This is a genomic window from Larkinella insperata (assembly GCF_026248825.1).
GTDB lineage: Bacteria > Bacteroidota > Bacteroidia > Cytophagales > Spirosomataceae > Larkinella > Larkinella insperata.
The window spans coordinates 4,791,305-4,848,975 of the sequence record NZ_CP110973.1; the positions used below are offsets into that span (position 1 = coordinate 4,791,305).

At 54.9% G+C, this 57,671-nt stretch carries 46 protein-coding genes (1 of these 46 cut by a window edge); 34 read left to right on the plus strand and 12 right to left on the minus strand.

Features of this window, described 5'->3' with window-relative positions; translation table 11 throughout:
* From OQ371_RS19485 to nagB, 9 genes are all read left to right on the plus strand, one after another.
* On the plus strand, window positions 1-178 hold the 3' end of the coding sequence (locus tag OQ371_RS19485; protein WP_265989978.1) for an acyltransferase family protein. The gene continues 1,022 nt to the left of window position 1, outside the view; the window shows 178 of its 1,200 coding nt (coding positions 1,023-1,200); the start codon falls outside the window, past its left edge; its stop codon occupies window positions 176-178.
* An 87-nt stretch (window positions 179-265) separates the two neighbouring features.
* Window positions 266-3,376: a SusC/RagA family TonB-linked outer membrane protein gene (locus tag OQ371_RS19490; RefSeq protein ID WP_265989979.1), complete on the plus strand. Its 3,111-nt coding sequence runs from the start codon at window positions 266-268 to the stop codon at window positions 3,374-3,376.
* A gap of 13 nt (window positions 3,377-3,389) precedes the next feature.
* A complete protein-coding gene (locus tag OQ371_RS19495; RefSeq protein WP_265989981.1) occupies window positions 3,390-4,835 on the plus strand; it encodes a RagB/SusD family nutrient uptake outer membrane protein in 1,446 nt (481 codons plus the stop codon).
* A gap of 84 nt (window positions 4,836-4,919) precedes the next feature.
* On the plus strand, window positions 4,920-7,334 hold the full coding sequence (locus OQ371_RS19500) for a WD40/YVTN/BNR-like repeat-containing protein (RefSeq protein ID WP_265989982.1): 2,415 nt from the start codon (window positions 4,920-4,922) through the stop codon (window positions 7,332-7,334).
* Window positions 7,335-7,471: 137 nt separating this feature from the next.
* A complete protein-coding gene (locus OQ371_RS19505) occupies window positions 7,472-8,857 on the plus strand; it encodes a heparin lyase I family protein (RefSeq protein WP_265989983.1) in 1,386 nt (461 codons plus the stop codon).
* A gap of 38 nt (window positions 8,858-8,895) precedes the next feature.
* Window positions 8,896-10,011 carry an amidohydrolase family protein gene (locus OQ371_RS19510; protein ID WP_265989985.1) on the plus strand — a complete coding sequence of 372 codons (1,116 nt, stop codon included), beginning with the start codon at window positions 8,896-8,898 and terminating at the stop codon, window positions 10,009-10,011.
* A 341-nt stretch (window positions 10,012-10,352) separates the two neighbouring features.
* Entirely contained in the window at window positions 10,353-11,456 is a 1,104-nt protein-coding gene (locus OQ371_RS19515; RefSeq protein ID WP_265989986.1) for a GHMP family kinase ATP-binding protein, read from the plus strand.
* Window positions 11,453-12,313, plus strand: a complete 861-nt coding sequence (locus OQ371_RS19520) for a sugar phosphate nucleotidyltransferase (RefSeq protein ID WP_265989988.1) — start codon at window positions 11,453-11,455, stop codon at window positions 12,311-12,313. The genes OQ371_RS19515 and OQ371_RS19520 overlap by 4 nt, the downstream gene beginning before the upstream one ends.
* Window positions 12,314-12,325: 12 nt before the next feature.
* Window positions 12,326-14,260, plus strand: a complete 1,935-nt coding sequence (nagB, locus tag OQ371_RS19525; RefSeq protein WP_265989989.1) for a glucosamine-6-phosphate deaminase — start codon at window positions 12,326-12,328, stop codon at window positions 14,258-14,260.
* A 61-nt stretch (window positions 14,261-14,321) separates the two neighbouring features.
* On the opposite strand, the gene OQ371_RS19530 is transcribed toward nagB, so the two are convergent.
* A complete protein-coding gene (locus tag OQ371_RS19530) occupies window positions 14,322-15,389 on the minus strand; it encodes a LacI family DNA-binding transcriptional regulator (RefSeq protein WP_265989990.1) in 1,068 nt (355 codons plus the stop codon).
* A 390-nt stretch (window positions 15,390-15,779) separates the two neighbouring features.
* On the opposite strand from OQ371_RS19530, the gene OQ371_RS19535 reads away from it, so the two are divergent.
* From OQ371_RS19535 to OQ371_RS19575, 9 genes are all read left to right on the plus strand, one after another.
* On the plus strand, window positions 15,780-17,531 hold the full coding sequence (locus tag OQ371_RS19535; protein WP_265989991.1) for a DUF4091 domain-containing protein: 1,752 nt from the start codon (window positions 15,780-15,782) through the stop codon (window positions 17,529-17,531).
* Between the two features lie 109 nt (window positions 17,532-17,640).
* Complete coding sequence (locus OQ371_RS19540) at window positions 17,641-20,754, plus strand: SusC/RagA family TonB-linked outer membrane protein (protein WP_265989992.1); 3,114 nt, start codon at window positions 17,641-17,643, stop codon at window positions 20,752-20,754.
* 17 nt (window positions 20,755-20,771) lie between these two features.
* Window positions 20,772-22,244: a RagB/SusD family nutrient uptake outer membrane protein gene (locus OQ371_RS19545; RefSeq protein ID WP_265989993.1), complete on the plus strand. Its 1,473-nt coding sequence runs from the start codon at window positions 20,772-20,774 to the stop codon at window positions 22,242-22,244.
* An 88-nt stretch (window positions 22,245-22,332) separates the two neighbouring features.
* A complete protein-coding gene (locus OQ371_RS19550; RefSeq protein ID WP_265989995.1) occupies window positions 22,333-23,586 on the plus strand; it encodes an Nramp family divalent metal transporter in 1,254 nt (417 codons plus the stop codon).
* Window positions 23,587-23,596: 10 nt separating this feature from the next.
* Window positions 23,597-24,613, plus strand: coding sequence for an NAD-dependent epimerase/dehydratase family protein (locus tag OQ371_RS19555; RefSeq protein WP_265989996.1), 1,017 nt, complete (start codon window positions 23,597-23,599; stop codon window positions 24,611-24,613).
* Window positions 24,614-24,619: 6 nt separating this feature from the next.
* Window positions 24,620-25,693: a dihydrodipicolinate synthase family protein gene (locus tag OQ371_RS19560; protein WP_265989998.1), complete on the plus strand. Its 1,074-nt coding sequence runs from the start codon at window positions 24,620-24,622 to the stop codon at window positions 25,691-25,693.
* 51 nt (window positions 25,694-25,744) lie between these two features.
* Window positions 25,745-27,046: an enolase C-terminal domain-like protein gene (locus tag OQ371_RS19565; RefSeq protein ID WP_265990000.1), complete on the plus strand. Its 1,302-nt coding sequence runs from the start codon at window positions 25,745-25,747 to the stop codon at window positions 27,044-27,046.
* A complete protein-coding gene (locus tag OQ371_RS19570) occupies window positions 27,036-28,172 on the plus strand; it encodes a plastocyanin/azurin family copper-binding protein (protein ID WP_265990002.1) in 1,137 nt (378 codons plus the stop codon). The genes OQ371_RS19565 and OQ371_RS19570 overlap by 11 nt, the downstream gene beginning before the upstream one ends.
* 2 nt (window positions 28,173-28,174) lie before the next feature.
* Complete coding sequence (locus OQ371_RS19575; RefSeq protein WP_265990004.1) at window positions 28,175-29,659, plus strand: PQQ-dependent sugar dehydrogenase; 1,485 nt, start codon at window positions 28,175-28,177, stop codon at window positions 29,657-29,659.
* 27 nt (window positions 29,660-29,686) lie between these two features.
* Here OQ371_RS19575 and OQ371_RS19580 read toward each other — a convergent pair whose 3' ends face one another.
* On the minus strand, window positions 29,687-30,805 hold the full coding sequence (locus OQ371_RS19580) for an NAD(P)/FAD-dependent oxidoreductase (RefSeq protein ID WP_265990006.1): 1,119 nt from the start codon (window positions 30,803-30,805) through the stop codon (window positions 29,687-29,689).
* Window positions 30,806-30,930: 125 nt separating this feature from the next.
* Here OQ371_RS19580 and OQ371_RS19585 point away from each other — a divergent pair, with 125 nt between their 5' ends.
* Window positions 30,931-32,934 (plus strand): alpha-amylase family protein, encoded by a 2,004-nt coding sequence (locus tag OQ371_RS19585; RefSeq protein ID WP_265990008.1) that lies wholly within the window; start codon window positions 30,931-30,933, stop codon window positions 32,932-32,934.
* Window positions 32,935-33,010: 76 nt separating this feature from the next.
* On the opposite strand, the gene OQ371_RS19590 is transcribed toward OQ371_RS19585, so the two are convergent.
* Together OQ371_RS19590 and OQ371_RS19595 are read right to left on the minus strand one after the other, a co-directional pair.
* Entirely contained in the window at window positions 33,011-33,550 is a 540-nt protein-coding gene (locus tag OQ371_RS19590; RefSeq protein ID WP_265990010.1) for a ferritin, read from the minus strand.
* A 184-nt stretch (window positions 33,551-33,734) separates the two neighbouring features.
* The gene (locus tag OQ371_RS19595) at window positions 33,735-34,088 is read right to left on the minus strand and encodes a hypothetical protein (RefSeq protein WP_265990012.1); all 354 of its coding nucleotides are present in this window, start codon (window positions 34,086-34,088) and stop codon (window positions 33,735-33,737) included.
* Between the two features lie 259 nt (window positions 34,089-34,347).
* Here OQ371_RS19595 and OQ371_RS19600 point away from each other — a divergent pair, with 259 nt between their 5' ends.
* From OQ371_RS19600 to lepB, 6 genes are all read left to right on the plus strand, one after another.
* Window positions 34,348-35,370, plus strand: a complete 1,023-nt coding sequence (locus OQ371_RS19600) for an SPASM domain-containing protein (RefSeq protein WP_265990014.1) — start codon at window positions 34,348-34,350, stop codon at window positions 35,368-35,370.
* 170 nt (window positions 35,371-35,540) lie between these two features.
* Window positions 35,541-36,329, plus strand: coding sequence for a ParA family protein (locus OQ371_RS19605; protein ID WP_265990015.1), 789 nt, complete (start codon window positions 35,541-35,543; stop codon window positions 36,327-36,329).
* A gap of 27 nt (window positions 36,330-36,356) precedes the next feature.
* Window positions 36,357-37,274 carry a ParB/RepB/Spo0J family partition protein gene (locus OQ371_RS19610; protein WP_265990017.1) on the plus strand — a complete coding sequence of 306 codons (918 nt, stop codon included), beginning with the start codon at window positions 36,357-36,359 and terminating at the stop codon, window positions 37,272-37,274.
* An 82-nt stretch (window positions 37,275-37,356) separates the two neighbouring features.
* Window positions 37,357-38,049: a DUF5683 domain-containing protein gene (locus OQ371_RS19615; protein ID WP_265990018.1), complete on the plus strand. Its 693-nt coding sequence runs from the start codon at window positions 37,357-37,359 to the stop codon at window positions 38,047-38,049.
* Between the two features lie 75 nt (window positions 38,050-38,124).
* On the plus strand, window positions 38,125-38,853 hold the full coding sequence (dapB, locus tag OQ371_RS19620; protein ID WP_265990019.1) for a 4-hydroxy-tetrahydrodipicolinate reductase: 729 nt from the start codon (window positions 38,125-38,127) through the stop codon (window positions 38,851-38,853).
* A 102-nt stretch (window positions 38,854-38,955) separates the two neighbouring features.
* Window positions 38,956-40,092, plus strand: coding sequence for a signal peptidase I (lepB, locus tag OQ371_RS19625; protein WP_265990021.1), 1,137 nt, complete (start codon window positions 38,956-38,958; stop codon window positions 40,090-40,092).
* A gap of 62 nt (window positions 40,093-40,154) precedes the next feature.
* Here the strand turns inward: lepB and ung are convergent, their stop codons facing one another.
* Window positions 40,155-40,820 carry a uracil-DNA glycosylase gene (gene ung, locus OQ371_RS19630; protein WP_265990022.1) on the minus strand — a complete coding sequence of 222 codons (666 nt, stop codon included), beginning with the start codon at window positions 40,818-40,820 and terminating at the stop codon, window positions 40,155-40,157.
* Between the two features lie 169 nt (window positions 40,821-40,989).
* On the opposite strand from ung, the gene apaG reads away from it, so the two are divergent.
* From apaG to OQ371_RS19645, 3 genes are all read left to right on the plus strand, one after another.
* Window positions 40,990-41,376, plus strand: a complete 387-nt coding sequence (apaG, locus tag OQ371_RS19635) for a Co2+/Mg2+ efflux facilitator ApaG/CorD (RefSeq protein WP_265990023.1) — start codon at window positions 40,990-40,992, stop codon at window positions 41,374-41,376.
* A 37-nt stretch (window positions 41,377-41,413) separates the two neighbouring features.
* A complete protein-coding gene (locus OQ371_RS19640; RefSeq protein WP_265990024.1) occupies window positions 41,414-42,187 on the plus strand; it encodes an O-methyltransferase in 774 nt (257 codons plus the stop codon).
* Window positions 42,188-42,273: 86 nt separating this feature from the next.
* Window positions 42,274-43,650 (plus strand): monooxygenase, encoded by a 1,377-nt coding sequence (locus OQ371_RS19645; RefSeq protein ID WP_265990026.1) that lies wholly within the window; start codon window positions 42,274-42,276, stop codon window positions 43,648-43,650.
* Between the two features lie 67 nt (window positions 43,651-43,717).
* On the opposite strand, the gene OQ371_RS19650 is transcribed toward OQ371_RS19645, so the two are convergent.
* From OQ371_RS19650 to OQ371_RS19660, 3 genes are all read right to left on the minus strand, one after another.
* Window positions 43,718-45,577 (minus strand): DEAD/DEAH box helicase, encoded by a 1,860-nt coding sequence (locus tag OQ371_RS19650; RefSeq protein ID WP_265990027.1) that lies wholly within the window; start codon window positions 45,575-45,577, stop codon window positions 43,718-43,720.
* A 399-nt stretch (window positions 45,578-45,976) separates the two neighbouring features.
* Window positions 45,977-47,320: an anthranilate synthase component I family protein gene (locus OQ371_RS19655; protein WP_265990028.1), complete on the minus strand. Its 1,344-nt coding sequence runs from the start codon at window positions 47,318-47,320 to the stop codon at window positions 45,977-45,979.
* Window positions 47,320-48,279 carry an NYN domain-containing protein gene (locus OQ371_RS19660; protein WP_265990029.1) on the minus strand — a complete coding sequence of 320 codons (960 nt, stop codon included), beginning with the start codon at window positions 48,277-48,279 and terminating at the stop codon, window positions 47,320-47,322. The genes OQ371_RS19655 and OQ371_RS19660 overlap by 1 nt, the downstream gene beginning before the upstream one ends.
* 257 nt (window positions 48,280-48,536) lie before the next feature.
* Here OQ371_RS19660 and hisB point away from each other — a divergent pair, with 257 nt between their 5' ends.
* The 3 genes from hisB (at window position 48,537) to OQ371_RS19675 (ending at window position 51,363) form a co-directional block, all read left to right on the plus strand.
* The gene (gene hisB, locus OQ371_RS19665) at window positions 48,537-49,661 is read left to right on the plus strand and encodes a bifunctional histidinol-phosphatase/imidazoleglycerol-phosphate dehydratase HisB (RefSeq protein ID WP_265990031.1); all 1,125 of its coding nucleotides are present in this window, start codon (window positions 48,537-48,539) and stop codon (window positions 49,659-49,661) included.
* A gap of 349 nt (window positions 49,662-50,010) precedes the next feature.
* On the plus strand, window positions 50,011-50,793 hold the full coding sequence (locus OQ371_RS19670; protein ID WP_265990033.1) for an IS5 family transposase: 783 nt from the start codon (window positions 50,011-50,013) through the stop codon (window positions 50,791-50,793).
* A 138-nt stretch (window positions 50,794-50,931) separates the two neighbouring features.
* The gene (locus tag OQ371_RS19675; protein WP_265990034.1) at window positions 50,932-51,363 is read left to right on the plus strand and encodes a hypothetical protein; all 432 of its coding nucleotides are present in this window, start codon (window positions 50,932-50,934) and stop codon (window positions 51,361-51,363) included.
* 71 nt (window positions 51,364-51,434) lie between these two features.
* Here the strand turns inward: OQ371_RS19675 and radC are convergent, their stop codons facing one another.
* The 3 genes from radC to OQ371_RS19690 all read right to left on the minus strand — a co-directional run bounded on the left by radC (window position 51,435) and on the right by OQ371_RS19690 (window position 53,059).
* Entirely contained in the window at window positions 51,435-52,130 is a 696-nt protein-coding gene (gene radC, locus OQ371_RS19680; protein WP_265990035.1) for a RadC family protein, read from the minus strand.
* A 159-nt stretch (window positions 52,131-52,289) separates the two neighbouring features.
* On the minus strand, window positions 52,290-52,553 hold the full coding sequence (rpsT, locus tag OQ371_RS19685) for a 30S ribosomal protein S20 (protein WP_265990036.1): 264 nt from the start codon (window positions 52,551-52,553) through the stop codon (window positions 52,290-52,292).
* 104 nt (window positions 52,554-52,657) lie between these two features.
* Window positions 52,658-53,059 (minus strand): Dabb family protein, encoded by a 402-nt coding sequence (locus OQ371_RS19690; RefSeq protein WP_265990037.1) that lies wholly within the window; start codon window positions 53,057-53,059, stop codon window positions 52,658-52,660.
* Window positions 53,060-53,148: 89 nt separating this feature from the next.
* On the opposite strand from OQ371_RS19690, the gene OQ371_RS19695 reads away from it, so the two are divergent.
* The 3 genes from OQ371_RS19695 to OQ371_RS19705 are packed head-to-tail and all read left to right on the plus strand — an operon-like array spanning window position 53,149 to window position 56,553.
* Entirely contained in the window at window positions 53,149-54,153 is a 1,005-nt protein-coding gene (locus OQ371_RS19695; protein WP_265990038.1) for a zinc dependent phospholipase C family protein, read from the plus strand.
* Between the two features lie 48 nt (window positions 54,154-54,201).
* On the plus strand, window positions 54,202-55,389 hold the full coding sequence (locus OQ371_RS19700) for a class I SAM-dependent rRNA methyltransferase (RefSeq protein ID WP_265990039.1): 1,188 nt from the start codon (window positions 54,202-54,204) through the stop codon (window positions 55,387-55,389).
* A gap of 30 nt (window positions 55,390-55,419) precedes the next feature.
* Window positions 55,420-56,553 carry an FG-GAP repeat domain-containing protein gene (locus tag OQ371_RS19705; RefSeq protein WP_265990040.1) on the plus strand — a complete coding sequence of 378 codons (1,134 nt, stop codon included), beginning with the start codon at window positions 55,420-55,422 and terminating at the stop codon, window positions 56,551-56,553.
* A 75-nt stretch (window positions 56,554-56,628) separates the two neighbouring features.
* On the opposite strand, the gene OQ371_RS19710 is transcribed toward OQ371_RS19705, so the two are convergent.
* Window positions 56,629-57,651 carry a S1C family serine protease gene (locus OQ371_RS19710; RefSeq protein WP_265990041.1) on the minus strand — a complete coding sequence of 341 codons (1,023 nt, stop codon included), beginning with the start codon at window positions 57,649-57,651 and terminating at the stop codon, window positions 56,629-56,631.
* Window positions 57,652-57,671 lie beyond the last annotated feature (20 nt).

Consider the following 57,671-nt stretch of genomic DNA (forward strand, 5'->3'; position numbering starts at 1 on the left):
CCTCACGCACTGGACCATTCACGGCTGGATGCGCGATAACCTCCAGACCAACCTGGGGTTGCTCATCAACGGTTTAGACGACGGTGTTCAGCATCTGATCATCGGTAGTCTGGCGTTTGCGCTGGCCTGGTACGTCCTGTACTGGCTGTATCAACGGAAGGTTTTTGTCCGCATTTAAGCCGTTTACGGCACCATTCCTATTCATGCCAAATTATAAAAAAGTGCTGATAATTAATGCGTTATTCTTAGTCAAACCTATTAAGTTATGCCCCATTTACTACTAATTCGCTGCCTGTCACTCAGCGTTCTGCTGAGTGTGGCTTACGCCCAGGCGCACGGCACCACGCCCGCGCTCAGGCGTATGGAACGCGTCATTTCGGGAAGAGTGACCGGCAATGACGGCCCGCTGCCGGGTGCCAGCATCGTTGTGAAGGGAACAACGGTCGGAACCACCACCGATACCGAAGGGAAATACACCCTGCGGGCTGCTGATAAGGCCACAACGCTGGTTGTATCGTACATCGGGTATTTACCGCAGGAAATCGCGATCGGAAACCGGACGACGATTGATATTGTGCTGCAGCAGGACGCCAACACCTTGTCCGAGATGGTGGTGGTGGGCTACGGTACCCAGCGCAAAAGCGACCTGACGGGTTCCATCAGCTCCATCAAGGCGGCTGACATTACGCAGTTGCCGACCCAGCGGGTCGATCAGGCATTGCAGGGCCGCGCAGCCGGGGTGATGGTGTTGAATACCGACGGCGCACCGGGCGGTAACACCACCATCCGGGTGCGGGGGATGAACTCCATCAACGGCGGCAACAACGCCCTGATCGTAATCGACGGTTTGCAGGGCGGTAACCTCAACTCGCTCAATCCGAACGACATCGAAAACATCGAAGTGCTGAAAGATGCCTCGGCGACGGCCATTTACGGGTCGCAGGGAGCCAACGGGGTGATTCTGATTACGACCAAAATGGGCAAGAAAGGAAAGCCCATGATTACCTACAGCTACAACATCGGGGTCCAGAACCTGCGCAACAAACTCGACGTGATGAATGCCGCCGATTTTGCCCGGACGGTCAACGCCAACATCGCCACGCAAACCGGTTCCGGCAACATCCCCGTTCCGATGTTTACCGATGCCCAGATTCGGGACTACGAACAAACCGGCGGCACCGACTGGCAGGATGTGGTTTACCGAACGGCAACGCTGCAAAATCACCAGCTGTCCATCAGCGGGGGCACCGAAAACCTGCGGTACCTCGTCTCGGGCGGCTACCTGGATCAGCAGGGAATTCTGGTCAATTCGAGCTACAAACGGTTTTCACTGCGGGCCAACCTAAACACCGACATCACCAAGCGGGTGCGGTTCGGGCTGAACTGGGCCGGATCCAAAGAAGCCGGTAATTCGCCCCCGTTCGGCGACGCCGGGATTAGTTTTCTGGGCAATGCCGTGAACGTGGCCCCGCGCTGGGCACCCACCGAACCGGTTTACGACGCCAACGGCAACTACAGCGTGCACCGGCCCGGCTACGGCGCGTCGGATACCTGGAACCCGCTGGCCAGCGCCATGGAACCGTACATCGACAACAACACCATCCGCAACACGCTGAACGGGTATCTCGAATTTGATCTTTTGAAAGACCTCAAACTGCGCATCACGGGCGGGGCCATCATCCAGAACCTGAACAACCAGCGGTATTACAACCTCAAAACCAAGGAGGGCGTCCAGTACAACGGCTCTGGTACGGTCAACACCGACCTGTACACCCGCTACCAGAACTCCAACATCCTGACCTACGACAAAACCTTTGGCGTTCATCGTTTGACGGCGACGGGCGTGGTGGAGCAGCAGTTTCAGAAATCCTCCGGTTCGGGCACGCAGGCCAAAAATTTCCTGGTTGATCAGACGGGCGTGTTTGATCTGGCCGGTGCAGGTTCGGTCGTCAATTCCTCCTCGGCGTCGGAGCGGGTCATCAATTCGTACCTAGGACGGATCAACTACTCCTACAAAGACAAGTATTTGCTGACGGCCAGCTACCGGGCCGACGGGTCGTCGGTGTTCGGGAAAAACAACAAGTGGGGCTATTTTCCGTCGGCTTCCGTCGCCTGGAACGCGTCCGAGGAGGAGTTTATCCGCAACCTGAACGTTATTTCAAATCTGAAAGTGCGGGCGAGCTGGGGCGTTACGGGCAACCAGGCCATCTCGCCCTACGGCACGCTGGCGCGGATCAGTTCCGGCAGCAACTACCCCTACAACGGCAACAACACCACCGATCTGGGCTTCTACATCGCCAGCGCGGCCAACCCCGATCTGAAGTGGGAAAGCACCACCCAAACCAACCTGGGCCTGGACGTGGCCGTCTTGCGCGGACGGCTGACGGCAACAGTTGACTACTACCACAAAACCACCAAAGATCTGCTGCTCTACCGCGAATTGCCGGGCTACACGGGTTTGGCCAACATCCTGTCCAACATCGGTTCGGTGGAAAACAAGGGGATCGAACTGGCCCTCGGCGGTGATCCGCTGGTGGGTGCCTTCAAGTGGAATACCAATTTCAATGTTTCGGCCAACCGCAACAAGGTGCTGGATCTGGGTACGGCCACGCAGATTTCCTACAAAACCACCGTGGGCGGTTACGGCGTCAACAAAAACTTTATGTACCTGGCGAAAGGAGAACCGTTCGGGCAGATGTACGGCTGGCAGTACGAAGGCGTCTGGAAAACCGGCGAAGCCGAACAGGCCGCCCGCTACGGCCAGCTCCCCGGCGATCCGCGGTATACCGACCTGAACAACGACGGGGTTATTGATACGAAAGACATTAAGGCGATCGGCAACGCGTTTCCCAAGTTTATCTTCGGCTGGAGCAACCGCATGACCTACAAGGCGTTTGAGCTGAATTTTCTGATTCAGGGCACGAAAGGCAACGACATTTTTAACCAGGGCCGGATTCGGCTGGAAGGCCCCGGCGAGGGTACCAGCGCCCGTCTGCTCGACCGCTGGACGCCCGACAATCAGGATACCGACGTGCCGGGCTTTATCGACGGCCTGACCCGCCAGCAGGCCAACCTGACCAACAAAGTGCTCATCGCGGGCGACCAACGCCTGAGCCGCTGGGTGGAAGACGGTTCGTACATCCGGCTGAAAACCGTCACGCTCTCGTACAACGTGCCGCAGGCCCTTTCCGAAAAAGTCAAACTCAGCCGGGTGCGGGCGTACGTTAGTGGCACCAACCTGATTACGCTGACCACCTACAGCGGCTACGACCCGGAAGTCAGTTCGTTTAACGGCAACGACGCCCAGATCGGGGTCGATTTCAGCAACTACCCACCGGCCCGAATCCTGACGTTCGGCATCGATGTTTCCTTCTAAATGGCTCAGAATCATGAAAAAAATACATTTTCCCCAAGCATACACCCTGACGCTGACGGCTTTGCTAACCGCGTTGGTGGGCTGCAAGTCGCTGGAAGAAAACCCGGCCAGCTTCGTTACGCCGGAGAATTTTTATACCTCCAAAGCCCAGGTGGAAGCGGCCTTTGCTTCTTCCATGAATAACCTGTGGAGCGCCTGGGATGGGTATTCCTACGGTTTTGGCCCGTTCGTGAACGACGACCAGATTTACGGCGGTGACCTGAACATCTCGATTTCGCAGGGCGACGGTTTGTGGAAAGCTCATTACGAAGCCCTGCTGAACCTCAACAACCCGATTAGCGCCATCAAGAAAGGCAACTTGCGGGGCGTGGATGACGCGACGGTGAAGCAGTTGCTGGCGCAGGCCAAATTCCTGCGGGCTTTCAATTACTTTATGCTGGTCCGGATGTTTGGCGGAGTGCCACTGCTCACCGAAGAAACGCCCAATACCGCCCAGTTGCAGGTGCCCCGCGCGCCGGCCAAGGAGGTGTATGCCCTGATTGTGAGCGACCTGACGGAAGCCGCTGCGAACCTGCCCAAGACCTGGCCCGCGGCCCAGAAGGCCCGCCCAACCAGCGCAGCCGCCAAGGGATTGCTGGCCAAAGTGTACCTGACGATGGCAACAGCCCCGCTGAACGACGTAAGTTATTACCAGAAAGCCGCCGACATGGCCCTTCAGGTGATGCAGGAAGGCACGTATTCACTGGTGCCGAAGGTCGAAGAGGTGTTTAGTCTGGCCAATAAATACGGACCGGAGATGATGTTCAGCTTCAATTCGAGCGACGACGATCTGGCGACGGACCCGCAAATCTGGGCACCGGGCGTGATGGGCGGCTGGGGCGATTTCAGCGCCAATCCGATCTGGGAGCGCACGTATCCGGCGGGACCGCGCAAGGCCGCTTACCTGATCACGGAATACAACGGTGTTCCGTACACCAAGTGGCCGGGCAACCAGGCGGCTTACATCCGCAAATACCTGAACATTTCGACGGCCGATTTCAACAGCTACCGCTCGACCTCGAACATCCCGATTCTGCGGTTTGCCGACGTGCTGCTGATCTTTGCCGAAGCCGAGAACATGGCGAAAGGTGCACCCACCCAGGCCGCCGTGGATGCCGTCAACAGGGTGATTGACCGGGCCAACGGCAATGTAGCGAATCCGGCTCGTCCCCGGTTAACAACCGCCCTGTCGAAGGACGCCTTCGATAAAGCCGTGATTGAAGAGCGGAATCTGGAGCTGTGCTTCGAATACGACCGCTGGTTTGATCTGGTGCGGAAACGGATGCTCAAAGACGTTAACCCCGAGTGGACGGCCAACTTCTCGGAAGACGACTACCTGTTTCCGATCCCGGAAGCCGATTTGCGCATGAACTCGCTCCTGGAACAAAATCCGGGCTATCCGACGCCCGCGCGAAATTAAACCCGTAGCCCGCCGAACGTTGGCAATAAATCTTCTCAACGTTCGGCGGGTCCTTTGCCGAGTCGATCCTAACCGTTAACCGTCATGAATTCTACACACCGTTTTCGTTTTTGGGGCAGCCTCTTGCTGCTGATCGGCGCTAGCTACTGGCATTCTTCCTGCGCTCAGGCGTTGAAAGCCGCTTCTCAGAAACCGAATGCCAGCCAGCATTCAACGGGCCGCAACGACGCCTGGCGGTATGTGGGGCCGGGCGGGGGTGGGGCCATGTTCAACCCGACGGTGAGTCCGCACAAGACCGACCAAGTGCTGGTCAGTTGCGACATGACGGGGGCGTATATCACCCACAACGCGGGGGAGCAGTGGCGGATGTTCAACCTCCGGATGCCCGTTCAGTTTTTTACCTTTGATCCGCAGAATCCGGATGTGATTTACGCCAATTCGCTGGCCTTATACCGAAGCACCGACGGCGGCACCACCTGGAACGTCGTTTACCCGAATCCAGCCGATATCCGGGGTGTCGTGGCGCAGGGCGATCACGCGTCCGAAGTGCTCGTAACCACCGACAGCACCCGCCGAACCGTTCTGGCGCTGGCCATCGACCCGGCCAATTCCCGGAAACTCTACGCAGCCATCCGCATCGATCAAACCGTTGGGTTTTTCCAATCGACCAATTGGGGGCAAACCTGGACGAAAGAGCGGGAGTTACCCGAAGCCGCCAAAAACATCTACATCGATCCCACCTCACCGGCGAACGCCCGCACGGTTTACGTGACGACAAAGAACGCCATTTACGTCAAAAAAGGAGCCGCCTGGACGGTTAACAAAGGACCGGAGGGCGTGCAAAACCTGACCGCATTTGCGGGCGGTTTTGACCCTAAACAGAAAAAGATAATCCTCTACGCCACGGCCGGAAAGTCTTATTTCAATGCAAAAGGCGATCCGTCGGGTATCTTTTTCACCGACGACGGCGGGGCACACTGGGAAAACCGGCAAACGGGTCTGGTTGCCAGGAACGTTCCGGGGGCCGAACTGCCGGAATGGCGGGGCATTGGCACCAGCGCCGGGCATCCGAATGTGGTGTATGTCTCGTATGTCGGCATCAAAACGCATCCTGATAGTCTGTTTTTCGGGGTTGCCCGCTCGGATGATTTCGGAAAAAGCTGGAAACTGGTTTGGAAAGATCTCGACGGGAAGGGCCAGAGCGTTGCGACTCCCAACATAAAAGAGGGCTGGATCAACGAGCGGTTCGGGGCCGGCTGGGCCGGAAATCCGTTCAACCTGGGCGTGGCCCCGACCAACCCGGACATTTGCTACGGAACTGACTTTGGCCGCACCGTCAAAACCGTTGATGGCGGCCGAACCTGGGAGCAGGTCTACACGAAAAAGGGGGGTGACGGCTGGGTTTCGCGCGGCCTGGAAGTTACGACGGCCTACAGTTTCGTGACCAACCCGTTCGATCCGAAGCACCAGTTTATCACGTACACCGACATTGGGTTGATGGAAAGCCGGGACGGGGGGGCGACCTGGAACAGCGCCACCCGCAACGGCGTACCCAAAGAATGGGTAAATACTACCTACGCGCTGGTGTTTGATCCGAAGGTGAAGGCCCGGGCCTGGGCCGTCATGAGCGGTACGCACGATTTGCCCCGTCCCAAAATGTTTCGGCGAACCAGCCCGAAAACCTACCAGGGCGGTATTCTGGTTACGGACGACGCCGGCACCACCTGGCAGGTTGTCAGTCAGGAGATTGGTGAAGCAGGCATGACCAGCCTTGTTCTCGACCCGGGCAGTAATCCGGCGGCCCGGACGCTGTATGCCTGTGCGTTTGGTAAGGGGGTTTATAAATCAACGGATGGCGGCAAAAGCTGGCAGTTGAAAAACAACGGCATTTCGGGCGAAGAACCGTTTGCCTGGAAACTCGTTCGGCGCCCAACCGATGGCGCGTTGTTTCTGCTGGTGGCCCGGCGCAATGACGACGGCACCATTGGCACTCCGGGCAACGGTGCGCTCTACCGCTCCGACAACGGGGCTGAATCGTGGACCAAACTAGGCTTACCCATCGAAACCAACAGCCCGGTCGATCTGGCCGTTGACCCCCAAGACCCCGAACGGCTGGTGCTGACCGCCTGGGGCCGCAAAACCGCCGGGAAACTGACGCCCGACATTGGCGGGGGCATTTTTCTCTCGACAAACAGCGGCAAAACCTGGAAGCCGGTGTTCCAGAAAGACCAGCACGTTCACGACGTGACCATTGATTCCCGCAACGGCGTTTATTATGCCTGCGGATTCAACTCGGCGGCTTACCGGTCGGAGGACCGGGGCTTGACCTGGGCGCGCATCAAAGGCTATAACTTTAAATGGGGCCAGCGCGTCGAACCCGACCCGCAGAATCCGGAGAACGTCTACATCATCACCTTCGGCGGTGGCGTTTGGCACGGCCCGGCCCGGGGCGACAAAAAAGCCGTGGAGGATATTGTGACACCGGTCGTGGCCTACTGAAGCGGCCGGTTCACCAATGGGTGAGCGCCCAGACCGCCGGTTCCCTTTTTCAGAATTTCGCTAAACTCGGGAAGCCGCCGTTCCCCGCCCAGAAGTGCATTTTTTATTTTGTATAGATCCGTTAAATGAAAACAGTTATGAAAACTTCTTCCTGGTCGGCGTTTTTGCTGATCTCGATGCCGCTGGCGTTGCAATTGACCTCGTGTTTAAAACTGGCCGATCACGACATGGTGCCGGAAGGGCCCGCCGGAAAGTTCAGGATACCGGCCGCCAACGTCAGTACGCCAGCAGCCGTCGACGGTGTCAACATCAAAGACAATGTCGTCGATGGCAGTTTGTCGACCCGCTGGTCCGGCGAGGGCAATCCGCAGTACATCACGCTCGATCTGGGCCAGCCGGGCAAGATTGACTACATCCAGATGGGCTTTCACACGGCAGGTAGCGCCACCCGGACCTCCCGCTTCGACGTGGCGGTTTCGCTGGATAGCCTGAACTGGACGACGGTGCTCGCCAACCAGACCAGCGCCCCGGGGAATACCGACCTGCAAAAATTTGATTTCCCCGATCTGGAGGGCAAATACATCCGGATTACCGGGCGGGGCAACAGCCAGAGCGCCTGGAACAGCTACACCGAAATCGAAGCCTGGGGGTGGGGACCGACGGTTGAACCGCCGGACGAAACCGGGGGTACCGGCGAGCCACCTTACGAAGCTGGAACGCTTGACGTAATTGGAGATTGGGACACCGGCGACGCCAGCCAGTGGGACGGTATTTCGGCCCGCAGCGTGGCCGAGCAGTTTGCGGTGGTCACCTCGCCGGTCCGGCAGGGATCCTACGCGGCCCGGTTTACGGTTCGGCCCGGCGACAAAGTGCAGAAGGCCAACGGGAGCTTTACAAGTGGCGAACGGGCCGAAGCGACGCTCTGGAACTACCAACGCGAAACGCTCAACGACGAGTATTACTACGGTTGGTCGACGCTCTTTCCGGCGGACTGGACGGAGCCGAAGCAGTGGGGTATTTTCATGCAGTGGCACGCCCACACGCCCATTTCTCCGCCGGTAGCCTTTAGCGCCCGCGCCAACAGCGTCCGGGTGGAAGTCAGTTCGGGCAACATCGCCAACGCCTACCCGACGGAGTTTGAAAAAACATACACCATCCTGAACGACCTGAACAAGGGGCAGTGGAACGATTTTATCGTGCGGATTAAGTTCCGGCCGGATGCCACCGGAATGCTGGAAGTCTGGCACAAGCTGAAGTCGGAAAGCACGTTTAAAAAAGTCCTGTCGCTGAAAAACATTCCCACGCTGCAATGGACGCCCAATGCCAGCCAACTGGAGTCGGATTATAAAATTCCGTTTAAACTGAACGGGATGGATGGCTACACCACGGGGTGCTACGTGCAGCACGGTTTGTACCGGCAGGATACGCCCGCCGTGGAGCAGGGCGGTAACATCAACGTGCTGTATCAGGATAACTGGAACCGCGGTACCTCGTTCAGCGCCGTCAAGGCAACTTTTAACTAACGTCAAGGCGGTTTTTTTAGGACAAAAGACAATCGATCATGAAAAAGGCAGGGCGGGGTTTTCGGTTCCGGGCGGTTTGGCTGTCCGCAGTAGGGTGGCTGGGCGTTGCGGCAACGGGCTATTTTCCGATGGCCGACGAGTTCTATTCGCGGGAAGACTTCTCAAACGTGAGTAAAATTGACGCGCACATTCACCTGAGTTCGGCGGATACGACGTTCATTCAGCAGGCCGTGCGCGATCATTTCAGCCTGTTTACGGTCAACGTGGACGGCAAAACGTACCTCGAACAGCGAAACCTCGCCCTGGCCCATGTCAACCAGTATCCCAGGCGGGTGGCCTTCGCGACGACCTTTACCGTCAGCAACTGGAACGACCCCGACTGGCAGCCCAAAACCATTGCCGACCTGAAGGATTCGTTTGCCCGGGGCGCGCTGGCGGTGAAGGTCTGGAAAGGCATCGGCATGGAACTGCGGGACAAAGACGGCTCGTTTGTGATGATCGACGACCCGCGTTTTGATCCGATTTTCGACTTCATGGCGAAGAATAAAATACCGTTGATCAGCCACCAGGGCGAACCCAAAAACTGCTGGCTGCCCGTTTCGGACATGACGGTGGGGTCGGCCAAGCTGTATTTTACCCGCAACCCGCAGCATCACATGTTTCTGCACCCGGAGTATCCGTCGTACGAAAAACACATGGCCGCCCGCGACCGCATGATTGAAAAACATCCGGACCTGGTTGTGATCGGGGCGCACCTGGCAAGCCTGGAATGGAGCGTGGATGAGCTGGCCAAACGACTGGACAAGTACCCGAATCTGGCCGTGGATATGGCGTCGCGGATCATGTACCTCCAGCACCAGGCCACCACCGACTGGCAGAAGGTCCGCCATTTTCTGATCAAGTACCAGGACCGGATTCTTTACGCCACCGACCGGGGCAACTGGGAGGGCGTTTACGACAGCAACGAAGCCCTCAACCGCGAGCTGCACGACACCTGGGTCAGCGACTGGACGTTTCTGGTCACCGATCAGGTGATGACCCACCGGCACGTGGTTGGCGAATTTAGGGGCCTGAAATTGCCCCGGTCGGTCGTTGATAAAATCTACCGAAAAAATGCCGAACGCTGGATTCCGGGTTTAGCCAAACTCCAGTAGGACGAATTGCGTATAACGACGAGCGTTAGATCGTTTTGCCGGATGCATCACCGTACCGCTCACTCCCGTTACGACGACAGGCTCAACCGTTCTGGCGGCTTTGCTCCTGATGCTTGCGGTCAGAGACGGCAGACCGTCCAACGGATAATGCAGCATTCGTTACGGACTCGTACCGCAGCGCAAATGCTTACCGGTGAAAAGTTGCGCAACCGATTGTGTACCCTTCGCAATCGGTTGCGTGGCAGAAAAAGGCACCAGGACGAAAAATAAGCTTATTTTTCAAGACCCGCCCGGCTAGTTTTGTCTGGGCTTTCCACGTAACGTCTAACGAAAATCCCCCTATGTCTTCCGAAATTACTACCTCAGCGCCTGGACGAATCTGCCTTTTTGGCGAGCATCAGGACTATTTAGGATTACCGATCATTGCGGCTGCCATTTCCCGGCGCGTGCAGGTGGCCGGACGATTGCGGTCGGATCGTCAGGTGATTATCAACATGCCCGATATCAACCGCTGCGAACGGTTTGCGCTGGAAGCGGTTATTCCGTACCAGCACTCCAGAGATTACTTCAAAAGTGCAATTAATCTACTGACCCGCAGTGGATTGTCGTTTCCCAATGGAATGGATGTAACGGTTCACGGCACGATTCCCATCAACTCCGGCACGTCGAGTTCGTCGGCCCTGCTGGTAGCCTGGATCAACTGGTTGCTGACTAGCCAGAACCTGGAAAATGACGTGACACTGTCAGAAATCGGGGAGCTGGCCTACCGGGCGGAGGTGCTGGAATTCGGCGAACCGGGGGGTATGATGGATCATTTTGCGACCGCCGTGGGCGAAGTAATGTACCTTGAATCGCAGCCGATGATCAAACTGGAAACCTTTCGGCCCAATCTGGGGACGTTCGTGCTGGGTGACTCGCTCGAACCGAAGGATACCATCGGAATTCTGAAGCACGTCAAATACGGGATGCTGGAAGCCATTCGCAAAATCAGGCTGCACGACGCTGACTTTTCGCTCGATACCGTCCCGCAGGAAGCCGCCCGGGATTATGCCAGGCTCCTGAACGCTGGGGAATTGAGCCTGCTGCAAAGCAATTTATCGGACCGGGATGTGCTGCGGGAAGCCCTGGCGATGTTCCGGACGACCACCATCAACCACCGGCGGATTGGCGAACTGCTCACCATTCACCAGGAAAATCTGCGCGATCACAAGCGGGTTTCAACGCCCAAAATCAACCAAATGATCGACGAATCGCTGAAAGCCGGAGCCTACGGGGCCAAAATCAACGGTTCTGGGGGCGGGGGCTGCATGTTTGCCTACGCGCCCGAAAAGCCCGAAGCCGTAGCCGAAGCCATCGAGCGGGCCGGTGGCAAAGCCCACATTATCCAGGTAGATACCGGCACCCAGGCAACCGTAAAATCACAACCCATATCCGTAAACGTATGAAAAAGAGATTGTTAGTCCTGGCGGGCGGCATGTCGTCCCGCATGAAGAAAGCCGCTGAAAACCTGTCGATTGACGATAAACTGGTGGAGCAGGCCAACACGCTCACCAAGGGCATGATTAGCGTGGGCCGCGAAGGGAAATCCCTGCTCGACTACCAGATCATCAACGCGCAGGAAGCCGGCATTGAAGAGGTGCTGCTGTTGCTGCACCCGGACGACCAGATAACCCAGCCGTATTACGAAGACCGGCAGGCGCAGGGGGATTTGGGCCGGCTGACGGTTTTGTTTGCCCGGCAGTACATCGCCCCCGACCGCACGCGTCCGGCGGGTACCTCCGATGCGGTTTTGCAGTCGCTTCAGCAGCATTCCGATTGGCAGCAGGGTCGATTTGTCGTCTGCAACAGCGATAACCTCTACTCCGTCAGGGCTTTAACCCAGCTCTGGAATTGCGATTATCCCAACGCCCTGATCAGCTACGACCGCGATGCGCTGGGCTTTCCGGAAGAACGCATCAAAGCGTTTGCCCTGATGAAAACCGATCCGGACGGGTATTTGCTGGACATCATTGAAAAGCCGTCGGACGAGCAGGCGGATGCGTTGCGGCACGCGCAGGGACGGCTGGGGGTCAGCATGAACTGCTTCGTTTTCGAGGCCGCCCAGTTGATTCCGTACCTGGAAAAAACACCGTTCCACCCCATTCGGAACGAAAAAGAATTACCCACCACCGTTAGCCTGCTGGCGCAGGAGCAACCCAAGAGCGTCGGAACCGTGCCGTTGGCGGAGGTGGTCCCTGATCTGACCAGTAAACACGATATTGCCATTGTACAGGCTTATTTGGCCAACAGTTTCCAGTTCTAAGCCCTCCTGATTATGATTTCTGATTTCACGCAACAAGCCAACCCGCGCCCCGAAATCCTGTCCTTTGAGAAGGTCCCGACGGCTATTTATGCTTCGGCCGATGCGGCTTCGCGGGCGGTAGCGGAAGAAATAGCCCGGATTATTCGCCAGAAACAAAGCGAGGGCAAACCGGCGGTTCTGGGCCTGGCGACGGGTTCGTCCCCCAAAAAAGTGTACGCTGAGCTGATTCGGATGCACCGGCAGGAGGGACTCAGTTTCCGGAACGTGATCACCTTTAACCTCGACGAGTACCACTCCCTCGGGGCGGATGCCCTGCAAAGTTACCACCGGTTTATGCGGGAGCAGTTGTTTGACCACATCGACATCGATCCGGCTCAGTGCCACATTCCCGACGGCACGCTGCCGTTTCAGGAAATTCACCAGTTTTGCCAGCAGTACGAGCAGCACATCAGCGACCTGGGCGGGTTGGATTTTCAGTTGCTGGGCATCGGGCGGAACGGGCACATCGGTTTCAACGAACCCGGTTCGCACGTCAACTCCCGGACCCGGCTGATTACGCTGGACCAGACCACCCGCGCCGATGCTGCCACGGAATTTGGTGGCCTGGCAAACGTGCCCCGGAAAGCCATTACGCTGGGCGTCAGGGTGATCCTACAGGCAAAGCGCGTGGTGTTGCTGGCCTGGGGTGAACACAAAGCCGCCATTGTAAAGCAGGCCGTGGAAGGGCCCGTCACCGAAACCATTCCCGCGTCGTATTTGCAGGGGCACCCCAACGTGCAGTTTATTCTGGACGAAGCCTGTGCCGCCAGCCTGACCCGGCAGAAAACGCCCTGGCTGGTTGACGCCGTTGACTGGACGCCCCAGATGACCAAAAAAGCCGTTACCCACCTGGCGCTGACACTCGGTAAACCCGTCCTGAAACTGACGAATCAGGACTACAACGAACACGGTTTGAGCGATTTGCTGGCGCTGCACGGACAGGCGTACGACATCAACATCACGGTGTTTAGCAGCCTGCAACAAACCATCACGGGCTGGCCGGGCGGCAAACCGAACGCCGACGATACCAACCGACCCGAACGCGCCAACCCCGCCCGCAAACGCGTCCTGATTTTCAGCCCACATCCCGACGACGACATCATTTCGATGGGCGGCACGTTTCAGCGGCTGGTCGATCAGGGGCACGAAGTTCACGTAGCGTACCAGACTTCCGGCAACATCGCCGTGGCCGATGACGAAGCTTACCGGTTCATCGAATTTGTGGCTGATTTCAACCGGGAGTTCGGCATCGAGTCGGAGGAAGTCGCTGATATTCTGCTGTATTCACACCATTTTTTGAAAAACAAAAAGCCGTCCGAGAAAGACTCGGATTTTGTCCGGCGCGTCAAAGGGCTGATTCGGCGCGGGGAAGCCAAGGCCACCTGCCGGTTTGTGGGCATTCCGCCGGAGCAGGTCCATTTTCTGACCATGCCGTTCTACGAAACCGGTCTGGTACAGAAAAAACCGCTGGGCGAAGCCGACTACCGGATTGTGGCCGAATTGATTGACAACGTTCAGCCGCACCAGATTTACGCGGCTGGGGATCTGGCCGATCCACACGGAACCCACAAGGTTTGTCTGGATGCCGTCTTTGAAGCCGTCCGCCGGTTAAAAGACGAGCCGTTTATGCAGCAGTGTTGGGTCTGGCTTTACAAGGGCGCCTGGGACGAGTGGGACATTGACCTCATCGAGATGGCCGTTCCGATGTCGCCGGATCAGGTGATGCGCAAGCGGTTCGGAATTTTTAAGCACCAGTCCCAGAAGGACGGTGTGGTGTTCCAGGGCAGCGATTCGCGCGAATTCTGGCAGCGGGCCGAAGACCGAAACCGCACCACGGCCGGCCTCTACAACCAGTTGGGACTGGCCGAATACGAGGCCATGGAAGCCTTCGTTCGCTGGCATTTTTAGGGTTAATTTGGTTAATGAATGGGTTGCACAACCGGATTTGGGTTCAGATCCGGTTGTGTTTTTACTGGACCGCATCGCCGTTGGCCAGGTACGAATCGAGGTTTTCGCGGGTGACGATGCTGAGCGGCAGGTATTGCAGCGCCGGAATCGGTTTCTGAAAAACCAGGTGGTCCGTCAGGTAAGAAATGCCCAGAAAGCCCTGACGATCCGAATTTTGGTTGATCAGCAGGTTGACGGTGCCGTTGCGCAGGTGGGTCAGATTTTCGTCGATCAGGTCGTACCCAATCAGGCAGATGTCTGTTTTGCCCAGCTCTTCCAGCGACCGGGCAATTTCGTAGGCTTTGGACGTGGTGACGTAAATTCCTTTCGTGTGTGGGTGTGTTTCCAGCGCCTGGGCCAGCGAAGCTTTGAAATCCGGACTGGCCGGGCTTTCGAGTTGAACGGCACTGAACTCGAAGTGGCTCGACCCATTTTCCTGCATAAACTCCCGGAAACCGGTTTCTTTCGCCCCAATGTGCGCCGAATTCTGCACCTGCTCGCCAATGTGGGTAATCAGGATGGTGCCGGGCGAAGCAATCATGGTCATCAGTTCAGCCGCCAGCCGGCCGCTCTGGTGCAAGTCCTGACCAATGAAAGCCAGCGGAGCCAGTTCGTGAATGTAAGTGTTGAAGCAAACGAGCGGAATCTGGTGCTGCTGGCACACTTCCGCGAAGTCCAGCGCTTCCTGCCGCAGGGTGGGGGCCAGCAGAATACCGTCCGGATCGGTTTCAAGCGCGTTGTGGGCCTGCTCCCGGAACGAATCCCCCGAATACGGGTCAAAAAAGTGGTACGAAATCGTCATGCCGAACTGGCTGTGCTCCGAGTGCGCCCGCTGGATGCCCTGAATGGAGCTGCGCCAGAACGAATCCAGTTCGGCATCGGGCAACAGGGAGGCCACGCGGTACGTTCGGGAAGAACTCAGCGTACGGGCAATCAGATTCGGTTTGTAATTAATCTGCTCCAGGACATCCATCACTTTTTTGAGCGCATCCTCCGATACTTTTCCCCGCTTGTGAATCACGCGATCCACAGTGCCCATGGAGACATTCGCCATCGCGGCAATGTCTTTAATTCGTACGATTTTAGTCATTTCGTTGTCCTCTGATTTAGCAAATGTACAATCCGAAATCTGTTTTATGCGGGTGTTGATACGGCGGGATGAGAAAACGGTTGGCGAAATCGTTAAGAAGCCAAATTTATGTATGTTTACGTACACATTTGCAGTGTGTACGTAAACATTTTTCAGTAAACGCTTGCTTTCTATTCTTTCAGGGATTTATTTTGATAAAGAAACCAAATGAAAGCCGGGAACCGGATTGCGTTTCAGAGCGCATTCGATGAACCGACCCGTCAGCAGTCTTTTCTGCTTTCAGTCAAGAGAATCGGACCCTTGCTAGGTGGGTTTTTGCGTGCCATTTGTAGTGTAATACCAGCAGGACCTAAACCCTGCATCCTGCTCTTAAACCATAACCTTTGAAAGATGAAGAAGTGGCTAACGCTTTTCTGTTTGCTGCCTGGTATCGGCTGTTGGGCGCAGTCGGTTGACTTGGTGCGGTATCAGGAACTACCCGATCCCAAACCCGTTTCTTCGGCCAGCTGGACCGCCGTAAAGCCCGGCCCGAACGTGAGCTTCGCGACGGCCGATGTCCGGTACGCCAAACACACCGCTCCCGATCCGAAGACCCTGCAAAAAAGCTGGAAAGCACAAGCCTGGAAAGGCGAAAAGGTCCACACGCAGGCGGTGGTCTGGAGCGCGGCACCGCTTTCGGCCGTCGCCCTCAACTGGTCGGAGCTGAAAGACGCCAAAGGCAATAAAATTCCCGCGGGAAGCGCGTCGGCCGGTTTTGTCCGGTACGTCATGACCGATGGCCTGGCTCCGACCGGCGAAGGCTGCGACGAACGCCCGCCCGGCAAATACGATTCATCCCTGGTGGCCGACCCCATTGATCTAGTGAAAGTCCTGGACGTACCGAAGCAGACCACGCAACCCGTCTGGCTCAGTGTTTCGGTGCCGCCGACTACCCCCGCCGGGCTGTATACGGGAACATTATCCATCGGTGGTTCGGGAGTTAAACCCAGCGTTTTGACGTACACCGTTGACGTACAGAACCGGACGCTGCCCGCGCCGAAAGACTGGAAGTTTCACCTGGATATGTGGCAAAACCCGTATTCGGTGGCCCGCGTACACGGGGTTAAAGTCTGGTCGAAAGCGCATTGGGACCTCATGCGTCCGTATATGAAAATGCTGGCCGACGCCGGGCAGAAGTCCATCACGGCCACGATTATCAACGATCCCTGGCGGAGCCAGACGGAAGATGTGTACGGTTCGATGGTGCAGTGGACCAAAAGGAAAGACGGCAGCTGGTCGTACGATTACACGATTTTCGACCAGTGGGTGACCTACATGATGGAACTGGGCATCGACCGGTTTATTAACTGCTACAGCATGATTCCCTGGAATCTGAAGTTTAGCTACTACGACGAAGCCGCCCGGAAAGACACCTTTATCATTGCCAAAACCGGCACGCCCGAATACGAAGCCCACTGGCGGCCCATGCTCACTGACTTTGCCAAACACCTGAAACAAAAAGGCTGGTTTGAAAAAACGACCATCGCGATGGACGAGCGGCCGATGGCGGCCATGCAGCAGGCACTGGCCCTGATCAAAAGCGTGGACAAGGGTTTCCGGCTGTCGCTGGCGGGGCTTTACCATCCCGAACTGGAACAGGACCTGATCGATTACTGCGTAGCTACGAACCAGACCGTGGACGAGCCCACGATGCAGCGCCGTCGGCAGGCTGGTTTCAATACAACCTATTACACCTGCTGCACCGAGCGCTACCCAAACACCTTCACGTTTTCGCCCCCGGCCGAAGCCACCTGGATCAGCTGGTTTGCCGCCAGCAAAGGCTACGACGGATATCTGCGCTGGGCCTACAACTGCTGGGTGAAAGACCCCCTGCGTGACTCCCGCTTCCGGACTTGGCCAGCGGGCGACACCTACATCGTCTATCCCGGTCCGCGTACGTCCGTCCGGTTCGAGCGGCTGATCGAGGGCATTCAGGATTACGAGAAAATCCGCATTCTGAAGGACGAGTTTCGGGCGAAGGGGCAAACCGACAAGGCGCAGCAACTGGAAAAGGCCCTGAACACGTTTGACGTCTCGGCACTGGCGAACACCCCGGCGGCAACGCACCTGCAACCGGCCCAAGCCTTACTCAACGCTTTTTAATACCGTCCGTACCACCGTTTTGATCCAGTTGAATACGGGCTAAAAACCGTGTTCCGGGCCTTGCTTTTCCCGTGTATTTCCGATTTGAACATAAACGACTGATTACTGTATGAGAATGTTTACGCACAAATGGCCGCGGCTGCTCTACGTCCTGGTGTTGCTGGGGTGTAGCACCCTGGTAAGCTGGGCCGCTTCCTCGCCCTCGGTTCGCAGGGCCCATACCCGGGTGCTGGACTGGCAAATTTCGGGCAAGGTAACCTCCGAAAAAGGCGAGACCCTGCCCGGAGTCACGGTTATCCTAAAAGGCAGTTCGCTGGGAACCTCCACGGACGCCAACGGCAACTACTTCCTGAAAGTACCCGAAACGGCGGGCACATTGGTGTTCTCATCGGTCGGCACAACAACCAAAGAAATCTCCTTTACCGGCCCCGGTGTGGTAAACGTGGCCCTGAATGACGACGCCAAAGCCCTGGAGGAAGTGGTGGTGGTCGGCTACGGAACCGTCAAGAAAAGCTCGGTGACGGCGGCTGTTTCCAAAATTGAAAACAAGATTCTAAACGAGATTCCGGCGGGCCGGGCCGAAACGGCGCTGGTGGGTCGGCTGGCGGGGGTGAACGTTTCGCAGACGCGCAGTTCGCCGGGGTCGGCTCCGCTGATCCGGATTCGGGGGGCGGGTTCCATCGACGCCGGAAACGAACCGCTGGTAGTGATCGACGGCTTTCCGGGCGGTAGTCTGGGCCAGATCAACATGAACGACGTGGAGTCGATTGAAGTTCTGAAAGATGCGTCTTCGGCGGCCATCTACGGTTCGCGGGCCGCGGGCGGGGTCATCATCGTCACGACCAAGCGGGGGAAAACCGGCAAGCCGAAATTTAATTTCAACGCCTACTACGGGATGTCGAAAGCGCGGCTGCACGACGACTGGCTGACCCTGGATGACTATTACAACTACAGCGTGCGCTACCAGAACCGCGAATACGCCTGGATTGGGGGCGACACGTCCATTCCGGTCTGGGGCGACCCGCGTCGTCCGGGTCAGTATCAGGTGAGCGATACGGTTCGCCGGAGCGCCAGCACCATCTGGCAGGACGCCGTCACGCAGGTGGCCCCCATTCAGAGCTACAACCTTTCGGTGGGCGGTGGTACCGACAACGTGAAATACTACGTTTCGGGCGTGGTGCTGAACGAGCAGGGAACCGTTAAAAATACCGACTACAAGCAATATAGCCTGCGGACCAATCTGGACGTGAAAATCAATCCGGTGGTTAGCCTGGGCTTTTTATTCAACCCGACGTATGCCACCCGCCGGAGCGCCCCGACCGATATGGTGAGTCTGGTGAAATACCCCAACTTCGTTGCCCTCCGGCGCCCCGACGGTACCTACCCGAAAGCGCGGGATTACTGGGGACAAAACGTAACGTCGCAGGCCAATCCGATGGCGATTCTGGACGGAACGGTGATCAACGGCTACTCGCTGAACAACGTCGGTGAAGCGTTCGTTGCGCTCGATCTGCTGGAAGGACTGCGGTTGCGCTCGTCAGTCGGAACCAACATTTCGTACAACACCAACGAACGGTTTCAGGCCAGTTTTGCCACCAACAACGGCATCAGCAGCGGGTTGGCCAATGATTCGCGCAGCATCAACCTGATCAACGAAAACACGCTGAATTACAGCAAGACTTTCGGTACGGACCACGATTTCAGCGCCTTGCTGGGAGCGTCGTACCAGCGCAACACCTCGCGCAACGCCTACATGGCCGCCGTGCCGGGTTCGTTCAACAACGACATTATTCAAACGCTCAACAACGCCATCATCGACCCGGCTTCCACCGGAAGCACCAAGTCGGAGTGGGGGCTAGTTTCGTACTTCAGCCGCGTGAATTACGGGTACAAAGAAAAATACCTGCTGTCGGCGTCGATCCGGGCCGACGGAAGTTCGCGCTTCGGACCGGCCAACAAATGGGGGTATTTCCCCTCGGCGTCGGTGGCCTGGCGCGTGACGCAGGAAGAATTTATGAAAAACCTGCCGGTGATCGACGAACTGAAACTGCGGGCCAGCTACGGGGCTACCGGGAACTTCAACATCGGCGACTTCGACTACCTGGGCCGCATCAGCAGCGTCTTGTACGCTCCGGGCGGGGCGCTGACGAAAGGACAGGCGCAGACCTCCTTCGGCAACAACAACCTGAGTTGGGAAAAGACGAACGGGTATGATTTCGGTCTGGAGCTGGGCATCCTGAAAAACCGCCTGAACATCACCGTTGACTACTACGACAAACGCACCACCGACCTGCTGTACAACGTCTCGATTCCGGGCATTACGGGCTTTACCAGCTCGATTTCCAACGTCGGCGACATCAGCAACAAGGGCATTGAGTTTGAAATTCAGTCGAAAAACCTGACGGGGGAACTGAAGTGGCAGACCTCGTTTAACCTGGCCCGCAACCGCAACAAAGTGGTCGACCTGGGCGGGGTGCAGGAGCGGATCACGACGGATGCCTTCGGGATGAGCTGGATTCTGCGCGTGGGCGAGCCGATGTTCTCCTACTACGGTTACCGGTCCATCGGGGTGCTGCAAAACGCCGAGCAGGTGAAAAATACGCCGGTGCTGGTGGGGTCGAAACCGGGTAACCCGATCTACGAAGACCGCAACAAAGACGGTAAAATCGACTCGCAGGACAAGGTGATTCTGGGTAATTTCCAGCCGAAACTGTTTCTGGGCATGGTCAACAACTTTTCCTGGAAAGCCTTCGATCTGAGCATCGCCATGCAGGCATCGCTGGGGGCCAAGATTTACAATTTTGAAAACCAGTACTACCAGGGTAACGTGCTCGGGGCCTTGCGCCGGTCGCTGGTCGAAAACCAGTGGTGGTCGGAGCAGGAGCCGGGCGACGGTAAAATGCCCGCCAGTGCCCTAAGCCAGTTGAATTTCCAGGGCGCGTCGGATGTGTACATCGAAGACGGTTCGTTTCTGGCCGTCCGGAACATCAACCTGGGCTACACGCTGCCGGGTGCGCTGGTGCAGAAACTAAAGCTGGGAAGCTGCCGGGTGTATGCGTCGGGCAACAACCTGATTTTCCTGACCAGCAAGAGCTTCCACGGTTACAACCCCGAGGGCTACACGAGTGGCGAAATTGCCGGGGTGGGCAGCCGTCCGGGCTATAACTCGGGCTCGGAGCCGGTCAACCGGGTCGTGACGTTTGGTATCAATCTGAGCTTTTAACCGAATTCTGGAAAGTCATGAAAATTAATAAACTATACACAGCGGGTTTACTGGCCTTGACGCTAATGGTGTCCGGCTGCCACGATAGTCTGCTGAATCCCACGCCGGAGTCCGTGCTGACGTCGGCCAATTACTACCAGACCGCCAAGGACATGGATCTGGCGGTGCTGGGGGTTTACAACCGGCTGCAAAGCCGCAAACCGAACGATTACCTGCTGCTGGAAGTGCCCGCCGACAACCTCTACATGGGCGCCAACACCTCGGTGGCCGGGGCGCCGGAGCTGGATTTGCTGGCCGTCAACGCCGACAACCCAATCGTGGCCGATTTCTGGGAGATAACCTACAACGGTATTTTTCGCGCTAACTCCGTGCTGGCGAATATCGACAAACCGACGGATTACAAAGGCACGCAGAAAGACCAGTTTATCGGCGAAGCCCGGTTCATGCGGGCGCTGTTTTACTTTGATCTGGTCCGGCTCTTCGGCGGAGTACCGAACGTAACCCGCCTGATTTCCATTGAAGACGCCAGCAAATTGCCGCGCGCTACCGAGGAGGAAATCTACAACCTGATTGTGGAAGACCTGAAAGATGCCATCAGCAAACTGCCCCTGCAAAGCGGCATTGCGCGGGGCCGGGCCAGTAAAGGGGCCGCGACGGCTTTACTGGGCAAAGTCTACGTGTATCGCAAAGACTGGACGAACGCCAAGACGTACCTCGACCAGATGGCGACCTTCAACTACAATCTGGTGCCGAATTTTGCGACGCTCTGGAAACTCGAAGGCGAAGACAACGCCGAGGTTTTGTTGGCCATGAAGTACATCGACGGCACGAACGGTCACGGCCTGTCCACGGCGTTCATTCCCAACGCCGGAGCGATTGATGTCGTCAACCGGGGTTCCGAAATTGCCCTGCCGTCGTGGAGCCTGATGAAAAATTACCAGCCGGGCGACACCCGCTATGCCGCCACGGTAACCGAATTCTGGGTGCCGCCCACCAAACCGACTGATCCGCCAATTTGGTACCCGTACATCAGTAAATATGCCGTGCCGCACACCTTTGCTGCATCGGGGCTGGATTTGCCGGTTTTGCGGTATGCCGACGTATTGTTGCTGAAAGCCGAAACGCTTTACGAACTCGGTCAGCCCGAAGCGGCTCTGGCTGAACTCAACAAAGTTCGCGCCCGGGCTTTCGGGAATGCCACGCAAAACTACAAGCTGACCGATGTTCCAAACCGGGAAGCCTTCGTGGATAAGCTGCTGCTCGAACGCCAGCTGGAGTTTGCCTACGAAAACGAGCGCTGGTTCGACCTGGTGCGCACGGGCCGGTTGACGACGGTTCTGACGAAAGAGGAACGGTTGTTCAATTACGCGACCAAAGCGCCGGTAACGGTTCAACTAAGCCCGCAAGCGTACATGAAAGCGTTTCCGGTGCCGCTGCGGCAGATCAACCAGTCGGGCCCCGGCGTGCTGACGCAGAACGATGGGTATTAATAGAAGCTGAAAGTGGTCGCTTCAAGTAACGTTGGAGCGACCAGCAAGCATTTTAAAAGAGCCATTTTAACGAACGTTTCTTACCCTCATGCAATCAAAAGCTGCTCATTCGCAGGCCGACGCAACGGCAAAACCGGTTGCCCGCACGTTTCGGGGCTGGCTATCTTCACTGGGGCCCAGCATCATCACGGCTGCCCTGGTGTTTGGTCCCAGCAAAATGACCATTACCTCCAAGATGGGGGCCGAATACGGATACGCCTTGCTGTGGATCATTGTCATGGCCATCTTTTTTATGACGGTGTTCACGGCCATGGCAACCCGCATTGGATTGGCTACGAACCAGTCGCTGCTGGCTACGATCCGCCAGAAGTGGGGCAACGGGGCCGCCCTGGCCGTGGGCATCGGCGTGTTTCTGGTGGCTACTTCCTTTCAGGCCGGTAATTCCATCGGGGTCGGCATTTCCATTGCCGAAGCAACCCACACCCCGATCAATCTGTGGATTGGTCTGTTTACCATCCTGGGCATCGGACTGCTGTTTTTCAAGACGTTCTACAAAGTGCTCGAAAAGCTCATGATTTTCCTGATTGGCGTCATGCTGGTGGCTTTTCTGATCACCCTGTTTCTGTCCAAACCGGATTACGCTGAAGTCGTAACGGGTTTTGTTCCGTCGGTTCCGGTGGGATCGCTGGGCTTGGTGATTGCCTTTACGGCTTCCTGTTTCTCCATTGTCGGCGCGTTTTATCAATCCTACCTGGTGCAGGAACGGGTGCGGGTTAATCCAGCCGTTCGCAATCAACCGGTCGATACCGTGACGGGCATGACGCTGATGGGCCTGATGAGTGCGACGGTGCTTATTTGCGCGGCCGCCGTGTTGCATCCCAAGGGGCTAAAAGTGGCGTCGGCTTCTGACATGGGCCGGGCACTCGAACCTATTTTTGGCCCGTACGGGTCGGCGCTGTTTCTGATTGGGTTGTTCGGCGCTTCGTTTTCGTCGCTGGTGGGCAATGCGTCCGTAGGCGGTACGCTGCTGGGTGAAGCCCTGGGCTACGGCAGTCAGCTTAGTTCGAAGATGGTTAAATACCTGATTGCGCTGGTGATGGTAATCGGGGCGGCCATTGCCATTATTTTTGGAAAGCTGCCACTCGAACTGATCATTTTTGCCCAGAGCATTACCATTCTGGTGGTGCCCTTTATCGGCGTGGCCATGTATGCCATTGGCAACGACTCGGCCATTATGGGGCGCTACACCAACTCGACCTTCGTTAAAATCGTTGGGGCGATAGGGTTGTTGGTCATTATCGGGCTGGCGCTGAGTAACGTTAATCAGTTGTTTTTCAAGTAACAAAAGTTTTATGAACGATCTGCAAGCATTGGAACAGGAACTCATCAAGCCCTCACCGGCCCTGGTTTCCGATTTATACGAACTCGACGGCGACATCCTCATCCTGGGCGTTGCCGGGAAAATGGGGCCGAGTATGGCCCGGCTGGCAAAACAGGCCATCGATCAGGCCGGAATCCAGAAGCGCGTCATCGGGGTTTCGCGCTTTTCCGATAAACAGATGCAGGGCGAACTGGAAGCCGACGGCATTGAAACGATCTCCGCCGATTTGCTCAACGAAGCCGATTTAGCCGCTCTGCCCGATGTGGCCAACGTCCTGTATCTGGCGGGCACCAAATTCGGCACCACCGGAAAGGAGGCCTTCACCTGGGCGATGAACGCGTATTTGCCGGGCCGGGTCGCCGAAAAATACCGCAACTCGCGGATTGTGGCGTTTTCCACCGGCAACGTCTACCCCTTCACGTCGGTTACGTCCGGCGGAGCAACCGAGTCCACTCCGCCCGAACCGGTGGGCGAATACGGCCAGTCGTGTCTGGGCCGCGAGCGGGTGTTCCAATACTTTGCGGAGAAAAACAACACGCCGACGCTCATTTACCGGCTCAACTACGCCATTGATCTGCGTTACGGGGTGCTGCTGGAAGTCGCCAAGTCGGTGCTGGCCGAAAAGCCGATCAACCTGACGATGGGTAACGCCAACGTGATCTGGCAGGGCGACGCCAACGAAATTGCGATCCGGGCGCTGCGGCACTGCGACGTCCCGGCCAAACTCCTGAACGTGACCGGTCCCGAAACCGTCTCGATTCAATGGGTGGCGCAGGAATACGGCAAGCTGCTGGGCAAAGAACCGAAGTTCGTTGGCGAAGCGCAGCCGACGGCCCTACTGAGCAATGCGTCCGAGGCTTTCCGGTTGTTTGGCTACCCGCGCGTGACGCTCCGCCAAATGATGGAACTGACCGCGGCCTGGCTGCAGGGGGGCGGTACGCTCCTGAACAAACCGACTCACTTCCAAACCCGCGACGGCAAATTTTAACCGACCATGACTTTACGACCCGAAATACACGAATTATTGCACGCGGGCACCGTGATTCCCGCCCACCCGCTGGCCCTGAACGCCGACCGGCAGTTCGATGAAGCCCGCCAGCGCGGACTGACCCGTTACTACATCGCCAGCGGAGCCGGTGGGGTGGCCGTGGGCGTCCACACGACTCAGTTCGAAATTCGCGACCCTGCCATCAACCTCTACGAAACGGTGTTGAAAACGGCCGCCGACGAAATTGAGCTGGCTCAGTTGGACCGCCCGTTTATCAAAGTGGCCGGGATTGTCGGTCCGACAGAACAGGCCCTCCGTGAAGCCAAACTGGCCGGGCAATATGGGTATGATCTGGGACTGCTCAGCATGGGCGGCCTCAAAGACTGGACTGAAGAAGCCATTCTGGACCGGGTGCGGGCGGTGGCCGAGGTGATTCCCGTCTTTGGGTTTTACCTCCAACCGTCGGTGGGTGGCCGCATTTTTAGTTACGACTTCTGGAAAGCGTTTGCCGAGATTCCCAACATTCAGGCCATCAAAGTTGCCAGCTTCAACCGGTACCAGACGCTGGATGTGGTCCGCGCGGTGTGCCATTCGAGCCGCCGGGAGGAGATTGCGCTCTACACCGGTAATGACGATAACATTGTAGCCGATCTGCTGACGACCTACCGGTTTACCGTTGATGGCAAAACGGTGGAAAAGGGCTTTGTCGGCGGCCTGCTGGGCCATTGGGCCGTTTGGACCCAGAAAGCCGTTGAGCTGCTGACCGAGATCAAAACCTGCCTGAACAACCACAACGAAGGGTTGGCCGAACTGCTGACCCGCAACGTGGAAGTCACCGACAGCAACGCAGCTTTTTTCGATCCGAGCCACAATTTCCACGGTTGCATTGCCGGCCTGCATGAGGTCCTGCGTCGGCAGGGTCTTCTGGAGGGAACCTGGTGTCTGAATCCGGCGGAGGATTTGTCGCCGGGCCAGCTAGAAGAAATCGACCGCGTGTACGCCATGTATCCGCACCTGAACGACGATGCGTTTGTGCGGGAACATCTGAGTAGCCCGGACCTCACGTTGTCTTTTTCCTGAAAACCGATTTTTCCGACCGCCCGCACACCCCCGGGTGGTCAATGCGATTCTATGGCTAGTGGAAACCCCATTCGGGTCACGAAGACCGATGCTACGTTTGAACGGGAGAAGCTCATCCGACCGATTGGTTTCAAGGGTGGTTACCTGACCGAACTGTGGCAAACCGTTTCCCGGCTTCAATCCGAAAACGGCCACCACGCCGTCGGTCTGGCGACCCAGAGCGTGTTGTATGGCGATGCCGACCTGTTTGCGGCCTACTCGGAAGCGGGTGGCAACGCGCTGATGTACGCGTTGGTGGAGCGGACCCTGCAACTGGTAAAGCAAATGCCGTTTTCAACCCCCGTCGAGTTGTTGGATACGCTATTGCCCGAGGTGAAGCGGGAAGCTGTCCGCATCACGGGAAAACCGGACCTGAACCCCAATTTCATTTACAACGCCCTCATCAGCGTTGACAATGCCGCTTGGCTGTTGTATGCCGCCGAAAATGGTTTGAGGAGCTTCGATGACCTGATTCCAGAACCGTACCGACCGGCTTTAGCGCACCGGAATGATAAGGTCGCCATTCTATACCAGGTGCCCTACGGAATGCCGGTGGAAGAGCTGCGGCAAGCCGTGCAGCAGGGGTATTTTGTGATGAAAATCAAAACCGGATATCCGGGTTCGCAGGAAGAGATGGTGCAGAACGACATGGACCGCCTGACCGAAATCCACCGCGCCATCGGCGACGCGCCCACCGACCAGACCGCCACCGGCAAGATTGTGTACACGCTCGACGCCAACGCCCGGTATGAAAAAAAAGAAACGTTATGGCGTTATCTGGACCACGCCCGACGCATTGGCGCGCTGAATCAGATTGTATTGATCGAGGAGCCCCTTCGGGAGGAAAACGATGAGGACGTGTCGGACATCGGCATTCCGGTGGCGGGTGACGAAAGCGTGCATGACGAAGCCAGCGCCCATCGTCGGCTTCAGCAAGGGTACGGGGCACTGGTGCTGAAGGGCATCGCCAAAACGCTGAGTCTGTCCCTGAAAGTAGCCAAACTGGCGCACGAACGTGGGGTGCCCTGCCTGTGCGCCGATCTGACCGTCAACCCCATCCTGATTGATTGGCACAAAAACCTGGCCGCCCGACTCGCTCCGTTTCCAGGTATCGGAATGGGGCTATTGGAAACCAATGGTGACATGAATTACCTGCACTGGAACACCATGAAGGGTTACCACCCGGCAGCCGGTGCGCGCTGGACCACTCCGAAAAACGGTGTTTTCGAACTGGATGACGACTTTTACAGCCGCAGCGGGGGTATTCTGATGCCCTCCAGTCATTATGAATCCCTCTTTCCGTATGCCCACTAACACTGCCGTGAGTTTCGCCGGATCGCTAAGAAGAATCAGCATTCTTCTGTTGTTCCTGGTAATGGTGGGCGGAGCGAGAGCCGCGACCGATTCGACGGTGACGGTTTCGCTGAAAGCCATTCCCGGCTTGCAATTTGACTTAGTCCGGTTTCAGGTCAAGCCCGGCGCTGCCGTCCGAATTAGGCTGGACAACACCGACGATATGGCGCATAATTTGGTGATTACCAAACCGGGCCAACGCGAAGAAGTGGTTAACGAGGCTTTGCAACTGGGCGAAAAAGGGCCAGCGGTCAACTACATTCCCAAATCAACCGCCATTTTGTGGACGATTCCGGTGGTAGCGCCGGAGGAAACCGGGACCGTTTCGTTTACCGCGCCCCGGGAAGCGGGCGTTTATCCGTATGTCTGCACTTTTCCGGGACACGGTTTTGTCATGTACGGGGCTATGTACGTGACCGATGGAGCGTTGCCCCCCTTGAAAGCAGACAAATCCATCCCCGAAACCCGCCGGACGGCGGAGCCATCCGCTCAAGCGCAAGCCAACCACGCGCAGCACGGGCCCCAGCGGTTTCACCCGTACGAGACCGAGCCACCGTTTCTCTACCGGATTTTCATGCCGGACGCGGGCCCGGCGGCTATTGCGGTCAGTTTGCCCCACGGCCTTTCCTACTGCTGGGATGCCGGGACCTGCCGCCTGCGTTACGCCTGGGCGGGCGGTTTTCTGGACCAAGCCACGCTTTGGCCGGGCAAAGGCGACACGGAGGCCAAACTGATCGGGACGGTTTTCTTTCGGAACAAAACCGCTTATCCTATTCAGATGGCAAACTCTCAGCCAAATCCGGCCGTTGATTATAAAGGCTACCAGTTGCTAAACCGCTATCCGGAATTTCATTATACCGTGGATGGGGTGGACGTTTACGAACAGATTCAGGCGAAGGAGGATGGGTCCGGACTGATTCGTACGTTCAAAATGCCCAAAGCCGAAAAGCCTATCTGGTTCGTCACGGAGCCGAACGACGGCGTAACATATCAGTCGTCGGGCGGGCAGTGGGAGGGCGGCCGATTGAAACTATCCCCCGCCGAAGCCCGCCAGTTTACCATTACCATGACGAAAAAAGCCGACTGATCATGGGGAAAACGATCCTGATTCTTCTAAGCATCTGGCTGTTTGTAGCCGCGATTCCGAACGGTCCCAAACCGGTTCCGAAAGCCGCTTACCGGGTCGAGACGATTCCGATGCCCGAAGGGTTGAGCGCGGAAACCGGTGCGATTGACTTTCTGCCCGATGGGCGGCTGGTGGCTTCGTTTCACCGGGGTGAAGTGATGTTCTACAATCCGAAAACAAAGCAATGGAGCCTGTTTGCCGAGGGACTGCACGAACCGCTCGGGATTCTGGTAGTCAGCAATTCGGAACTGATCATCATGCAGCGCCCGGAGCTGACCCGCGTGAAAGACCGTGACGGCGACGGGCGGGCCGACCTGTACGAAAAAGTGACCGACGCGTTCGGCATTTCGGGCAACTACCACGAATTTAATTATGGCCCCATCCGAGACAAGGCCGGCAATCTGTACATCGGGCTCAACACGGCCTCGCCGAACGGCGGGGTGCGGAGCGAGGTGCGGGGAACGCGCGATACCGTAGCCACCGATCATCCCAAGCAGATGTTTTCGCCGGTGCCCTACCGGGGCTGGATCATGAAACTGAATGCTTCGGACCACCAGCTGGTGCCGTACGCCAGCGGTTTCCGGTCGCCGAACGGTTTGGTTTTCGACCCGAACGGCCGGATGCTGGTAACCGATAATCAGGGGGATTGGGTAGGAACCAGTCCTCTGTACGCGGTGGAGGAAGGCAAGTTTTACGGACATCCGGCCAGTCTGGTCTGGAACGCAAACTGGCGGGGCGGCAATCCGCTCGCGATGACCCTTCCGGAGCTGGAAGCGATGCGCACGAAAGCCGCCGTTCTGTTCCCGCACGGGATTCTGGCCAACTCGATCACGCAGCCGGTTTTGGACAACACCGGCGGAAAGTTCGGTCCGTTTGCGGGGCAGCTTCTGATCGGTGAAATGAACCAGGAGCGGATTGTGCGGGTGATGCTGGAAGAAGTGGCGGGTCAGTTGCAGGGGGCCTGCATCCCGTTTCTGGACGGGCAGGGGCTGCGGAAAGGCAACAACCGGCTGGCGTTTGCGCCCGATGGTAGCCTGTGGACCGGCCAGAACGACCACGGCTGGGCGGGGGCCAAAGGGATTCAGCGGATTGTCTATACGGGTAAGCCGCCGATGGATGTGTATACCATGAACCTGACCCCGAACGGTTTCGATCTCACCTTCACGCAACCAGTTGATGCGGCCACCGCGAGTCGGCCCGAAAACTATCAGTTCCGGCATTACCGCTACGAATACCATAAAACCTACGGTTCCCCGCAGTTCGACATAGCAGCCGTGCCGGTAAAAGCCGTAACGGTGTCCAAAGATCGCCGAAAAGTGTCCCTGAACCTGGCTGACCTGAAACCGGGACTGATTTACGAACTGACGCTGGGCGATGTGCGGGCCACCAACGGCGAGCCGCTGGCTAATCGATTGATTTGCTACACGCTCAACCACCTGAAGCCGTAACGCCCTGATCCGGGTTTGCGGGAGGGGTTATTCGACGGCTAGGACCTTTCCGTGCGTCTGCCGGATCACCCCGCGGAGTAACGGGTTGAAAGCGCCGAAAATCGTCACGGCCGCTTCGGACAGCCATTTGTCGCCGAAAAGCCGCTGCACCGTCCGACCCACCCAGAGCCGCCGGGCAAACCGCGCCGACCATTCCGTCTGGTACCGGTGTTCCAGTTCGGTCCGCGGTATGTTTCCCCTCAGATACTGGGAAGATAGCGCACTGACGAGCTTACCGCCGTGAATGGCCAGGGCCATACCGTTACCGCAGAGGGGCGTGATCAGTCCCGCCGAATCGCCCGCCATTAGAATGTGCTGCTCGACGGCCCGCTTGGGAGCAAACGAAAATTCGTTGATGACCTCGGGTTTTTCGTACAAAAATTCCGACCGCTCGAAAATCCGTTTCAGGTGCGGGTTTTGAAACAACACGGCTTGTTCCATAGCTGGGATGGTGCCAAAGGGGCGCAGATTGTCGCGGGTGGTCAGGTAGCAGAGGCAAAATTTTCCGTCTTCGATGGACGACAGTCCGCAGTAGCCGTCCGGAAAGTTGTGCAGGGCGATGGTGTCCAGCCGCGCATTGGTTCGGATGTGGTACTTAACCCCCAAGTAGGGCGACGGCTTTTGCATAAACGACCGCTGCAACTGCTTATCAATCTTCGACCGTTTGCCGAAAGCGCCCAGCACCAGGCGGCTGGTGAGCACCTGCCCGTCGTTGAGTTCCAGCGTAAACCCGTCGGATGCAAAGCGGACCGTTTCGACCTGTTTGCCCAGCAGAAACTGCACGCCCGCCGATTGGGCCATTTCGTACAGAGCCTGATCGAGCGTGTACCGGCTAAGTCCGAAACCACCCAGATCCAGCGCCGTTTCCAACGATCGGCCCGAAGGAGAGGTAAACTGGAACTGCTTAATGTGCGTAGCGCCCAGCGCCCGCAGATCGACGCCCAGCCACTCCAGGTAAGGCCGCACTTCGTTGGAAATGTATTCCCCGCAGACTTTATGAAAAGGATAGGTTTTTCGCTCGACAATGGTAACCGAGTGGCCGGCCCTAGCCAGCTCCAGGCCGCTGACCAAACCCGCCAGCCCTCCTCCAATGATGATAACGTCCATGCGGTAAACCGATTTGCGGGCGGTGTTTTGGTTGCGAATTAATTTATCACTAAAATCATTTCCCCGGTTAATAAACCCGTTCGAAGCTAGACGGTTTTATTGATAATTCTATATTTGCTTGTGCTATGCCCACAAACCTTCAACCGTTTCAGGAAAATTGGCAGCAGAATTTTGCGGCCTACATCGGTGCTTACCAGGAAGACCGACAGTCGTTTATTGCCAATCTGCTGCCGGAACACGCCGTCGAATTCTCTGTTTATCAGACTCTGGACGTGCTGGCCCGGCGGTACGGTTTCCCCGCTGTTCAACAGGCGCTCGACCCTGTCCAGACCATACCCAGCCCGGTAGCGGGGCAGCCCGACGGCAACTGGCTTAAACGGACGAAAATGGTGGGCGTTAACGTGCGGACCATCGGTTCGTTCTGGAACGTGGTGAATTACGCGCTGACATTACCGGCTATTCACGACAGCATTCACCTGCTGCCCATCTGGGAACCCGGCGTGGTGGGGAGCCTGTACGGAATGATCAGCTGGAACATCAATCCTGAATTTTTCAGCCAGGAACTGCACAAAATCGTCGCTCCGCTGGATACGCCCGAAAAACAGTTGAAGGTGGTGGTTAATCTGCTGCACCTGATGGGCCGGACGGTGGGCATGGATGTGATCCCGCATACCGACCGGTTTTCGGAAATGGTCCTGAGTGAACCGGAGCTTTTCGAGTGGGTGCAGCGCGCCGGTGCTATCCTGACCGATTCGTCCGAAACCGTTACGGAGCAGGTCAAACGGGCAATTGCCGACTGGGTGGCCGAGCACCGGCCCGAGGTCGCCGGTCAACCGTTTACGCCGGCGGTGTTGTTTGGTGAGGTCCACGAATACGGTCTGCGGCTCGAACGGCGCCTGTCGCTCATCCGGTATCTGGTGGAACGAGGCTTTGAAACCGTGCCAATGACGATGGGACCGCCGTACCGGGGCTTGTACAGCAAGCCGGAAGAGTTTGTCAACGACGAGTACGGGCAAACGTGGTACGAGTACGGTTTTCGGCAACCACGGCCCATGTCGCGGGTGTTTGGCCCCCTGACGCGGTATAAATTTTACCATACGAAAAACAACGATCACACGGGGGAGCTGGATTTTGAGGAACCCAACCCGGTGGCCTGGGCGTATGTCTGTCAGCAGTATTTTGAATGTCAGCAACGGTACAATTTTGATTTTATGCGGGGCGATATGGCGCACGTTCAGATGCGTCCGGGGGGCGTCCCGGCCCAGATCGACGATTTTTACGATCCGCTCCGAACCATCAAACGGTTTATCCAGACCCAGGGCGTTACCCACTTTGGCTTTTTTGCCGAGACGTTTCTGGCACCGCCCGACACGATGGGCTATGGCGATGAACTAACGCACCTGGAAGCCATTGAAGCCGAAACGACCCTGGGTGATCTGCAATCGACGGTGGTGAACTCGGCCGATTTTCTGGGCCGTTTCCGGCATTACCTCGATTTGGCCCACACCCGCCGGTTTGCCCCCAGCTTTACGGTGATGACGGCCGACAAGGATGACCCCCGGTTTGACGAGTTTTACCGCACGGGAAATCTGGCGCGGTACTTTATTAGTTTGTTTTTGAATGAATTGCCAAGCTACGTCGGCTTGGGATTTGAGGTCCGGAACCGGCACCTGGAGCGGGGCCTAAACGAAGAATACAGCAAACTGTATGTGTTCAGCATCCGGGATGAAGCGCAGACCGACAAAGTAACGCAGGGCCCGTACCGGTGGGGGCAGCATACTGCCCAGTTTCAGAAGATTTTGGAACTCCGGCTTTTGTCCGATCAGATTGGCCCCGGTATTCGGGAGCAACCCGTGTGCTGGCTCATGCTGCCCGACCCCACCGGAAGCCAGTCGGTTATTGCCTGGACGCAGCGGGACCGTCCGGCGTACGTGTTTGTGGGGAATCTGGACCCGCAGCAACCCGCCCGACACCTCACCGTGCCGCTGTTTCCGGATGCTGCGGAGACGTTGCAATGCCTGCACGATACCGTCGAAAAGGCCGCAACCGACCCGGTGGCCCATAACGGGTATCATTATCCGCTCCCCGCTCTGCAGGCGGGTGCGTGCCGGATTTATCAGGTGGTTTAAACAAAGAAACCCCGCACGCGAAGCGTGCGGGGTTCGTATTTGGTATAGTGAGTATGAGACTGGAACGCGCCAGTTTTTATTCGCCTTCCGCTCCGCCGTCGTAGCTGATTTTCGGAATGGCTTTATCGATCATGTACCGACCAACGCCTTCTTCACCAATGACGTCGAACAGTTCGATGGCCCGGCGGGCGACGTATTCTTCTTCAATTTGCTCTTTCACGAACCACTGCATAAACTGGTCAGTGGCGAAGTCGTTCAATTGGCGGGCGGTACCCACGATGCGGTTGATGGAGTTGCTAACGGCAATCTCCTGTTGCAGAGCCAGTTCAAAAATATCCCGGAACCCGGCGAAATCCTGCGGTACGTTGGTGATTTCCGGCGAGATGGCGTGGCCACCCATGTCGGATACGTAGTTAAAGATTTTCAGCATGTGGTTACGCTCTTCGTTCGATTGCTTATAGAAGTAACCCGCGCTGTAGTCAAAACCGTTGCGATCGCACCACGCAGCCATTGCCAGGTAGATGGCGGATGAGTGGGCTTCCATTTTTATCTGTTCGTTGAGAATTCCCTCGATTTCTTCTTTCAGCGAGGTTCTCATTCTAACTAAGTCTTTCATCGGTACTGTCAGTTTTAAGTTCTTGTTCGTGTGGGCAGCTCGGTGTGCCTTTCGTGTTACAAGAATACTGATTTCAACCGAAAAAAGTTTTGGGTGAATAATATTTGGAAACAGTCTAATTGCAGTGTTTCAGACTGATAGGAGGGAAAACCTGACAAAAATTTCCGAAGAAACGCGTGTCTGGTTAATAAACCAGCGTGCTACACAACCGCTCGTTCAGCAGGGTGTTTAGGTCCAGAACAAAACGGGTGCCGGCCAGCAGATCGCGCAGGGCAATGAGGTCGCAGAGGTTGAGGACGAACAGATGGTCGGTGCGGGGAGCGTCAATTACCTCAACGTCGTAGGCGTCATCGGTATTGAAGATCATCGTGTGAATGTCAACGGAATCGACCCGCTTCTTAAACGTCATAAAATCGGAAATCCGCAGGGAAACGCGTGCTTCACCGAACTGAATAAGAATCCGATTGGTTGTATCGCATTGATAGGTCGTGCCTTTGGCGTTGGCGAACAGTTCAGTTAAGGAAAGGGTATTCGACACGGATGATGCAAAAAATAACGGTGAAAATCTGATTCGAATGCGTTTAGTGATGTAAAAGTACAATTGGATTGCTGACGAGTCAAGATTAATTTGAACTATTCTAAATAAATTTTTTTGCCGCACCAAGGTGCTGACTGCAAAGCCGGTGCATGGCCCGCCGGGAGAAAAAACGGATGGATGTCCGCTAAATTTCATGACGGACTTGGTCAAGCCGTTTGCTTATTCCTTTACATTTGTTTTCTACTTTTGATTGTGCCGCATGAATCGTAATCTAACCGACGGACTGAATTTTTTCTCCAAAATAACCCCCAAACGCGCCTGGAACGCGTTGAAAGTAGTGTCGAGTTATTACGAGTCGAAATGGACCGGGAAAGCCATCCACCGGGGTTCGCCCATCGCCCTGTCGTTTGAACCCACCACCTCCTGCAACCTGCGTTGCCCTGAATGCCCGAGTGGTCTGCGTTCGTTTACGCGCCCGACTGGTATGCTGCCCGCCGATCTTTTCAAAAAGACAATTGATGAAATTGCGGACACGCTCCTGTACCTGACATTTTATTTTCAGGGCGAACCGTATCTGCACCCCGATTTCCTGACGCTGGTGGGCTATGCCTCCCAAAAAGGAATTTATACGGCCACCTCCACCAACGCCCATTACCTGACCGACGCCAACGCGCGGAAAACTGTTGAGTCGGGTCTGGACCGGCTGATTATTTCCATTGACGGCACCACGCAGGAAGTTTACCAGCAATACCGGGTGGGCGGGAAGTTGCACAAGGTGCTGGAGGGAACCCGGAACATCATCAAGTGGAAAAAAGAACTGAAATCCAGGACGCCCCACGTCATCTTTCAGTTTCTGGTGGTCAAACCCAACGAACACCAGATTGCCGAGGTCTACCAACTGGCCGAGGAACTGGGCGTCGATGAAGTCGGCCTGAAAACCGCCCAGATTTACGATTTCGAGCACGGCTCTGAGCTGATGCCCACCATTGACAAATACTCCCGCTACGAGAAAACCGCCAGCGGCACCTACGCCATCAAAAATGCCCTGGACGGTCACTGCTGGAAAATGTGGCACTCCTGCGTCATTACCTGGGACGGGCTGGTGGTACCCTGCTGCTTCGACAAAGATGCTCACTACCGGATGGGCGATCTCAAACAACAAACGTTTGCTCAATTGTGGGACAGCGAACCCTACCAGCAATTCCGGCAGACCCTGATCCATTCCCGCTCCGGAATCGAGATGTGTAAAAACTGCACCGAAGGAACGCAGGTCTGGGCCTGAGCCAGTTAAGAATTAAAAGTTAAAAATTAAAAGTTAAACGCGTCCGTAACTTTTAATTTTTAACTTTTGACTTTTAATTCCTGCTGTGGAACATTTGAAAAAAAACCGTGAAACGTTCCTTGCTTTAGAATAACCATCTCCTGATATTTGGGGCTGCAACGAACAAACCCATGGGTAAAGTTATAGCTATTGCCAACCAAAAGGGGGGCGTCGGAAAGACCACCACAACGATCAATCTGGCGGCCAGTCTGGCGGCTCTCGAATTCCGAACACTGATTGTCGACGCCGACCCACAGGCCAACTCCACGTCGGGTTTAGGGTATAATCCGAAAGAGATAGAGAACAGCATCTACGAGTGCATGATCGAAGACATCCGCACGCGTGACGCCGTTATCCAGACGGATTTTCCGAACCTCGACCTGCTTCCGTCCCACATCGACCTGGTTGGGGCCGAAATTGAGATGATCAATCTCAAGAACCGGGAGGAGAAAATGAAGGAGGCCCTCTACGACGTGAAGGAGGAATACGATTTTGTGATCATCGACTGCTCTCCCTCGCTGGGTCTGATTACCATCAACAGCCTGACTGCCGCCGATTCCGTAATTATTCCCGTGCAGTGCGAGTATTTCGCCCTGGAAGGGCTCGGCAAGCTGCTGAACACCGTCAAAATTATTCAGTCGCGGCTGAACACCTCACTGACCATCGAAGGCATTCTGCTGACGATGTATGACCTGCGCGTTCGTTTATCCAACCAGGTGGTTGGCGAAGTGACGGCGCATTTTCAACAGATGGTTTTCAACACCATCATTCCCCGCAACATACGGCTGAGCGAATCGCCAAGTTTCGGATTGCCGGTGCTGGCGCAGGATGCCGACAGCAAAGGCGCCATCAGTTATCTCAATCTCGCCCGCGAAATCCTGGCAAAAAACGGCCGGTTACCGCAGGATCAGACCGTGTAGCACCCAATATAAAGAATCAAGCCAGTCATGGATAATACGAACGCAAAAAGTAATCCGAAAAAAATGATAGGTCTGGGCCGAGGATTAGGAGCCTTATTGCACGACAGCGAACAGGTAAACCGACCAAGCAAGCCGTCGCCGTATGAGTCGATCTCGACGATGACTGAAATCAACGTGAACCACATCGAAACCAACCCGTTTCAACCCCGGACCCGGTTCGATGAAGAAGCCTTGATGGAACTGGCCGAGTCGATCCGCGTGCAGGGAATTATCCAGCCTATCACGGTTCGGCAGTTGGGGCGCGAGCAGTACCAGTTGATTGCCGGAGAACGGCGGTTGCAGGCATCCAAACTGATTGGTTTGACCAACGTTCCGGCGTTTGTCCGTCAGGCCAACGATCAGCAGATGCTGGAAATGGCGCTGATTGAGAACATTCAGCGGGAAAACCTGAACTCAATAGAAATCGCCCTGAGTTACCAGCGGCTCATCACCGAATGCAGTCTGAAACAGGAGGAACTGGGCGTTCGGGTTGGTAAAAACCGCACGACGGTCAACAACTACATCCGGCTGCTGAAACTGCCCCCGGTGATTCAGGCCGCCCTGCGCGACACCAAGATTTCGATGGGCCACGCCCGGGCCATCATCAACGTCGATAACCCGGATATTCAGATCAAACTCTTCAATAAAATCATTGAAGAAGACTGGTCGGTCCGGCGCGTGGAAGAGGCCGTCCGGAATCTTTCGACGGCGCCCCAAGCTGAACCTGAACGGCGTTCGACACCGTATAAGCAGGAGATTCGGGGGCTTCAGTTCAAGCTGTCGTCGCTGTTCGGTACGAAGGTGTCCATCAAGGCCGACGAAAAGCACAAAGGCGAAATCAAAATCCCGTTTACGTCACAGGATGAGATGAACCGGATTCTGGAAGTGCTGAATTATAAAGCCTAAAAAATGTTAATTCTCCGTAATTCAGGTTATTCCGGTCCGATTGTTCGTTTATAGAATGACAATTCATTCCAACGGAAAATCCATGAAAGCAGGAGAACGGCTCTTTGAACGAATGAACTGGCGAACATACGTGTGGGTGAGCGTATTGCTTTTGGGACTGGGCGGAAAAACCGTCGCCCAGAACCCGGCCCGGCCCGTACGCGATTCGGTTCCGAACCTTCAGGCAGCCCCCGTTTTTCTGGATACGCTGGGAAAAGCGGTGGCCCTGGATACCGTACCGCTGACGGCCCAACAAAACGCCAGAATTCGTAAAATTGTACCGAAAAAAGCAACCATACTTTCGGCGGTGTTGCCCGGTTTGGGCCAGATTCACAACGGCCACTGGTGGAAAGTGCCGATTATCTACGCCGGTTTTGGTACGATGATTTACTTTTCCCAAATGTACGCGGAGGATTTCCGGTTCTACCGGAAATACGGCAAAATCGCTTATGCCAGTACTTCGCAGACCGCGGAGGTTCCCGGTTATTCCGCCCCGATTAGTGTTTCCAACCTGGAGCGGGCAGCCCGGGCGGTATCGCGGTACCGGGATTACAATTACCTGGGTATTGCCTTGCTGTGGGGCGTTAATGTGATCGAAGCCAACGTGACGGCGCACCTCAAAACGTTCGATGTTTCGGAGGATCTGACCCTGAAGGTGAAGCCCGGGCTGCTGATGCCCGCCGTGGGAACCATGCCCGTGCCGGGTGTGCGGGTTGCCTTTCAATTCAGGAAATAAAGTAGAATGGGTTCGTCTGGCGTTCAAGGGGTATACTACCTTGCCGATAAAGACCGGCCAATAAACAGGATTTGAATGAAGATACTCTTACTCGGTTATGGCAAGATGGGTAAAACCATCGAGCAGATTGCACTGGATCGGGGGCACGAAATTGCGGGCCGGATTGATCTGCACAACCGCACCCAGCTCGATACCCTCGGGCCGTCGGACGTTGACGTGGCCATTGAATTTAGCTCGCCGGAGTCGGCCGTTGCCAACATTCAGGACTGCCTCAAACGGGGTTGGCCGATCGTTTGCGGCACCACCGGCTGGCTCGACCACCGGGCCGAAATCGAGGACCTGTGCCGCAGTACCAACGGGGCTTTTTTCTACGCATCGAACTACAGCATCGGCGTCAACCTGTTTTTTCGGTTGAATAAAATGCTGGCCCGGTTCATGAAAAGCTATCCGTCGTACCACGTCTCCATGACCGAGGTGCACCATACCGAAAAGAAAGACGCGCCGAGCGGCACGGCTATTACGCTGGCCGAAGGAATCATCGAAGAACTCCCCACCAAAAAACGCTGGAGTGAGAACACCGCCGAACAACCGGATGCCGTTGCTATTGAATCCCTGCGCGAGGGGACGGTGCCGGGAACGCACGTGGTTCGTTACGATTCCGAAGTCGATACCATTGAAATCAAGCACGTAGCCCACAGCCGCCAGGGGTTTGCCCTGGGAGCCGTTATTGCCGGTGAATGGCTGGCCGGACGCCAGGGCATTTTTGGCATGGATGACCTGCTGGGTGAAAACGTTACCGTCTAAATCAATCAACTACCAAACGCCGAGCAATAAATAAGGAATTGGAGATAATCGATTGAGAATCGGTTCGTTATTCAGTATTCATTGTTCATTATTTTCAACAGTATGTCAGTCGTTAAAAATCAGGAAACCGCCCCCCGGCGCAGCGCCAAGAACAAATCGCCGTTCCGCGAGTGGGTCGATTCCATTGTGTTTGCGGTGGTGGCCGCTACGCTGATCCGGTGGCTGTTTATGGAAGCGTTTACCATTCCGACGCCTTCGATGGAAAAGAGCCTGCTGGTGGGCGACTTCCTGTTTGTCAGCAAACTCCACTACGGAACCCGGACGCCCAAAACGCCCTTGCAGGTGCCGTTGACCCACCAAAAAATCTGGGGAACCGAAATACCGTCGTATCTGGACTGGATTCAGTTGCCGCAATACCGTCTGCCGGGCTTCTCGTCGGTCAAGCAGGGCGATGTTGTGGTGTTCAATTATCCTCCCGAAGACTACCCCACCGATCTGAAAACCAACTACATCAAACGCTGCATTGGCGTGCCGGGCGATGTGCTGGAAATTCGCGACCGCAAGGTTATCGTAAACGGAAAGGACTTTCCGGACCCGGTGAAATCGGAAACGGAATACTTCCTGAAAACCAATTCCGTCATCAGCGCGAAGGTTTTCAAACGGTATGACATCACGGATTACGAGCAGAGCACCGAAACCTACAACGACACCATTGCCGCCAACGACGCGTCGGGCTACCGGATTCATACCACGCCGGAAACCGCGGCTTTGCTGAAGCAGCAGGAGTTTGTGCAGGGAATTGAGGTGATCAAAACGCCGAAGGGCTCCGTCAACCCGTTCCAGCCCGTTTACCCGCAGTCGCCCCTGTTCCCCTGGAACGTAGACAACTACGGCCCCATTACCGTCCCGAAAGAAGGGGTGACCATTCCGCTCGACGAAAAGAACATCGCGCTCTACGGACCGGTGATCCAGAAATACGAAGACAACGACAAAGTGGAAATTGCCGAAAAATCAATCAAAATTGACGGCAAGCCCATCACCTCGTATACGTTCAAGCAGGATTATTATTTCATGATGGGCGACAACCGCCACAACTCCGCCGACTCGCGGTACTGGGGTTTTGTGCCCGCCGATCACATCGTTGGAAAAGCGGTTTTCATCTGGATGTCAATTGATCCGAACCCGGAAAGCGTCCTGAACAAAATTCGCTGGAACCGCCTGTTCCGGATTATTGACTAACCGGGCTACCGCTTCCAGTCAGTGCCCACCAACGGAAACACGGACTGGAAGCCGGTGGGCAATTACCATTCGATTTCCTGCAGACCTTTGCTTTTCAGAAAGGCGTTCGTCTGGCCGAAGTGTTTGTTGCCGAACCAGCCGCCGTGTTGCGCAGCCATCGGCGACGGGTGTTTGGCTTTCAGAACCAAGTGTTTACTGGCGTCAATAATGGCGCCTTTTTTTTGCGCGTAAGCGCCCCAAAGCAGAAAGACCAGGTTTTCTTTTTCGTCGGACAGGTGCTGAATGGCCGCATCCGTAAACGTCTCCCAGCCCTTGTTCTGATGCGAGCCGGCCTGGCTGGCCCGAACCGTCAGGGTCGCATTGAGCAGCAGAACCCCCTGAACCGCCCAGCGTTCCAGGTTACCGGATTTGGGGATGGGCGTGCCCAGGTCGTCCTTGATTTCTTTAAAAATATTAACCAGCGAAGGCGGTTTGGTAATGCCATCGTTGACCGAAAACGCCAAGCCATTGGCCTGGCCTTCACCGTGGTACGGGTCCTGCCCCAGAATGACAACCTTCGTCTGGTCGAACGGGCATTTGTCGAACGCGTTAAAAATCAGCTTGCCCGGTGGGTAGCAACGCTGCGTGCTGTATTCGAGCCGAACAAACTCGACCAGTTTCGGAAAATACGACTTCTCAAATTCGTCGTGCAGCCGCTGCTGCCAGGAGGGTTCAATAACGACCTTCATGCAAATGGAGTTGGGGTACCGGTTTATGGTAACAAGAATAACCTGCGCCGGGCCGGCTTGGTGCTGCGGCAAAACTGCGCAAACCTAAAATTATTTTCGGACCGTACTGGAATTATAAACTCTTAAATTTTATTTTCGTTTTAAGGTTGTCAAACAACAGGCTATTCGAATGATATCGGCAGTTACCGACGGCGTCAAGGTCAGTGTTGTGACCGAATACCAGCCGGAATATTCCAGTCCCTCGCAGGCGCATTTTGTGTTTACCTACCGGATCACCATTGAAAACAACAGCAATGCAACGATCCAGTTACTACGACGCCATTGGGTCATTTACGACGCTCATGGTTCGGCGCGGGAGGGGGAAGGTGCGGGCGTGGTAGGGCAGCAGCCTATTCTGGAACCCGGCGAAACCCACGAGTACGTTTCAGGCTGTAACCTGCGTTCGAGTTTGGGCAAAATGGGCGGAACCTATCTGATGGAGCGGGTGGTGGACGGGAAGCAATTCCGGGTCACTATTCCCGAGTTTACGATGGTGGTTCCGTACCGGTTGAATTAATTTTTCTGTAAAAGTCCGCCAGCGCGGTTTTCATTGTTTGATTCGAGCTTATCTAAAATTTCTTCTCAAGGCCCGCGGTGCGCATTCCCTGCATTCGCCTTTCGTTTTTGATCTTTACACCAACCTCATTCGATCCGATAATCCGCAAGAACCTGCGTTTGGGCCGATTCGTGCCCTGCAGAACGAATTGCTGCGGGAGACCCGGACCATCCAGATCACGGATTTTGGGGCGGGGTCCCGCATCAACAGCTCCCGCGAACGCGCCATTCGGGACATTGCCAAAAATTCGCAGAAGCCGGCGCGGTTCGGCCGTCTGATGTACCGGTTGATTCAACGGTTTGGCTCCCAAACGATCGTTGATCTGGGAACTTCGCTCGGCATCACCACGCTGTACGAAGCCGCTGCCGCCCCGACGGCCCAACTCTTGACGTTTGAAGGCTGCCCCCAGACCGCAGCCGTGGCAGCCGCCAATTTCCGGAAGCTGAACCGCCAGCATATCGAGATTGTAACGGGTAACCTGGACGAAACGCTGGCTGAGCGCTTGAAAACCGTCCCTTCCATCGATTTTGCATTTTTTGACGCCAACCACCGCTACGAACCGACCGTACAGTATTTTAAGACCTGTCTTTTGAAGGCCCATCATGAATCCTGTTTTATTTTTGACGATATTCACTGGTCGGATGAAATGGAGCAAGCCTGGGAAACGATCAAAGCAGACCCGGCCGTGACGGTTTCCATTGATCTGTTTTACATTGGCCTGGTGTTTTTCCGGCCCCAGCAACCCAAGCAGGATTTTATTCTAAAGTTTTGATTCGGAGTTTCTTATAAAAATAATCCGGCCATTATACACGTTGTCGGTATAACGGCAAAGCGTCCTATCGATCATACAACCGATTCATGAGCCATTTCTTTCGTCCTATTCGCCTGACTATATTGGGGGCGCTGGGTGTGGGTTTGCTGGTAGCTTCCTGCCAGAAATCCGATGATACACCCCAAGAGCAGCCCACGCCGGTCGCCAGTAGCTTTGAGCAGTTGCAGCGCCGGATTTTGACCCCCACCTGCGCCACGTCCGGTTGTCATTCCTCCGAATCGGATGCCCTGTTTAGCCAGCACCGGCTGGTACTGGCCGCGGGAGTTGCCTACAAAAATCTGGTGGGTGTTGCTCCGACCAACAGTACCGCCAAAGCCAACGGGTTGCTGCGCGTAAAGCCGTTTGCGTCGCAGGAAAGCCTGCTGTACCACAAACTCAATGCGGCCGCCGACCACCACAGCGGAGCTAATTATGGCAACCCTATGCCGTTGGGCGGGGAGTTGTTAACCGTCGGACAGATTGAATTCGTTCGTCGCTGGATTGAAGCCGGCGCACCGCAAACGGGCAGCATCGTCGATTCCACCCTGCTGGATGACAAAACGCCGAGTAAACCCGCCGAAAACTTCGAAGCGCTAAAAGCCCCGGCGGCCGGGGCCGGATTCCAGATTCACCTGGAGCCGTTTACGGTAATCCCGAATTTTGAGCGGGAGTTGTTTGTCCGGAAGTCGGTTGGCAACACCAAAGCCGTGTACGTTAACCGTTACGAAATTAAAATGCGCGCCAATAGCCACCATTTTCTGGCGTATACCTACCGGGATAACGATAAGCTACCGACCATCAATCAGATTCGTGATTTGCGCAATTCCGATAATTCCTACAACTTAGAAACGGCGCTATCCATGCAGAATCACATTTATTTTATCGGTTCGCAGGCGCCCCACACCGATTTTACGTTTCCGGAAGGAACGGCGCTGTTGGTTCCCGCCAACGCGACACTGGATTTAAATTCGCACTACGTTAATAAAACCGGAAGTCCGATTACGGGCGAAGCGTACGTGAATCTTTATACCGTTGATGAGTCGACGGTGAAAAACGTGATGAAAATCATGGACTTCACCAACACCAACCTGAACATTCCGGCCAAAACCCGGGTAACTATTTCCAAGACATTCACCATGTCGCGGCCGATAAAAATCCTGGTTCTGACCTCGCATTCGCACAAGTTAGGTGAAAAATTTGTTGTTCGGATCAAGGGAGGAGCCCGGGATGGAGAAGTCGTTTATACCTCCACAAGCTGGGAACACCCCGAAATTACCACCTACAAAACACCCATTCAGTTGGCAAAGGGCGAAGCGCTGGTTTCCGAAATCACCTACAACAACACCTCCGATAAAGATGTGAAGTGGGGTTTGACCAGCGAAGATGAGATGGGCATTATTTTCGGGTACTATCTGGAAGAATGATCCGGGCCCAAAATAAAAAAGCCGTTCTGTTTTCAGAACGGCTTTTTTGTGTATCAAACCAAGAAGATTACCGGGCAATTTCAACCTGAACGCGTTTGCCTTTGATGGTATTACCTTCCATAACGTCGACCACCCGGTTGGCGAAATCGCGGGGAACGTCAACGTACGTGTGTTTATCGAAAATGTCGATGTGACCAATACTGCTGCCCGGAATGTTGGCTTCACCGGCAATGGCACCCACGATATCCCCCGGACGAATGAAGTCCCGGCGACCCACGCTGACGTACAGACGGGTCATGTTCGCTTCGCGTTCGCGGGGCGCCCGATCGCGGTCGTCACGCTCAAACCGACGGCCTTCGCCCCGGTCTTCGCGGTTGCCGAAACGTCCACCCCGATCACGGTCTCCGAAACGGGCTTCACCCCGGGTACCCCGGTCTCCGAAACGGCCTGAGCCTTCACCGCGTCCGCGATCCCCAAAGCGACCGGAACTTTCGCGTCCACCGCGATCCCGGTCGCCAAAGCGGCCACCTTCCCGGCGCTCGCGACGGTCATCGTCGTGGCCCAGGTTCTGATCCGAAAATTCATTCTTCTCAATGCCCATGCCCCGTTTCACCAGCGCAGAAACGATTTGTTCGGTTGTAAATCCGCTGTGGTGCAAGGCGGTCAGCACGTCATCGTACAGATTCAGGTCCTGGCTGCTTTCGATGGTTTGTTGTACCTGCTCGATAAAACGGGCTTTACGCAGACCAACGATGTCTTCAAACGACGGAATAACGCCTTTTTCTACCCGAACCTTGGTGTAGTTCTGGATTTCACGGAACCGGTATTTTTCGTCGCGGCCCACCAGTGAAAAGGCTTTGCCCGATTTCCCGGCGCGGCCCGTCCGACCAATCCGGTGTACGTAATATTCTTCGTCGAGCGGAATGTCATAGTTAATGACCGCATCAACGTTGTCGACGTCAATACCGCGGGCGGCTACGTCGGTAGCGACCAGAATGTTGGTAACACCCGAGCGGAATTTGGACATGACGTTGTTGCGTTGCGCCTGCCGCAAATCGCCGTGCAGACCTTCGGCCTGATAACCGCGAACCTGCAGATCTTCCACGATTTCGTCGACGCGCTTCTTCTGGTTACAGAATACCAGCAGCAATTTCAGGTCGTAGGTGTCGATCAGGCGACACATCACTTCCACTTTTGCTTTCGGTTTTACTTCAAAGTAAACCTGCTCAATGTTCTGATTGGTCAGCTCGTTTTTGACCACTTTCACCAGCACGGGATCTTTCTGGAACCGTTGGGTGATGGCCATGATCGGTTTCGACATGGTAGCCGAGAACAGAATCGTCTGCCGTTCTTCGGGCATATCTTCCAGAATGCCTTCGATGTCGTCGCGGAAACCCATATCCAGCATTTCGTCGGCTTCGTCCAGAATCATCATTTTGATGTTTTCCAGCTTCAGTGTCCGGCGCTCCATATGGTCCATCACGCGGCCGGGTGTACCGATCACGATGTGAACTCCGGTTTTCAACGACTTGATCTGCCGATCAATGGAATCGCCACCGTAGATGGCTTCCACCCGAATTCCGCGTTTGAATTTCGAAATTTTACGAACTTCATCGGCCACCTGAAGCGCCAGTTCGCGGGTTGGGCAAAGCACCAGCACCTGCGGATGGCGTTCAGCCACGTCGATCATCTCGATAGCCGGGATACCAAAAGCGGCCGTTTTCCCGGTTCCCGTCTGGGCCTGACCAATAACGTCGCGGCCGGCGAGAATGGGGGGGATGGCTTCCGCCTGAATGGGTGAGGGATGCTCGAAGCCCATTTCAGTGACAGCCTGCAAAATGTCATCAGATAAATTTAAATCGGCAAAGGTCCGTTGCGGAGTTGCCGGTTTGTTACTTACTTCCTGTTCAGTGATTTCAGGATTCATACCTTGTAAGAGTTTTTAAAAATGAAACTACTACAAGCGTTTATCGGCAGGAGTGCTCGTTCTGCACGGCCATGCAGTCCGATTACGAAAAATCGGTAACGATACGTACTATGTGATTGAGATACAGTCGTGAAGGAACCCCCGAAATTGCCCAGCTTAGCCCAACGTGAATGATTTCACTACCAATGCGATTGCCCCAACAGATGCGCCCAACGAATGTTAAACCCCTTTCCGGTTGACATCCGTGCTGCTCTGTGGATCTACTAATAATCTCATGAAGAGTTTCTTTATCCAGAGTTCGGACGGATGTCCGCTTGAAATTTTTACAAAATTAAGGATAATTTCTAATAATTGCAAGTAATGCCTGGTATTAATTGTATTATTTTATGAAAGCGATATTTATAAAACCGATAAAATGGCTTCCGCCTTTAATAAACATTCGTCGTATTCCTGCTGAGGGTCAGCGTCATAAGTGATGGCGCTACCGACTGAAAAGGAAGCGCGGCTGGTGGATGAATTATAGAAAATACTTCGGATGACTACGTTAAAATCAAAATCTCCTTCGGGGGTAATAAAACCGGCTGCTCCTGAATACGGCCCCCGGCGACTGGCTTCGTACTGATCGATGAGTTGCATTGCCCGAACCTTGGGGGCGCCCGTCATGCTACCCATCGGAAACGCATTTTTGATGGCTGTTGTAAAGGGTAAATCAGCCCGCTGGATTGCCGAAACCGTGGAAATCATCTGAAAAAGTTGCCGGAAAGGGTAAATGCCGAATAGTTCATCCACCCGAACGCTTCCGGTTTGGGCACTGCGGGCCAGGTCGTTGCGAACCAGGTCCACAATCATCAGATTTTCGGCCTGCTCTTTTTCGCTGTTGCGGAGTTGCTGCCGAAGCCGGTCATCGTCAGCGGGGGTGGTGCCGCGCCGGATGGTGCCCTTGATGGGTTGGGAAATGAGCCGGTCGCCGGTTTTTTTCAGAAACCGTTCCGGTGAAGCGCCCAGGACGTAATGACTACCAATTCGCTGAAAATGAGAAAACGGCATGGGCGACCGCTCGGTTAGCTGGTTATAAACCGACAGCGGATCCAGGCGGGCGTTCTCAAGGAAAAATTCGATGCAGTAGTTTAGCTCGTAAACCGTACCGTCGATAATGTCCTGCTGAATTCTCCGCACGGTCTGGCGGTATTCCTCCGGCGTAACCCGGCACCGCACGGCCTCCCGTAACGATTCCCCCGAAGAAATCGGGTTTGGCTGGTGGGTTTGGCTGGCTGCAATTTGGCTAAGGACCTCATCGGGATCATCCCACGACCGGACGGTTATCCGGTTATCATCGAAATCAATAACGTGCCGCGGCTGGAAGAAATACATCTCCGGGAACCCCAGCAAATTAGCGTGACGGCTTTCCAGGGATTCAATCCGGTTTTTCAGGTCGTAGCCGAAATAGCCGACCAGAAAATCCGGGTGTTGCTGATGATGCCGGGAGAGGACATCAAAAGGGTCGGCGTCGGGGCTGAACTTGACGGTTTGGTAAACACCGACCGCGAGCCGGTGGGGAAATGTCTCGTAAGGAAGCGAAAAGCCGGGCAGACGGGCCGAGTTGTTGTTGAAGTAAACAACGTGATCAGACTGGCTGATGGCCCAGCTTAAAGCTTTCCTGGGCCAGGAATCAACGGGTTCGGCACCCGTTGATTCCAGCAAAATGGTACGTTCGTGACGAAAAGCAGAGGCAGTTATGCCCATTAGTTTTGCTCCAGGTGAACATCGATGGCAATGTCTTTGCTTTCGGCATTTTTTCCGATCCGGAATTTCACCTCATCGTCGACCTGCAGTTCGTTAAAATCGATGTCGTTCAAACTCGTGTAATGAAAAAACAGGTTGTTGGGCGGATAATTGATGAAACCGTACCCGTTTTTCAAGCTGCGTATCGTGCTGATTTTGTATTCGGTATCGTCCGAATCAAGCATCGTTTGTCCCGAATACCGATCGTAATCCTGGGCAAAGACCATGCTGGTGTCGTCGCCGGCCAACATCCGGGTCGACTGCTTCACGAAGAGATTCTGGATGAGCGGATCGTTTTTGCGCAGCCGGGTGTCGATCATTTCGTGCATGGCCACCGGATACGAAACTTCTTTCAGCAGGTCCTGTGAAGTACGGGTAACGAGCTTTTCACCTTCATCGTTGTAATATTCGAAGTCCCAGCTCAGAACCATGATCCGGGTTCCGAGCGTGTTAAGTTTCCGAATCAGCGGCACGTAATCGCCATCGGCGGTAATCAAAACCACCACATCAAACTGTTTGGAGATGGTCAATTCGAAGGTTTCCAGGGCCAGCCAGACATCAATGCCTTTTTCCTGCCGTGAACCCTGAAAGTTTTTAACCGGTAAATAGTGCGTAACAACGCCTTCTGACATCAGAATATCGTCGAACAAACGGTCGTAGAACAACTGATTTCCGCGTTGACTGGCTTCGTGTGCATTCAAGCGCCCGCGGAAATAGTGAGCGTCGACAATCTGGCATAAACGGAAATCCGTTTCTTCTTCTTGAGCTACCTGGGCGCGGATGAATTCATGTAAACCCGAAATACTAATACGGCTTCGTCTTTCGTGGGAGTAGTTGTAATAATTACTTACGTGCAGGAAATAATTACCATCATAAATTACCGCGATACGAGTTAATTTACTGTTTTTTTGGCTTTGCATTTTTAATTACTAAGAAGATAATCACAGTGACTAATTAAGACTAAGATGTTAAAAAGTACGGGGGAGTTGTTTCTAGTATTTATTGCGTAAACTTATTTACTAACCGGTTTACTTGGTGGTTACATAATAACTTTTTTGACTTTCTATAGGTAAAAATCGGTATCAAAGGGCAAGGCGGGCGCAAAATACTAAAAAATAACGCATTTACCGTTCCTTTTCGTCTATTCGCTACCTTTGCACACCACTACTAAACAGTCATGAAGAAAGTTCTGTTCATTGATCGGGATGGTACCATCATCTTCGAACCCCAGCCCGACCAGCAGGTCGATTCGCTCGAAAAACTAGAATACATTCCAAAAGTGCTTTCCAACCTGCGCAAAATTGCCGAAGAAACCGATTTTGATCTGGTGATGGTCACCAACCAGGACGGTTTGGGAACGGCAGCCTTTCCGGAAGACACCTTCTGGCCCGCGCACCAGAAGATGATGAAAACCCTCGAAGGCGAAAATATCTACTTTGAAGCGGTTCACATCGACCGCACCTACCCGCACGAGAACGCACCCACGCGCAAACCCGGTATCGGAATGCTGACCGACTACCTGACCGGTGCGTATAACCTTCCCGAAAGCTACGTGATCGGCGACCGGCTGACGGATATCCAGATGGCCGTTAACTTAAACGCCAAAGCCATCCTGATTGCTCCCAAGGACCCCACCGAAGGCATGACCGACGCCATGCACCAAGCCCTGGTGTTACGAACCGACGACTGGGACCAGATCTATGAACTGCTCAAATTGCCTGCCAGAATTGCCACGGTGGAGCGAAAGACGAACGAAACCCAGATCTATATCGAACTGAATCTCGACGGACGCGGCCGGGCCGACATCCAAACCGGCCTTGGTTTTTTCGACCACATGCTGGATCAGGTGGCCCGCCACTCCGGAGCCGATCTGACCGTTCGGGTTAAGGGCGATTTGCACATCGACGAACACCACACCATCGAAGACACGGCCCTGGCCCTGGGAGAAGCTTATCGCCGGGCCCTGGGTGACAAGCGGGGAATCAGTCGGTATGGGTTCCTGCTGCCGATGGACGAAGCCCTGGCGCAGGTCGGTATTGACTTTTCAGGTCGGCCCTGGCTGGTCTGGGATGCGGAATTCCGCCGGGAAAAAATTGGGGAGATGCCCACGGAGATGTTCTACCATTTCTTTAAATCGTTTTCGGATACGGCCCTCTGTAACCTGAATATCAAGGTTGAAGGTCAGAATGAGCACCACAAAATTGAAGCCATTTTTAAAGCCTTCGCCAAAGCCATTAAAATGGCGGTGAAACGCGATTTGAAAGCGCTCGACACCCTGCCTAGCACCAAGGGAGTGTTGTAAAACGAAAACCGTTTTCAAGATTAATTCCACAAGTTGTGGGCTCCCTAATTCAGTTTTTTATATTTTTGCGCCAGAACCAAAACCGGTACCACTATGCTCATGAATATTGTAACCATCGCTTTTTACATCGTCCTGTTAACGGCGGCTTTCATTGCAGGACGCTGGCTGGAAAACAACGAGCGGAAGTATTAATCACGGCGATGGAACAGTTTGCTGCGTGAATGACACCCGTTATTCGCTGGGCGATCTGCTATATATTTTAGAAAGGACCTTTAGAAGTTGTCTAATGTTTCACGGAAAGTGAGAGCCAGTCAGGTAGTTTTAAGGTGCGAACTAAGAAACTACCCTGATGATTTATCCAACCGATCTGACCGACTCCCAATGGCAAGTTATTCAACAAACGCTGCCCGCCAAAATCGGGCAGCGTAAACGAAAACAGTCCATCAGAGCGATCATCAATGGGATTCTCTACGTGGTCAAAGGAGGTATTTCCTGGCGAATGATGCCCCATGATCTGCCCGATTGGCGGCTGGTTTACTATTATTTCCGACAGTGGGCGAGTCAAGGCCTGGTCCAGCAAATTCATGATCAGCTGGTCATTAAAGTACGTCTCCAAACAGGCCGCGAAGCCTCTCCTAGTCTGGGACTTATTGATAGTCAATCGGTTAAAACTATGTCTGTAACTACTATGAAAGGCTATGACGGCAACAAACACCTTACTGGCCGCAAACGCTTCATTCTGGTAGATGTACTAGGTCTAGTATTGGCTCTACGCGTGACATCGGCTAATGTGGGTGAACGGGCTGGTGCCTTGTTGCTCTTTGCCAGATTGGGCCAACGCTTCACTCGCTTGAAGACTATTCTAGCCGATCAGGGCTTCGATGGAGTCAATTTTCTGGCCACCATCAAAGCGACTTATCAACTAAGTGTAGAGGTGGTCTGCGGCGTATTGGGCGTGAAAGGCTTTCAAGTGTTGCCTAAGCGATGGATCGTAGGGCGAACGTTTGGGTGGTGGGCCTTTCATCGGCGGCTTGCCAAGGACTACGAGGTTAAAGGAGCTCATGCTGAGGCCGTTATCTACTGGACAATGATACGACTGATGTCCAGAAAAATTCGTGAAACACAATCTTAAACAACCTCTTAGAGGTCCTTTTTTATGGATTTTCCGGACGATGGTAGCCCGTCGGAGAAAACTACAAAAAAAGTTAATGGCATTCCAACGCTGTTCTATTTTAAGGGGTCATGCAGGAAAACAATAACAACAAAGTAAATGGCACCATTTAAAACCTTGTACGGATTACTGCTGGTTGGTTTACTAGCCGTAGGCTGCGAGAAAGACAACAAAGTCGCACCTCCCGAACAAAACTCACCCGTGACGATGAAAATCAATCAGTCGGCGCGGGTAAAACAAAATGTCACCCTGAGTGTCGACAACATCACGGACAGCCGCTGCCCGATCAACGCCAATTGTGTTTGGTTCGGAAACGCGCAGGTGAAGTTTACGCTCAAGGGCGACACGGAATCAAAAACCGGCGAGTTATGCATCGGCCAGTGCGGTCAGCAAATGCAGAATCGTAGTTCGGTCACACTTCTGCTGGGCAGCGAAACGTATGAAGTGACGTTGTCGGATGTGCAGCCCTTCCCGGGCAGCAAGCCGGATGGCACGCCGAAAGAAGCCGTTGTGACGGTCACCCAGAAGTAAGCAGACGGCCCGTTTAACGGCATCTGTCAGCCCGCCAGCTTTCAAGCTGGCGGGCTTTTTTTGAAGTAAAATTACAGCAAACCTTCGTCGGCAAAGCTCAGATAGGAGCGGTCGGTGAAAATCAGGTGATCCAGTACGGGAATGTCCAGCAGACGACCGGCTTCCTTCAGTTTCCGGGTCAGGTCTTTGTCGGCCTGCGAAGCCGTGAGGTTGCCGGAAGGATGGTTATGAATCAGGATGAGGGCGCTGGCCAGGTGTTCGAGGGCGGGTTTGAAAATCAACTTCGGGTCGGCTACGGTGCCCGAAACGCCACCCGTGCTAATCAGTACGGGTCGGATGACTTCGTTGGCCCGGTTGAGCAGCAGAATCCAGAATTCTTCGTGGGGTTTGTCGAGCAGGTGCGGTTTGATTTCTTCGTAAACATCGCGCGAACTGGTAATGCGCGTGCGCTGCGGACGGTTTTCTTCTTTCCGGCGACGGCCCAGTTCGAGAGCCGCCACGATGCTGATGGCTTTAGCTTCCCCGATGCCCCGGAATTTCGACAAGTCGCTCACGCTCAGCCGCGCCAGCTGGCTAAGGTTGTTGCCGACGCTTTGCAGAATAATCTTGGATACATCGACGGCAGAAAGGTCACGGGTTCCGGAGCCAATCAGGATGGCGATCAGTTCGGCCTCCGAAAGAGCCGCTCGCCCTTTGAGCATTAATTTTTCGCGCGGACGGTCTTCTTCCGCCCAGCTCAGAATCTTGCGGGAATTGTCGTACGTCATGGTGGATGGTGTGGTAGGGCAATAAAAAAACCTCACCTGAATAAATCAGATAAGGTTCCTGGTCTTGTTTTTGATTCGTATACCTGGACTTTTGTCCGTGAAATACGCAATAAGGTACTACGCACGGAGAAAGCCACTGAAGGCCGCTCCGTGGATAAATTAAGCAGCAATTGCCAGTCCGTTGACGTGTTTCGCCAGTTTAGACTTGTTGTTGGCTGCTTTGTTTTTGTGAATGATATTACGCTTTGCCAGTTTATCCAGCAACGATGACACCGTTTTATACAGTTCTGTTGCAGCCGCCTTATCCGTTGTCAGCCGCAATTTCTTGATCATTGTACGGGTCGTTTTGTGTTGGAAACGGTTCAACAAACGTTTCTTCTCGTTTGCCCGGACCCGCTTCAATGCCGACTTATGATTTGCCATTGCTTATTGGTACAGTATACAGTTTTCTCACAAATGTCCGCAAAAGTAGCCATTTGGGAGCAACTATGCAAATAAATCTTACTTTGCCTTGAAATTCAGGGATTTTACTGACGGATATCGGAATGGATGGTGAACACCTTGTCCCAACTTCCCTGATTATTTTTTACAAACTCCCGTTGCTTTTCACTCCGGTTATACGTCTCAATGTCAGCTTCACTCTGGAAGGTCAGGTAATGCACCACATCGTATTCCGAGGAAACGCCCCCTACACCCTGTAACGTCTTTCCGGAAGTATAAGAAATGATTTGTGGAATTTCATGCTTTAAAGCAGCAAACTGACGCATATGCTGCTCAATCGCTTCATTTTTAGTGCCTTCTTTGAATTTAAAGCACACAATTTGCTGTTTCTGCGCTTTTCGCGCAGGTGAGTAGGCACCGTAGATAACCAAGCCAAAAATTCCAAAGAAGAAAAGAATAAGGCCGTAGCCCAAGGATTTGCGGTTCATGATTCTGTCAATTTAATGTTATCCGAAATATTATTCTGAATAACATTGTGGTTTATAAATAAAGTGTAAACTTTTCTTATTAAAGTGATATGTTTTGTCAAAGGTACTGGTTAACTATTTTGAATCAAGTTTTTTTATTCTTTTTTTTCAATACGGTCTCTGTCGCTTATTCGGCCAGCCGTCCGCAGTGGGGATTTTACGGGCATAAACGGATTAATCGATTGGCCGTCTTCACGTTACCACCCGAGATGATGGCTTTCTATAAAAAGCATATCGACTACCTGACCGAAAATGCCGTCAATCCCGACAAGCGACGGTATGCGGTGGTGGGTGAGGCTCCCCGGCATTTCATTGACCTGGACGCTTACGCCGATACATCCAGAGTTACCTTGCCGCGGACGTGGAAACAGGCGGCTGAACGGTACGGAGAGGATACGCTGGCGCTGCACGGCATTGTGCCGTGGCATATTCAATTGGTCAAATACCAGCTCACCGAAGCTTTTAAAGCTCGGGATGCCCGGCGAATCCTGAAAATCTCGGCGGACCTGGGGCATTACATTGCCGACGCCAATGTTCCATTGCATACAACCCGTAATTACAACGGCCAACTGACCGGGCAGCAGGGCGTTCACGGCTTTTGGGAATCGCGGTTGCCGGAATTATTCAGTAACGAATACGACTTTTTTGTCGGACCGGCCGCGTATGTGGAATCTCCGCAGAAACGGGCCTGGCGGGCGGTTTTTGAGGCCAATACGGCGTTGGATTCGGTCCTGACCCTCGAACAGGAATTAACCCAGCAAGTAGGACAAACCCGAAAGTACGGTTTTGAAGAACGCAACAACCTGACCACCAAAGTGTATTCCGAGGAGTTTTCCCGCAAATATCACGAGCGGCTGCGGGGCCAGGTGGAACGCCAGATGCGGGCATCCGTCAAAATGGTGGGCGATTTCTGGTATACCTGCTGGGTAGACGCCGGGCAGCCGGATTTAAAGCGTCTGGCGGATTTTACGCTCACGGAAACGGACCAGAAGACGGATTCGGACGAACAGCAAAGCTGGCTGAAACGGCTTCTGAAAGTCCGCAGTGAAGACTAGTTGCTTTTAATTTTTGTAGCTTCGCCCTGCAAAAGCAGCTTTCATTCGATGGATTTAGCAAAAATATATTTACGTGCGGGGCGCGAGGACGCCGTCCAACGGTTTCATCCGTGGGTATTTTCGGGCGCCGTTGCCCGGACCGAAGGAGAACCTCAGGACGGGGATGTAGTGGAAGTGCTGGATAAAAAAGGAAAGTACCTGGCAACGGGCCATTACCACAACGGCAGCATTCTGGTCCGGATTTTTTCATTTCAGCCCGTTGTTCCGGATGTGGCCTACTGGACGCAGAAACTGGCGTCGATCCGGACGGTCCGGGGGGCGCTGTTGCCACCGGCCACCAATTGCTACCGGCTGGTGCATGGTGAGGGCGACGGCTGCACGGGTTTAATCATTGATATGTACAACGGCGTGGCGGTGTTGCAGGCGCACTCCATCGGCATGCACCGCGAACGGAACCTGATCACCGAAGCGCTTAAAAACGTATTCGGCAACGAGCTGCGGGCGGTTTACGACAAAAGCGCCGAAACGCTTCCCGGCGAGTATGCGGCTTCCGTTCAGAACGCTTACCGGTACGGGCTGGTGGATGTGCCCCATGAGGTCGAGGAAAACGGCCACAAGTTTCTGGTGGACTGGATCAGCGGGCAGAAAACCGGATTTTTCCTGGACCAGCGTGATAACCGTAACCTGCTTTCCCGGTATTCGGCTGGCAAAAAAGTTCTGAATGCGTTCTGCTATTCCGGTGGGTTTTCCGTATACGCCCTGCTGGCCGGTGCCCGGCAGGTGCATTCCGTTGATGCTTCGCAGAAAGCCATCGACCTGACCAACCGCAACGTGGCGCTAAATTTCGGGGATGCTCAGGCCGCGGGTCGGCACGAAGCCTTCGCCGACGATGTGATGAAGTACCTTCAGGCCCACGACGACGAGTACGAAGTCATGGTGCTGGATCCGCCGGCTTTCGCCAAAAGCCTGTCCGCGCGTCACCGGGCCGTGCAGGGGTACAAACGCCTGAATGCCGAGGGGTTGCGCCGGGTGGCCAAAGGCGGAATTCTGTTCACCTTTTCGTGCTCGCAGGTCATTGACCGGGAGTTGTTTTACAACACCATTGTGGCCGCTGCCATCGACGCCGGACGGCAGGTGCGGGTGTTGCACCACCTGAGCCAGCCCGCCGACCACCCCGTTAATCTGTTTCATCCGGAAGGTGGTTATTTGAAAGGATTGGTTTTGTGGGTAGAGTAACTATCCAAGATTATTTATAAACTTGCAAGTATGAAGATAGGTGCATTAACCATCGGACTTGCAGGGTTTCTTTCGCTGGCAACCGACTCCAAAGACATTCAGTTCAGCCGCTATTTTGTGGCTGCCGAAAGCTACGAAACCGTTGGGGTAGCAGACCTCAACAACGATGGTCGTCCGGATCTGATTTCGGGAGATTTCTGGTACGAAAATTCAGCGGACCCCAAAGCGCTGTTTCGCAAGCGGTATCTGATCGGGAACCAGAAGCGGTTTGACCAGTACTACGACGATTTCTCCACGATTCCGCTGGATGTCAACGGGGATGGCAACCTCGACGTGATTACGGGGGGCTGGTTTGGGCAGGATTTAAAATGGCTTGAAAACCCCGGAATTGGCAAAAAAGACCTCTGGACCGTGCATGAAATCGGAAAGGTGGGTAACGTGGAAACCACCCGCGCCTGGGATGTGGACGGCGACGGAACCGTTGAGATTGTTCCCAACAACCCGAAACATCCGCTCAAATACTTTAAACTGGAAAAGGGCGGGACCTTTAAACAGGTAAATGTAGCCCCCACGCAGGACCACGGTCTGGGGCTGGGTGATGTGAACGGCGACGGTCGCAATGATTTCATCGTCAGCAAAGGCTGGATCGAAGCGCCCGCTGACCGCGAAAAAGGATCGTGGACGTTGCATCCGGAATTTGAGCTGGGTACCGCCAGTGTACCCATTCTGGTGGTGGATGTGAACGGTGACAAGCGCAACGATCTGATTGTGGGGCAGGGGCACGGCTACGGTTTGCATTGGTACGAACAGACGCTGGAAGGCGGCAAACGCGGCTGGAAAAAGCACTCCATCGACGAGAAGGCATCGCAGTATCATGTGCTGGAATGGGCCGATCTGGACGGTGACAAAAAGCCCGAACTCATCACCGGAAAGCGGTACCGGGCCCACAACGACGGTGATCCGGGCGCGTACGACGATGTAGGGCTGTATTACTTCACCTGGAATGGCAAGGAGTTCGTTAAACACACGATCGCCTACGGACAACCGGGAAAAGGCAAAGGAACCGGCATTAATTTCGCCCTCGCCGATTTGCGCGGCACCGGTCGGTTGGATATCATTGTGGCCGGTAAGGACGGGTTAGAGATTTTCTTCAACGAAAAATAAACCACACAACAAAGCCGTCGGATCAACGAAAACCGGTAAGGAGTTCGTTGATCCGACGGCTTTGTTTAGAAGGGCTTACTTCACTTCGCCCGGGATCACTGCCACATCACGCCGGACGTTGTCCCGTAATACCGCCATCGTCACGCGTTGGCCAATGGTTTCTTCGGTCAGTAATTTATGGAGATCATCCACGGAGGCAACGGGTTGGCCGCCAAATGCAACAATAATGTCGCCCTGCCGAAGCTCACTGTTGTAGGCAACCCCATCGGCTTCGGTGCTGACCACAATTACCCCGGTTTTGGCGTTCAGGTGGTTGTATTGCTTGATGCGTTCGGTCAGGTTGATCAGCTGCCCGGCAATGCCCAGATAGCCCCGGCGGACGCGTCCGTGCATGATGAGCTTTCCGGCCACCATCGCCGTCAGGTTTGACGAAACCGCAAAACAAATTCCCTGAGCGGGCAGGATGACGGCGGTATTGACACCGATTACATCGCCCTGCGAATTCACCAGCGGGCCTCCGGAGTTGCCGGGGTTCAGCGACGCATCGGTTTGGATAACGTCGTCGATCAGGCGGCCCGATTCCGAACGCAGCGTCCGGCCCAGCGCACTGACGACCCCGGCGGTCACGGAATACTGAAAACCGTAGGGATTCCCCACCGCAATGGCGATCTGGCCTACCTGCACCTGATTGGAGTCGGCAAACCGGATGGCTTTCAGGCCGTCGCCGTAAATTTTGATCACGGCAATGTCGGTAGCCGGGTCGCGCCCGATCAGGGTGGCCTCAAAGTCGCGGCCGTCGGGCAGGGTAACGTCGATTTTTGAAGCGCCGGCTACCACGTGATTATTGGTAATCACGTAGCCATCCGAGGAAATGATGAAGCCCGAACCCGTGCCGCCGTCGGGCTGACTGCGCCCCCGGACCGGCGGCTGACCCTCCCGCTGACGACCGCTCACTTTGATCTGCACAATCGACGGACTTACTTTTTTCGCTACATTTACCACCGTGTTGGAGTACGCATCCAGGAGTGGAGCGTCCGAATCACCGGGTTTGCCCGGAATCGATTCCAGACCCGAATCGGTTATCAATTGAACATCCATGGTTTCTACTAGTTAGTTGT

What these genes read in the sequence shown, in the direction of transcription:
- OQ371_RS19700 (WP_265990039.1), top strand. Translation starts at nt 54,202, where the DNA reads ATGGATTTAGCAAAAATATATTTACGTGCGGGGCGCGAGGACGCCGTC.
- OQ371_RS19710 (WP_265990041.1), bottom strand. Translation starts at nt 57,651, where the DNA reads ATGGATGTTCAATTGATAACCGATTCGGGTCTGGAATCGATTCCGGGC.
- OQ371_RS19580 (WP_265990006.1), bottom strand. Translation starts at nt 30,805, where the DNA reads ATGGACGTTATCATCATTGGAGGAGGGCTGGCGGGTTTGGTCAGCGGC.
- OQ371_RS19615 (WP_265990018.1), top strand. Translation starts at nt 37,357, where the DNA reads ATGAAAGCAGGAGAACGGCTCTTTGAACGAATGAACTGGCGAACATAC.
- OQ371_RS19490 (WP_265989979.1), top strand. Translation starts at nt 266, where the DNA reads ATGCCCCATTTACTACTAATTCGCTGCCTGTCACTCAGCGTTCTGCTG.
- OQ371_RS19510 (WP_265989985.1), top strand. Translation starts at nt 8,896, where the DNA reads ATGAAAAAGGCAGGGCGGGGTTTTCGGTTCCGGGCGGTTTGGCTGTCC.
- OQ371_RS19585 (WP_265990008.1), top strand. Translation starts at nt 30,931, where the DNA reads ATGCCCACAAACCTTCAACCGTTTCAGGAAAATTGGCAGCAGAATTTT.
- OQ371_RS19600 (WP_265990014.1), top strand. Translation starts at nt 34,348, where the DNA reads ATGAATCGTAATCTAACCGACGGACTGAATTTTTTCTCCAAAATAACC.
- ung (WP_265990022.1), bottom strand. Translation starts at nt 40,820, where the DNA reads ATGAAGGTCGTTATTGAACCCTCCTGGCAGCAGCGGCTGCACGACGAA.
- OQ371_RS19500 (WP_265989982.1), top strand. Translation starts at nt 4,920, where the DNA reads ATGAATTCTACACACCGTTTTCGTTTTTGGGGCAGCCTCTTGCTGCTG.
- OQ371_RS19495 (WP_265989981.1), top strand. Translation starts at nt 3,390, where the DNA reads ATGAAAAAAATACATTTTCCCCAAGCATACACCCTGACGCTGACGGCT.
- OQ371_RS19575 (WP_265990004.1), top strand. Translation starts at nt 28,175, where the DNA reads ATGGGGAAAACGATCCTGATTCTTCTAAGCATCTGGCTGTTTGTAGCC.
- radC (WP_265990035.1), bottom strand. Translation starts at nt 52,130, where the DNA reads ATGACGTACGACAATTCCCGCAAGATTCTGAGCTGGGCGGAAGAAGAC.
- OQ371_RS19675 (WP_265990034.1), top strand. Translation starts at nt 50,932, where the DNA reads ATGGCACCATTTAAAACCTTGTACGGATTACTGCTGGTTGGTTTACTA.
- hisB (WP_265990031.1), top strand. Translation starts at nt 48,537, where the DNA reads ATGAAGAAAGTTCTGTTCATTGATCGGGATGGTACCATCATCTTCGAA.
- OQ371_RS19705 (WP_265990040.1), top strand. Translation starts at nt 55,420, where the DNA reads ATGAAGATAGGTGCATTAACCATCGGACTTGCAGGGTTTCTTTCGCTG.
- OQ371_RS19565 (WP_265990000.1), top strand. Translation starts at nt 25,745, where the DNA reads ATGGCTAGTGGAAACCCCATTCGGGTCACGAAGACCGATGCTACGTTT.
- OQ371_RS19515 (WP_265989986.1), top strand. Translation starts at nt 10,353, where the DNA reads ATGTCTTCCGAAATTACTACCTCAGCGCCTGGACGAATCTGCCTTTTT.
- apaG (WP_265990023.1), top strand. Translation starts at nt 40,990, where the DNA reads ATGATATCGGCAGTTACCGACGGCGTCAAGGTCAGTGTTGTGACCGAA.
- OQ371_RS19650 (WP_265990027.1), bottom strand. Translation starts at nt 45,577, where the DNA reads ATGAATCCTGAAATCACTGAACAGGAAGTAAGTAACAAACCGGCAACT.
- OQ371_RS19530 (WP_265989990.1), bottom strand. Translation starts at nt 15,389, where the DNA reads ATGACTAAAATCGTACGAATTAAAGACATTGCCGCGATGGCGAATGTC.
- OQ371_RS19555 (WP_265989996.1), top strand. Translation starts at nt 23,597, where the DNA reads ATGAACGATCTGCAAGCATTGGAACAGGAACTCATCAAGCCCTCACCG.
- OQ371_RS19660 (WP_265990029.1), bottom strand. Translation starts at nt 48,279, where the DNA reads ATGCAAAGCCAAAAAAACAGTAAATTAACTCGTATCGCGGTAATTTAT.
- OQ371_RS19570 (WP_265990002.1), top strand. Translation starts at nt 27,036, where the DNA reads ATGCCCACTAACACTGCCGTGAGTTTCGCCGGATCGCTAAGAAGAATC.
- OQ371_RS19505 (WP_265989983.1), top strand. Translation starts at nt 7,472, where the DNA reads ATGAAAACTTCTTCCTGGTCGGCGTTTTTGCTGATCTCGATGCCGCTG.
- OQ371_RS19690 (WP_265990037.1), bottom strand. Translation starts at nt 53,059, where the DNA reads ATGAACCGCAAATCCTTGGGCTACGGCCTTATTCTTTTCTTCTTTGGA.
- OQ371_RS19540 (WP_265989992.1), top strand. Translation starts at nt 17,641, where the DNA reads ATGAGAATGTTTACGCACAAATGGCCGCGGCTGCTCTACGTCCTGGTG.
- nagB (WP_265989989.1), top strand. Translation starts at nt 12,326, where the DNA reads ATGATTTCTGATTTCACGCAACAAGCCAACCCGCGCCCCGAAATCCTG.
- dapB (WP_265990019.1), top strand. Translation starts at nt 38,125, where the DNA reads ATGAAGATACTCTTACTCGGTTATGGCAAGATGGGTAAAACCATCGAG.
- OQ371_RS19610 (WP_265990017.1), top strand. Translation starts at nt 36,357, where the DNA reads ATGGATAATACGAACGCAAAAAGTAATCCGAAAAAAATGATAGGTCTG.
- OQ371_RS19560 (WP_265989998.1), top strand. Translation starts at nt 24,620, where the DNA reads ATGACTTTACGACCCGAAATACACGAATTATTGCACGCGGGCACCGTG.
- OQ371_RS19655 (WP_265990028.1), bottom strand. Translation starts at nt 47,320, where the DNA reads ATGGGCATAACTGCCTCTGCTTTTCGTCACGAACGTACCATTTTGCTG.
- rpsT (WP_265990036.1), bottom strand. Translation starts at nt 52,553, where the DNA reads ATGGCAAATCATAAGTCGGCATTGAAGCGGGTCCGGGCAAACGAGAAG.
- OQ371_RS19550 (WP_265989995.1), top strand. Translation starts at nt 22,333, where the DNA reads ATGCAATCAAAAGCTGCTCATTCGCAGGCCGACGCAACGGCAAAACCG.
- OQ371_RS19670 (WP_265990033.1), top strand. Translation starts at nt 50,011, where the DNA reads ATGATTTATCCAACCGATCTGACCGACTCCCAATGGCAAGTTATTCAA.
- OQ371_RS19695 (WP_265990038.1), top strand. Translation starts at nt 53,149, where the DNA reads ATGTTTTGTCAAAGGTACTGGTTAACTATTTTGAATCAAGTTTTTTTA.
- OQ371_RS19545 (WP_265989993.1), top strand. Translation starts at nt 20,772, where the DNA reads ATGAAAATTAATAAACTATACACAGCGGGTTTACTGGCCTTGACGCTA.
- OQ371_RS19605 (WP_265990015.1), top strand. Translation starts at nt 35,541, where the DNA reads ATGGGTAAAGTTATAGCTATTGCCAACCAAAAGGGGGGCGTCGGAAAG.
- lepB (WP_265990021.1), top strand. Translation starts at nt 38,956, where the DNA reads ATGTCAGTCGTTAAAAATCAGGAAACCGCCCCCCGGCGCAGCGCCAAG.
- OQ371_RS19590 (WP_265990010.1), bottom strand. Translation starts at nt 33,550, where the DNA reads ATGAAAGACTTAGTTAGAATGAGAACCTCGCTGAAAGAAGAAATCGAG.
- OQ371_RS19645 (WP_265990026.1), top strand. Translation starts at nt 42,274, where the DNA reads ATGAGCCATTTCTTTCGTCCTATTCGCCTGACTATATTGGGGGCGCTG.
- OQ371_RS19535 (WP_265989991.1), top strand. Translation starts at nt 15,780, where the DNA reads ATGAAGAAGTGGCTAACGCTTTTCTGTTTGCTGCCTGGTATCGGCTGT.
- OQ371_RS19520 (WP_265989988.1), top strand. Translation starts at nt 11,453, where the DNA reads ATGAAAAAGAGATTGTTAGTCCTGGCGGGCGGCATGTCGTCCCGCATG.